At 60.1% G+C, this 57,671-nt stretch carries 49 protein-coding genes, 1 other RNA gene and 1 pseudogene (2 of these 51 running past the window's edge); 32 read left to right on the top strand and 19 right to left on the bottom strand.

Features of this window, described 5'->3' with window-relative positions; all coding sequences use genetic code 11:
• Both VY732_RS09780 and VY732_RS09775 read right to left on the bottom strand, forming a co-directional pair.
• A protein-coding gene (locus tag VY732_RS09780; RefSeq protein ID WP_331695280.1) for a non-ribosomal peptide synthase/polyketide synthase crosses the window boundary here: on the bottom strand, positions 1-92 show its 5' end (the start). Its footprint begins 12,358 nt before the window's first position; only the first 92 of its 12,450 coding nucleotides appear in the window; it begins with the start codon at positions 90-92; its stop codon lies beyond the left edge, outside the window.
• A 244-nt stretch (positions 93-336) separates the two neighbouring features.
• Positions 337-1,074, bottom strand: a complete 738-nt coding sequence (locus VY732_RS09775; RefSeq protein WP_077571880.1) for a thioesterase II family protein — start codon at positions 1,072-1,074, stop codon at positions 337-339.
• 130 nt (positions 1,075-1,204) lie between these two features.
• On the opposite strand from VY732_RS09775, the gene VY732_RS09770 reads away from it, so the two are divergent.
• A complete protein-coding gene (locus VY732_RS09770; protein WP_116032100.1) occupies positions 1,205-2,341 on the top strand; it encodes a cupin-like domain-containing protein in 1,137 nt (378 codons plus the stop codon).
• Between the two features lie 111 nt (positions 2,342-2,452).
• Here VY732_RS09770 and VY732_RS09765 read toward each other — a convergent pair whose 3' ends face one another.
• Positions 2,453-3,625 carry an MFS transporter gene (locus tag VY732_RS09765; RefSeq protein WP_331695279.1) on the bottom strand — a complete coding sequence of 391 codons (1,173 nt, stop codon included), beginning with the start codon at positions 3,623-3,625 and terminating at the stop codon, positions 2,453-2,455.
• A gap of 296 nt (positions 3,626-3,921) precedes the next feature.
• On the opposite strand from VY732_RS09765, the gene VY732_RS09760 reads away from it, so the two are divergent.
• The 5 genes from VY732_RS09760 to VY732_RS09740 all read left to right on the top strand — a co-directional run bounded on the left by VY732_RS09760 (position 3,922) and on the right by VY732_RS09740 (position 9,026).
• Positions 3,922-4,890, top strand: a complete 969-nt coding sequence (locus VY732_RS09760) for a family 2 encapsulin nanocompartment cargo protein terpene cyclase (protein WP_331695278.1) — start codon at positions 3,922-3,924, stop codon at positions 4,888-4,890.
• Positions 4,891-4,981: 91 nt separating this feature from the next.
• Complete coding sequence (gene fabG, locus VY732_RS09755; protein ID WP_331695277.1) at positions 4,982-5,782, top strand: 3-oxoacyl-ACP reductase FabG; 801 nt, start codon at positions 4,982-4,984, stop codon at positions 5,780-5,782.
• On the top strand, positions 5,775-7,601 hold the full coding sequence (locus VY732_RS09750; RefSeq protein ID WP_331695276.1) for a glycoside hydrolase family 15 protein: 1,827 nt from the start codon (positions 5,775-5,777) through the stop codon (positions 7,599-7,601). The genes fabG and VY732_RS09750 overlap by 8 nt, the downstream gene beginning before the upstream one ends.
• Before the next feature lie 390 nt (positions 7,602-7,991).
• Positions 7,992-8,381 carry a hypothetical protein gene (locus VY732_RS09745; RefSeq protein WP_331695275.1) on the top strand — a complete coding sequence of 130 codons (390 nt, stop codon included), beginning with the start codon at positions 7,992-7,994 and terminating at the stop codon, positions 8,379-8,381.
• Positions 8,382-8,393: 12 nt separating this feature from the next.
• Positions 8,394-9,026 carry a BRCT domain-containing protein gene (locus VY732_RS09740; protein WP_116032112.1) on the top strand — a complete coding sequence of 211 codons (633 nt, stop codon included), beginning with the start codon at positions 8,394-8,396 and terminating at the stop codon, positions 9,024-9,026.
• Positions 9,027-9,034: 8 nt separating this feature from the next.
• Here the strand turns inward: VY732_RS09740 and VY732_RS09735 are convergent, their stop codons facing one another.
• Positions 9,035-10,018 carry a GlxA family transcriptional regulator gene (locus VY732_RS09735; RefSeq protein WP_331695274.1) on the bottom strand — a complete coding sequence of 328 codons (984 nt, stop codon included), beginning with the start codon at positions 10,016-10,018 and terminating at the stop codon, positions 9,035-9,037.
• Positions 10,019-10,107: 89 nt separating this feature from the next.
• Between VY732_RS09735 and inhA the strand changes: the two genes are divergently transcribed.
• The 3 genes from inhA to VY732_RS09720 all read left to right on the top strand — a co-directional run bounded on the left by inhA (position 10,108) and on the right by VY732_RS09720 (position 13,482).
• Complete coding sequence (inhA, locus tag VY732_RS09730; protein ID WP_123592799.1) at positions 10,108-10,794, top strand: isonitrile hydratase; 687 nt, start codon at positions 10,108-10,110, stop codon at positions 10,792-10,794.
• A 228-nt stretch (positions 10,795-11,022) separates the two neighbouring features.
• Positions 11,023-11,814, top strand: a complete 792-nt coding sequence (locus VY732_RS09725; RefSeq protein ID WP_077571872.1) for a CPBP family intramembrane glutamic endopeptidase — start codon at positions 11,023-11,025, stop codon at positions 11,812-11,814.
• A 102-nt stretch (positions 11,815-11,916) separates the two neighbouring features.
• Positions 11,917-13,482 carry a methyl-accepting chemotaxis protein gene (locus VY732_RS09720; protein WP_137218046.1) on the top strand — a complete coding sequence of 522 codons (1,566 nt, stop codon included), beginning with the start codon at positions 11,917-11,919 and terminating at the stop codon, positions 13,480-13,482.
• A 257-nt stretch (positions 13,483-13,739) separates the two neighbouring features.
• On the opposite strand, the gene VY732_RS09715 is transcribed toward VY732_RS09720, so the two are convergent.
• Together VY732_RS09715 and VY732_RS09710 are read right to left on the bottom strand one after the other, a co-directional pair.
• Positions 13,740-14,105, bottom strand: coding sequence for a DUF6124 family protein (locus VY732_RS09715; protein ID WP_331695273.1), 366 nt, complete (start codon positions 14,103-14,105; stop codon positions 13,740-13,742).
• A gap of 1,484 nt (positions 14,106-15,589) precedes the next feature.
• Positions 15,590-16,279 carry an alpha/beta family hydrolase gene (locus VY732_RS09710; protein ID WP_331695272.1) on the bottom strand — a complete coding sequence of 230 codons (690 nt, stop codon included), beginning with the start codon at positions 16,277-16,279 and terminating at the stop codon, positions 15,590-15,592.
• 95 nt (positions 16,280-16,374) lie between these two features.
• Here VY732_RS09710 and ccoN (VY732_RS09705) point away from each other — a divergent pair, with 95 nt between their 5' ends.
• The 16 genes from ccoN (VY732_RS09705) to hemN all read left to right on the top strand — a co-directional run bounded on the left by ccoN (VY732_RS09705) (position 16,375) and on the right by hemN (position 31,978).
• Positions 16,375-17,799 carry a cytochrome-c oxidase, cbb3-type subunit I gene (ccoN, locus tag VY732_RS09705; protein ID WP_008082029.1) on the top strand — a complete coding sequence of 475 codons (1,425 nt, stop codon included), beginning with the start codon at positions 16,375-16,377 and terminating at the stop codon, positions 17,797-17,799.
• Between the two features lie 10 nt (positions 17,800-17,809).
• Complete coding sequence (gene ccoO, locus VY732_RS09700) at positions 17,810-18,418, top strand: cytochrome-c oxidase, cbb3-type subunit II (protein WP_077571868.1); 609 nt, start codon at positions 17,810-17,812, stop codon at positions 18,416-18,418.
• 5 nt (positions 18,419-18,423) lie between these two features.
• On the top strand, positions 18,424-18,621 hold the full coding sequence (locus VY732_RS09695; RefSeq protein WP_116032266.1) for a cbb3-type cytochrome oxidase subunit 3: 198 nt from the start codon (positions 18,424-18,426) through the stop codon (positions 18,619-18,621).
• Positions 18,618-19,571 carry a cytochrome-c oxidase, cbb3-type subunit III gene (gene ccoP, locus VY732_RS09690; RefSeq protein WP_116032124.1) on the top strand — a complete coding sequence of 318 codons (954 nt, stop codon included), beginning with the start codon at positions 18,618-18,620 and terminating at the stop codon, positions 19,569-19,571. Before VY732_RS09695 ends, ccoP (VY732_RS09690) begins: the two co-directional genes overlap by 4 nt.
• A gap of 482 nt (positions 19,572-20,053) precedes the next feature.
• Positions 20,054-21,496, top strand: coding sequence for a cytochrome-c oxidase, cbb3-type subunit I (gene ccoN, locus VY732_RS09685; RefSeq protein ID WP_034152833.1), 1,443 nt, complete (start codon positions 20,054-20,056; stop codon positions 21,494-21,496).
• Entirely contained in the window at positions 21,496-22,104 is a 609-nt protein-coding gene (gene ccoO, locus VY732_RS09680) for a cytochrome-c oxidase, cbb3-type subunit II (protein WP_064391307.1), read from the top strand. The genes ccoN (VY732_RS09685) and ccoO (VY732_RS09680) overlap by 1 nt, the downstream gene beginning before the upstream one ends.
• A 5-nt stretch (positions 22,105-22,109) precedes the next feature.
• Complete coding sequence (locus VY732_RS09675; protein WP_003175465.1) at positions 22,110-22,295, top strand: CcoQ/FixQ family Cbb3-type cytochrome c oxidase assembly chaperone; 186 nt, start codon at positions 22,110-22,112, stop codon at positions 22,293-22,295.
• Positions 22,292-23,275, top strand: a complete 984-nt coding sequence (gene ccoP / locus VY732_RS09670; RefSeq protein WP_007917163.1) for a cytochrome-c oxidase, cbb3-type subunit III — start codon at positions 22,292-22,294, stop codon at positions 23,273-23,275. Before VY732_RS09675 ends, ccoP (VY732_RS09670) begins: the two co-directional genes overlap by 4 nt.
• 531 nt (positions 23,276-23,806) lie before the next feature.
• A complete protein-coding gene (locus tag VY732_RS09665; protein WP_077571864.1) occupies positions 23,807-24,061 on the top strand; it encodes a type II toxin-antitoxin system Phd/YefM family antitoxin in 255 nt (84 codons plus the stop codon).
• Positions 24,061-24,480: a type II toxin-antitoxin system VapC family toxin gene (locus VY732_RS09660; protein WP_331695271.1), complete on the top strand. Its 420-nt coding sequence runs from the start codon at positions 24,061-24,063 to the stop codon at positions 24,478-24,480. The genes VY732_RS09665 and VY732_RS09660 overlap by 1 nt, the downstream gene beginning before the upstream one ends.
• A 306-nt stretch (positions 24,481-24,786) precedes the next feature.
• The gene (ccoG, locus tag VY732_RS09655; RefSeq protein ID WP_077571861.1) at positions 24,787-26,202 is read left to right on the top strand and encodes a cytochrome c oxidase accessory protein CcoG; all 1,416 of its coding nucleotides are present in this window, start codon (positions 24,787-24,789) and stop codon (positions 26,200-26,202) included.
• Positions 26,203-26,213: 11 nt separating this feature from the next.
• On the top strand, positions 26,214-26,753 hold the full coding sequence (locus tag VY732_RS09650; RefSeq protein WP_331695270.1) for a FixH family protein: 540 nt from the start codon (positions 26,214-26,216) through the stop codon (positions 26,751-26,753).
• Between the two features lie 278 nt (positions 26,754-27,031).
• The gene (locus VY732_RS09645) at positions 27,032-29,482 is read left to right on the top strand and encodes a heavy metal translocating P-type ATPase (RefSeq protein ID WP_331695269.1); all 2,451 of its coding nucleotides are present in this window, start codon (positions 27,032-27,034) and stop codon (positions 29,480-29,482) included.
• Positions 29,483-29,506: 24 nt separating this feature from the next.
• Positions 29,507-29,719, top strand: coding sequence for a cbb3-type cytochrome oxidase assembly protein CcoS (gene ccoS, locus VY732_RS09640; RefSeq protein WP_123592790.1), 213 nt, complete (start codon positions 29,507-29,509; stop codon positions 29,717-29,719).
• Positions 29,712-30,395 (top strand): sulfite exporter TauE/SafE family protein, encoded by a 684-nt coding sequence (locus tag VY732_RS09635; RefSeq protein ID WP_210553588.1) that lies wholly within the window; start codon positions 29,712-29,714, stop codon positions 30,393-30,395. Before ccoS ends, VY732_RS09635 begins: the two co-directional genes overlap by 8 nt.
• 200 nt (positions 30,396-30,595) lie before the next feature.
• Positions 30,596-31,978, top strand: coding sequence for an oxygen-independent coproporphyrinogen III oxidase (gene hemN / locus VY732_RS09630; RefSeq protein WP_116032151.1), 1,383 nt, complete (start codon positions 30,596-30,598; stop codon positions 31,976-31,978).
• Here the strand turns inward: hemN and VY732_RS09625 are convergent.
• Positions 31,975-32,457, bottom strand: coding sequence for a hypothetical protein (locus tag VY732_RS09625; RefSeq protein ID WP_077571855.1), 483 nt, complete (start codon positions 32,455-32,457; stop codon positions 31,975-31,977). The two genes, hemN and VY732_RS09625, sit on opposite strands and share 4 nt — an antisense overlap.
• Before the next feature lie 154 nt (positions 32,458-32,611).
• Between VY732_RS09625 and fnr the strand changes: the two genes are divergently transcribed.
• Together fnr and VY732_RS09615 are read left to right on the top strand one after the other, a co-directional pair.
• Complete coding sequence (gene fnr, locus VY732_RS09620; protein WP_003223347.1) at positions 32,612-33,346, top strand: fumarate/nitrate reduction transcriptional regulator Fnr; 735 nt, start codon at positions 32,612-32,614, stop codon at positions 33,344-33,346.
• 78 nt (positions 33,347-33,424) lie between these two features.
• The gene (locus VY732_RS09615) at positions 33,425-33,973 is read left to right on the top strand and encodes an adenine phosphoribosyltransferase (RefSeq protein ID WP_064116891.1); all 549 of its coding nucleotides are present in this window, start codon (positions 33,425-33,427) and stop codon (positions 33,971-33,973) included.
• Positions 33,974-34,082: 109 nt separating this feature from the next.
• On the opposite strand, the gene VY732_RS09610 is transcribed toward VY732_RS09615, so the two are convergent.
• The 5 genes and pseudogenes from VY732_RS09610 to dnaX all read right to left on the bottom strand — a co-directional run bounded on the left by VY732_RS09610 (position 34,083) and on the right by dnaX (position 39,918).
• Positions 34,083-35,231, bottom strand: a complete 1,149-nt coding sequence (locus tag VY732_RS09610) for an acyl-CoA dehydrogenase family protein (protein ID WP_077571854.1) — start codon at positions 35,229-35,231, stop codon at positions 34,083-34,085.
• 193 nt (positions 35,232-35,424) lie between these two features.
• A pseudogene (gene recR, locus VY732_RS09605) lies at positions 35,425-36,026 on the bottom strand (recombination mediator RecR).
• A gap of 66 nt (positions 36,027-36,092) precedes the next feature.
• Positions 36,093-37,127, bottom strand: a complete 1,035-nt coding sequence (locus tag VY732_RS09600; RefSeq protein WP_331695268.1) for an NADP-dependent oxidoreductase — start codon at positions 37,125-37,127, stop codon at positions 36,093-36,095.
• Between the two features lie 276 nt (positions 37,128-37,403).
• Positions 37,404-37,742: a YbaB/EbfC family nucleoid-associated protein gene (locus VY732_RS09595; protein ID WP_016984747.1), complete on the bottom strand. Its 339-nt coding sequence runs from the start codon at positions 37,740-37,742 to the stop codon at positions 37,404-37,406.
• Between the two features lie 67 nt (positions 37,743-37,809).
• Entirely contained in the window at positions 37,810-39,918 is a 2,109-nt protein-coding gene (gene dnaX, locus VY732_RS09590; RefSeq protein WP_331695267.1) for a DNA polymerase III subunit gamma/tau, read from the bottom strand.
• Positions 39,919-40,063: 145 nt separating this feature from the next.
• On the opposite strand from dnaX, the gene VY732_RS09585 reads away from it, so the two are divergent.
• Positions 40,064-40,813, top strand: coding sequence for a substrate-binding periplasmic protein (locus VY732_RS09585; RefSeq protein ID WP_331695266.1), 750 nt, complete (start codon positions 40,064-40,066; stop codon positions 40,811-40,813).
• Positions 40,814-41,010: 197 nt separating this feature from the next.
• On the opposite strand, the gene ffs is transcribed toward VY732_RS09585, so the two are convergent.
• From ffs to VY732_RS09555, 6 genes are all read right to left on the bottom strand, one after another.
• An RNA gene (gene ffs, locus VY732_RS09580) (signal recognition particle sRNA small type) lies at positions 41,011-41,107 on the bottom strand.
• A 134-nt stretch (positions 41,108-41,241) separates the two neighbouring features.
• On the bottom strand, positions 41,242-42,405 hold the full coding sequence (locus VY732_RS09575) for a zinc-binding metallopeptidase family protein (protein ID WP_331695265.1): 1,164 nt from the start codon (positions 42,403-42,405) through the stop codon (positions 41,242-41,244).
• Positions 42,406-42,576: 171 nt separating this feature from the next.
• Positions 42,577-44,934 carry an NAD-dependent DNA ligase LigA gene (gene ligA, locus VY732_RS09570; RefSeq protein WP_331695264.1) on the bottom strand — a complete coding sequence of 786 codons (2,358 nt, stop codon included), beginning with the start codon at positions 44,932-44,934 and terminating at the stop codon, positions 42,577-42,579.
• A 161-nt stretch (positions 44,935-45,095) separates the two neighbouring features.
• Positions 45,096-45,959, bottom strand: a complete 864-nt coding sequence (zipA, locus tag VY732_RS09565; protein WP_331695263.1) for a cell division protein ZipA — start codon at positions 45,957-45,959, stop codon at positions 45,096-45,098.
• Between the two features lie 261 nt (positions 45,960-46,220).
• Complete coding sequence (gene smc, locus VY732_RS09560) at positions 46,221-49,709, bottom strand: chromosome segregation protein SMC (RefSeq protein ID WP_331695262.1); 3,489 nt, start codon at positions 49,707-49,709, stop codon at positions 46,221-46,223.
• A 2-nt stretch (positions 49,710-49,711) separates the two neighbouring features.
• A complete protein-coding gene (locus VY732_RS09555; protein WP_038365421.1) occupies positions 49,712-50,371 on the bottom strand; it encodes a GntR family transcriptional regulator in 660 nt (219 codons plus the stop codon).
• Between the two features lie 290 nt (positions 50,372-50,661).
• Between VY732_RS09555 and xdhA the strand changes: the two genes are divergently transcribed.
• The 4 genes from xdhA to guaD all read left to right on the top strand — a co-directional run bounded on the left by xdhA (position 50,662) and on the right by guaD (position 56,801).
• Positions 50,662-52,116, top strand: coding sequence for a xanthine dehydrogenase small subunit (xdhA, locus tag VY732_RS09550; RefSeq protein WP_331695261.1), 1,455 nt, complete (start codon positions 50,662-50,664; stop codon positions 52,114-52,116).
• A complete protein-coding gene (gene xdhB / locus VY732_RS09545) occupies positions 52,109-54,508 on the top strand; it encodes a xanthine dehydrogenase molybdopterin binding subunit (RefSeq protein WP_331695260.1) in 2,400 nt (799 codons plus the stop codon). Before xdhA ends, xdhB begins: the two co-directional genes overlap by 8 nt.
• A gap of 117 nt (positions 54,509-54,625) precedes the next feature.
• On the top strand, positions 54,626-55,483 hold the full coding sequence (gene xdhC / locus VY732_RS09540; protein ID WP_095047732.1) for a xanthine dehydrogenase accessory protein XdhC: 858 nt from the start codon (positions 54,626-54,628) through the stop codon (positions 55,481-55,483).
• A 13-nt stretch (positions 55,484-55,496) separates the two neighbouring features.
• Positions 55,497-56,801, top strand: a complete 1,305-nt coding sequence (gene guaD / locus VY732_RS09535) for a guanine deaminase (RefSeq protein WP_077571841.1) — start codon at positions 55,497-55,499, stop codon at positions 56,799-56,801.
• Positions 56,802-56,983: 182 nt separating this feature from the next.
• On the opposite strand, the gene VY732_RS09530 is transcribed toward guaD, so the two are convergent.
• Positions 56,984-57,671, bottom strand: the 3' portion of a protein-coding gene (locus VY732_RS09530) for a GntR family transcriptional regulator (protein WP_007918375.1). 77 nt of this gene lie beyond the right edge of the window; 688 of the gene's 765 nt are visible here — the last part of the coding sequence; its start codon lies off the right edge, out of view; its stop codon occupies positions 56,984-56,986.

Raw genomic sequence — 57,671 nt, 5'->3', positions numbered from 1 at the left:
TCCCTCTGCAAGGCAGCGAGGAACATCTGGCGTTTTTCCAGGGGCAACCCGATAAACCGGCGAGCGAGTTTCAGGGAGTCTTCTGCATTCATTTCTTGGCATCCGGATCAGTAGGCAGGCAGCACAAAGGCACGTCGTCCCTATAAAACGAATGCAGACCGGAAAAATTAGCGATTGAGAACAACTATCAGGCGAGAGGTAGAGCGGGGATTTTTTTGCCAGCACAAATCAAAGGTGGGAGCGAGCCTGCTCGCGAAAGCGGTATGTCAGGCAATGAAAATGTCGACGGTGACGACGCTTTCGCGAGCAGGCTCGCTCCCACAGGTTATGCGCTGTTCAGGCCGTGGCGACCATGGCGTGGCGGCGGTGATGAACGTCGAGCTGATCCTTGATCACCTTGAGCACTTTTGCCTCGTGCTCATGAATGAAAAAGTGCCCGCCAGCGAGCATGTCCACCGAGAAGCTGCCCGAGGTTTCCTTGCTCCAGCCAATCAATTGCTCGGTAGTGGCGCGGTCAGCCTTGCCGCCGAGCACATGCACCGGGCAATTGAGCAACGGCCGTTGCAGCGGCTCGAATTTGCCGCACAGCAGGAAATCGGCGCGCAGGATCGGCAGGGTCAGGCTCATCAACTCGTCATTGGCCAGCACTTCTTCGCTGGTGCCATTGAGCGTGCGCAGTTGCTCGATCAGCTCGGCATCGGTCTTGGCGATGGCAAATCCGCGATCGTAGTCGGCACGCTGGGTCGGCGCTGCGGTGCCGGAAGCGAACAGTGCCACTGGCTCCGCGCAACCCAGCGCACGCAGCGCATGGGCAATTTCACACGCCAGCAAGGCTCCCAGGCTATGGCCGAACAACGCATAAGGCGTCTTCAGCGTGGGTTGCAACTCCTTGGCCAATTGCATCGCCAAGGCGCGCATGTCGGTCTGCAGCGGCTCGTCAAATCGCGCCCCACGCCCTGGCAATTCAACCGGTTTGAGTTGCAGCCACTGCGGCAACTTCGGCCGCCAGCGGCTATAGACCATCGCACTGGCACCTGAATAAGGCAGGCACAGCAGAGTCAGCTGGGTCACCACACGTCCCTCAAAAGAATTCGTCTGTAGAGAGAAACGGATCGCCGCCCACACAAATTAGTCGCCGCGCGCTAAATCCCCTCTACAGGCCCTCGTTAACTGTTCAGACCAAAACCAATAACGAGGATTCACCGTGGACTTGCAGAGCATTCTGGGCAAGCTGTTCGCCAACGCCGGTGCCGTCGGCATCGAAGGTGTTTTCCAATTCGTCTTTGGCCCGCAACAGGCCTACTGGTCCGAGGTCAAGGCCAGCAGCCGCACCGAGGCCGGGCGCCACGCCAGTCCGGACGTGACCATTGAAGTCGCGGAACAGGATTTCCTCGGAATCATGGCTGGCATGGCCAACGTCGAGGAACTGTTCGCCAGCGGTCGCCTGAAAATCGGCGGCAACATGGGTTTGGCGACGCTGTTGCCACAGATCATTGACCACGCACGCAACGGTGGCGGCGCCGTGGCGGAAAAGGTCGATATGAACAAACGCTACCCGACGCCGCCACGCTTCAGCGAAAAGCTCACCGCCAGCCTGCCGACCCAGCTCAACGTCGAACACCGTGCCCGCGATGAACTGTCGGTGACTGAATTCAGAAGCCGTTATCTGCCCCACGGCGTTCCCGTGGTGATCAGCAATGCGCTGCACGACTGGCCGCTGTTCAAGCTCAGCCGCGAAGAATCGCTGGTGCATTTCGCCGAACTGCAAGGCATCACCCGCCACGGTGATTACGTGAAGAAAACCTTCTCCACCGAACGGGATTTCCGCTCGACGTCGATGGCCGACTTCATCGCCTCGCTCGACAGCCCGGCCGTCAAAGGTGCGGACGGTGAACCGCCCGCCTACATGGGCAACAACATTTTGCCGGCCGCATTGATGCAGCAGATCAAATACCCGGCTTACTTCGATGCCTCGCTGTTTATCCCGCCGCGGATCTGGATCGGCCCCAAAGGCACGCTGACGCCGCTGCACCGTGATGACACCGACAACCTGTTCGCGCAGGTCTGGGGGCAGAAGACATTCACCCTCGCCGCACCGCATCACCGTGAAGCGCTGGGCACCTGGTCAACGGCGCCGGAAGGCGGACTGGACGGTTGCGACTTCAACCCGGATGCGCCGGATTACCAGCGTTTCCCCAAGGCGCGTGACGTGACGTTCCTGCGGGTGACGCTGGAGGCTGGGGACTTGCTGTTTTTGCCGGAGGGCTGGTTCCATCAGGTGGAATCGGTGTCGACGTCGTTGTCGGTGAACTTCTGGGTGAACTCGGGACGCGGGTGGTAACACTGCAAATCCTGTGGGAGCGAGCCTGCTCGCGAAGGCTATTTCACATTCAATATGAGTGTTGAATGACAGACCGCTTTCGCGAGCAGGCTCGCTCCCACAATGACAATCTCATTTCAGATGGCGATAACTCTGTATCGCCGAACCCAACACCACCGCCCCGGCCACGATCGCCAGCCAGAACCCGCTGCGCGCGCCGAAGGCATCGACCAACGCACCAGAGCCCGCCGCACCGATCGCCACGCCGATGCTCAATCCCGTTACCAGCCAGGTCAGGCCTTCCGTCAGTTTGGCCGGCGGCACGATGCGCTCGATCAACGCCATCGCCACAATCAGCGTCGGCGAGAAGAACAGCCCGGCGACGAACACGGCCACCGACAAGCCGAAAATATTGCTCGCCAGCAGTAGCGGCAGTGTCGTCACCGCTGTCGCCACTCCACCGTACAAAAACAGTTGCGGCAATGGCAACTTCGAGCGCATCGCACCGAAAGCGATACCGGACAGAAATGAGCCGATACCGTACACCGACAACACAATGCTTGCCGCCGCGGGCTGACCCTGTTGCTGGGCGAACGCAACGCTGACGACATCGATGACACCGACGATGACGCCCATGGCCGTCATCAACAGCAGTAGCAGTTGCATGTCCGTGGAACGAATGATCGAGCCTTGATGGTGTTCCTCATGCGGATGCACCGTTGGCTCGGTGCTGCGCTGGGCAACAAATGCTGTAACGCCAATTGCCAGCATCAACAGCCCCGCCAACGGCCCGGCTTCGGGAAACAGCGTCACGCACAGCCCGACCGACAGCGGCGCTCCGACGATAAAGCAGACTTCATCGAGCACCGACTCCAGCGCATAAGCAGTCTGTAGTTGCGGCTGGCCACGATAGATTTCCGTCCAGCGCGCCCGCACCATCGCCGACATGCTCGGCATGCACCCGGCCAGCGCAGCGAACACAAACAGCGTCCAGGCTGGCGCCTGCAAGCGGGTGCAGAGCAGCAACATCAACAGCGCCCCGCCGCCGATCAACGCCGATGCCGGGAGAATTTTTCGCTGGCCATAGCGGTCAACCAGCCGCGACACCTGTGGCGCGCAAAACGCCGTTGCCAGTGCGAACGTCGCCGCCACCGCACCCGCCAACGCATAGCCGCCCTTCAACTGCGAGAGCATGGTGATCACACCGATACCGGTCATGGAGATCGGCATGCGCGCGATCATTCCGGCCAGTACAAAATTGCGTGCACCGGGGTCGTTGAATAGTTCGCGGTAGGGGTTTGCCATGGATTGCAGCCTCATCAAGGGCCGCCAAGTTGCCATAGGGTCGGGTGGCGTGGAAGCGCGCAATTGTTGGTGGAATGTGAAAGTGCGAAACCCCGGGTCCTTTCAATGATCAGGCAACTCACCACCCACGCGAGTCCGCCGGTGATCACTGAGCAGGCCAACAGAAACATCCGTCGAGTTCCTGGAACCACGACGACCATCTGTCGCAAAGCGCTCAGACCTGTCAGGTCTGACAGGTGCCTTTTTTCGCCAATCGGGCTCTGATGACCCTGCGCTCAACCGTGAAGGAATCGTCGATGAAATCGCCTTGGACCGTCCCGCCGCTGTATGGACCTGCACCCTTTAGAGTCAACTCTTCTCTGGCCGCAGAAGTGGATGATCGCCTCATGCCGTGGATCGAGCAGGTGGGGATTTTTCCAGGACGGCATGCAAAGGTGCGCGCCATGGGCTTCGGCCGCTTCGCCATGCTTTGCCATACCGACACCGACGATCCCGATCGTCTGCTACTGGCGGCGCAATGTTTTGCCGCCCTCTTCGCTGTCGATGATTACTACTGTGATGACGAGAGAACCGGATCGGAACCGAAAATGGTCGGCCCGCGCCTGTCCGTGGCGCTGGCGGCGCTGGAACCGGTTTACTTGAGCGAACGTTTCCGCCCCGGCCTTGAGCAGGCGCTGAGCAGCGATCCGGTACTGGTCGCTCTGCGCGGCTATCTGGCGCGGGTGGAGGCCCTCGCCACACCAGCACAGGTCGCCCGCGTACGCCATGAAATCATCGCCATGTTCGTGACCATGAGCGCCGAAGCGACCTGGCGCACCGAAGGTCTCACGCCAGCGCTCTGGGAATACCTGGCCCACCGTCAGGTCAACAGTTTCCTGCCGTGCCTGTCGTTGATCGACATCATCGGAGGCTATGAACTGCCCGCGAATGTGTATAGCGCACCCGATGTGCGACGCGTCACGACACTGGCCGCCAGCGCGACGATCATTGCCAATGATCTTTTTTCGGCGCTGAAGGAACAGCAGGCCGGGATCGGTGATTTCAACCTGCCATTGCTGTTGATCCGCGAACAGCAATGCTCGCCTGAACAAGCGATGGCGCAAAGTGCCGCCATTCACGACGAAATCATGCATTTGTACGAGGCGGCAGAAAGCAGCGTACTGCCGCAGGCCTCGCCGTTACTCAAATGCTATCTGACAGGCCTCAAGTGCTGGCTGGCCGGCAGCGTGGAGTGGCATCGCACCAGTGGGCGCTATCAGGTCTAAAGCTATCGATCTTTTCATGATCGCGAGATGAACTCTCGCCGCCGCCCGTCAGTCAGCTAAATAAGCCCACCGACCCAAGGCGCGACGTTGCATGCACATTTCCCTCACCGGACAAACAGCCCTGATCACCGGCGCCAGCTCCGGCATTGGCCACGCGTGCGCCAAAGCTCTGGCCGCATCCGGCGCGGCAGTGGTCATCAACTACAACCGTCAGGCCGAACCGGCCGAAGCATTGGCCCGGCAGATCATCGCTGACGGTGGGCAGGCCATCGCCATTCGCGCTGATGTCTCGAAGGAAGACGAGGTTGAGCGGCTGTTCTCGGCGGCCATCGATGCCTTCGGCTCACTGGACATCCTGGTGGCCAATTCGGGTATGCAAAAAGACGCCGCCGCTGTGGATATGTCGCTGGACGACTGGAACGCGGTGATCGGCGTCAACCTCACCGGGCAGTTCCTCTGCGCCCGCGCCGCCCTGCGAATCTTCAATCGCCAGGGCGTTCGCCAAGGCGTGTCGCGCGCGGCCGGCAAGATCATCCACATGAGCTCGGTGCACCAGCGCATTCCCTGGGCCGGGCACGTCAATTACGCCGCGTCCAAGGGCGGCGTCGATCAACTGATGCAGACCCTCGCGCAGGAAGTCAGCCATCAACGCATTCGCATCAATGGCATCGCGCCGGGGGCGATTCGCACTCCGATCAATCAAGACGCCACCGAAGGCGCGGCCGCTGAAAAGCTGCTCGAACTGATTCCCTACGGGCGCATCGGCGATGCTGAGGACGTTGCCAATGCGGTGGTCTTTCTCGCCTCGGACGCCTCCGATTACATCGTCGGTACCACCCTGTTCATCGACGGCGGCATGAGCCTCTATCCGGAGTTTCGCGGCAATGGCTGAGCATCACCTGGAACGACAAAGCCCGATCGATGCCCACGGCATCATCGGCGACATGCGCAGCGCGGCACTGATCAACGACCGTGGCAGCGTGGATTTTTTCTGTTGGCCGGAGTTCGACAGTCCATCGATTTTCTGTTCGTTGCTGGACACCCCTGACGCGGGGATTTTCCAGTTGGCGCCGGACTTGCCCGATGCGCGCCGCGAACAGATCTATCTGCCCGACACCAATGTCCTGCAAACCCGCTGGCTGAGTGAAAGCGCGGTGGTGGAAGTGACCGATCTGCTGCCCATCGGAGACAGTGACGATGCCCTGCCACTGCTGATGCGGCGGGTTCGCGTGGTGAGCGGCTCGGCGACTTTCACGATGCGCTGCGCCGTGCGCCACGATTACGCCCGAGCCGACACCCGGGCAGAGATGGATCAACAAGACGTGACGTTCAGCGCGGCTGGCCAACCGTCACTGCGCCTGGCTTCGGACCAGCCAATACAGATCGACGCGCAAGCGGCGGTGGCGCAATTCACGCTCAAGCAAGATCAAACGGCGGCGTTCATGCTCGGTGCGACCGATGATCCACGATTCGCCGAAGGCGCCGGACACTTGTGCATGGAGCGCACGCTGAAGTTCTGGCGCGACTGGATCGGTCAGTCGATTTACCGCGGGCGCTGGCGGGAAATGGTCAACCGCTCGGCCCTTGCGTTGAAACTGCTGACCTCGCGCAAACACGGCGCCATTCTCGCTGCCGCGACCTTCGGCCTGCCGGAAACGCCGGGGGGCGAACGCAATTGGGATTATCGCTACACATGGATCCGCGATGCCTCGTTCACGGTGTACGCGTTCATGCGCCTGGGCTTTGTCGGCGAAGCCAACGCCTACATGGGCTGGCTGCGCGGACGGGTCAGCGATTGCCACGGGCAACCGGTGAAACTGAATATTCTGTACGCCATCGACGGGCAACAGGAATTGCCGGAAACCGAACTTGATCACCTGTCGGGACACGGCGGCGCGAAACCGGTGCGCATCGGCAACGGCGCGTACGACCAAATCCAGCTCGACATCTTCGGCGAACTGATGGACGCGGTGTATCTGGTCAACAAATATGGCGACGCGATTTCCCACGAAGGCTGGAAACATGTGCGTGAAGTCGTCGATCAAGTCTGTGAGACGTGGCAGACCAAGGATGTAGGCATTTGGGAAATGCGCGGTGAACAGCACCACTTTCTGCACTCGCGACTGATGTGCTGGGTAGCGCTGGACCGGGCCATTCGTTTGGCGTCGAAACGTTCGCTGCCGGCACCGTTTGCGCAATGGGATCAGACCCGGCAAGCGATCTACGCCGATATCTGGGACAACTTCTGGAATGAAGAGCGCGGGCATTTCGTTCAGTACAAGGGTGGCACGGCGCTGGATGGCTCGATGTTGTTGATGCCGCTGGTGCGTTTCGTCAGCGCCAAGGATCCGCGCTGGCTGTCGACCCTCGCGGCCATCGAAAAGACCCTCGTGCGCGACGGCATGGTTTATCGCTATCGCAACGACGACAGCAATATCGATGGCCTGGCCGGCACCGAAGGCGCCTTCGCGGCGTGCTCGTTCTGGTACGTCGAATGCCTGGCTCGCGCCGGGCAAGTGGAAAAAGCCCATCTGGAGTTTGAGCAATTGCTGCGTTATGCCAATCCGCTGGGGTTGTATGCCGAGGAATTCGACAGCCATGGCCGGCATCTGGGCAATACGCCGCAAGCGCTGACACATCTGGCGTTGATCAGTGCGGCGAGTTTTCTCGATCGGCGTTTGAGCGGGGAAAAGAGTGAGTGGCAGCCGTAATTTCGCCAGGGTATGTAGGAAATCTGCCGCATCTACGCGCTTCCCGGGGCTAACCCCTACACACAAATAAACAGAGTCGCAGTTCCTGTGACGAGTGAGCTTGCTCCCGCCGGGTCGCGAAGCGGCCCCGATTCCTTATCCCAATTGTGCCAAAACCACCGTATTGCCTGGCTTTGCGGCTACTGCGCAGCCGAGCGGGAGCAAACTCCCTCGCCACAGAGGGCGTGTCTGGATGCCTGCATCTATTAAACAAATCCTTGCCAATCCCTTCCCCGCAAACTGCACTTACACCCTGAAATACCTTGTTGCCAGCCGTTACATCCACCCCTACCATCCACCGCAACGGGCACAGCGGAGCTGTCCAACAAAACCCGAATTCAAGGAACCAGAATGTCCCAGCACGTCCAACGCACCATCGACACGCCCCTTCGCAGCGGCCTGACCCGCACCCAACTTTGGGAAGCCGCGGACAAAGGCCTGATCAAATGCTGGGAAATCGGCCGCCAGCGCGCCGCGCGTTTTCCCGACCTCGCACAAAAATGTCTCGCCGGCGAATTGCCCGTGCTCGGCTGGAAGGGTGGCGTGAGCCGCAGCCTGAAGAAAAACGAAAAGTATGGCTCACTGAAATATCTGGCGCAGTGGCAGGGCTTGCGCGGTGAGGATCTGGATATTGATTTGAGTGAAGAGCGTTCGCTGACCTGCACAGGAACGAAGATGCGGGTGACGTTTACCCCGGATCGGACGAAGTATTTCAATCAGGTGGCGGAAGCCGAGGCTTAAGGAGAAGCAGCGATGGTCGATTTGCATCAGGAGTTTCAAAACAGTCGTTTCTTTCACGAAGCGCGGATTGACAGGCGTTCGGCAGATGCTCTGGCAGGTATTGCTGTCGGGCTAGCCGCAGACGGAAAGATTAACCAGCAGGAAGCCGAGTTTCTCAAGACTTGGATCGAAACCCACTTGGTGCACTTGGAAGATCCGGTCGTAAACATTCTATATAGACGTCTTGCCAACATGCTCAGTGACGGCGTGCTGGATGCCGATGAGTCTGTTGAATTACTGGGAATGCTTCATCAATTCGCTGGTTTGCCAGCCGGTGCTGCGACCATGACTTACGCGCCTACTAGCCTTCCTTTCGATAACCCCGCCCCGGAACTTAGTTTGCCTGATCGAGTGTTCCTGTTTACCGGCGTGATGTCGTATGGACCACGCAAGGAATGTGAATCCTTGATCGTCGAGCGAGGCGGACTGATTGGCGGTTCCGTCAGCAAAAAGGTTCATTATCTGGTCGTTGGCAATATCGGCAACGAACAATGGTTGCACAGTAGCTATGGAACCAAGATAAAAAAGGCCGTTGAGCTCAGAGATAACGGCGTACCAATCGCCATTGTTGGCGAAGATCATTGGTTAAAAGTGTTGTTCGGTTAGGCATTTCCTTAAGGCATTGCTGGATCTGTTAAAGCGCTGACCGAAAACCGCTCCCGATAAGCCTGCGGCGTCACACCAATCGCCCGCAGAAAACTGCGACGCAACGTCTCTTCGCTGCCAAATCCGCAATTGGCGGCGATGCGTTTGACCGGCAATCCGGTGTCGCTTAACAGTCGCCGCGCCGTCTCGACACGGATCAGTTCAATCGCCCGCGCCGGGGTCTGCCCCGTGTCGGCGCGGTAGTGGCGGACGAAACTGCGTTCACTCATGCCAGCCTGTTCGGCCAGGGTCGGGATGCCGAGATCGCAGGTGAGGTTTTCGGCGATCCACGCGTGCAGTTCATCAAAACGATTGCCCTGATTCTGCAACGACAAGGTCACGCTGAATTGCGATTGCCCGCCCGGGCGCTTTAGGAACACCACCAGATGACGGGCGACGTCCAGGGCGATGTCGCTGCCCAAGTCTTCTTCAACCATCGCCAGGGCCAGATCGATGCCGGCGGTGACACCTGCCGAGGTCCAGACTGGGCCGTCGTTGATGAAAATCGGATTGGCTTCGACTTGCAGTTTCGGATGCTGCTGCGCCAATTGTTCGCAACGGGTCCAGTGGGTGACCACTCGGCGGCCATCAAGCCAACCGCTTGCCGCCAACAGAAATGCCCCCGTACACACGGAGGCCACGCGTCGACATTTGCCGGCGTGTTCGCGCACCCAATCCACTAACAGCACATCTTCGGCGGCAGGATAAATGCCCCAACCACCGGCGATGATCAACGTATCGCTGGGCGCTTCAGGCAACGGCTCGGCCAACACCGCCAACCCCGCCGACGACATCACCGCCCCGCCGCTGCTGGCAATAACACTCGGCGCATAAGGGATCGGCATGCCGCGCTGGCGGGCGATGTCGTTGGCCGAGGCGAACACCTGCAAGGGTCCGGTGACGTCGAGGATTTGCATATTGGCGAACGCGAGTACGTGGATGGCTTTGGGCATTTGGCGTAATTCGTGGGGTTATTGGCGTATGCGCCAGAACCTACGCGCCTACAGTGAAGCCGTCCACCCCTTTTCATGGAGCAAGAATGATGACGCTGCAGATCGGTTTTCTGTTGTTTCCGCAGGTTCAGCAACTCGACCTGACCGGGCCTTATGACGTGCTCGCCTCGCTGCCGGGTGTGCAGGTGCATTTGATCTGGAAGGATCTGATGCCGGTCACCGCCAGCACTGGTCTGTTGTTGAAACCGACCACGACGTTCGAGGATTGCCCGTGTCTGGATGTGATCTGCATTCCCGGTGGCGGCGGTGTCGGGCCGTTGATGGAAGACGCGCAGACGCTGGACTTCATCAAACGCCAGGCCCTTCAGGCGAAGTATGTGACCTCAGTGTGCACCGGCTCGTTGGTCCTCGGCGCGGCGGGCCTGCTGCAAGGCAAACGCGCGACCACGCATTGGGCGTATCACGATTTGCTGCCGACACTGGGCGCGATTGCGGTGAAGGATCGGGTGGTGCGTGACGGTAATCTTTTTACCGGCGGTGGGATTACGGCGGGGATTGATTTTGCCTTGGTCTTGGCTGAAGAGTTGGTGGGTGCCGACGCGGCGCAACTGATCCAGTTGCAATTGGAATACGCGCCGGCGCCGCCCTTCAACGCGGGCAGCCCGGAGACTGCGCCGGGGGCGATTGTCGATGAGGCACGTTTGCGGGCGGCGCCATCGCTGAAGCTGCGCACGGAAATCACCGAGCGTGCGGCGGCGAAACTCAATCTGCACTGATCCCAAGCCAAACGCAAAACCCTGTAGGAGTGAGCCTGCTCGCGATAGCGGTGTGTCATTCAACGCAGATGTTGGCTGATCCACCGCTATCGCGAGCAGGCTCACTCCTACAGTTGATCGGGTTACCAAGGATATTTTGGTTGTCCCCGATCACCGCCACACCTTCACTTGTCCCAACGCCCCCACCCGTGTAGAAAGCCCCTCCACACATTTGCACAGGGACTTTCGATGAAGGCTTTGCCATGGCTCTATCTGGCACTTCTCAGCCTCGGTTATGGATGGGCGCTGAGCTACGGCCACCTCGGCTGGCTGGCTTTGATTTCCGTTGGATTGCTTGTGTTTGCAGGCTTTGCCGTGCGCCAGCAACAGGTGCCGGTCGCGCGTTTTCTCGGCCATGGCCTGTTCATCGTGCTGGCTTTGGCGCTGGCGTTGCACTGGCTGCCGGGCTTCGCCAACGGTCGCGCCATCGATCCGCAACGCTTCACCGATGACGCCGTACCGTTCTCGATGTACCTGAATCTGGATAAACCGCTGATTGGTTTCTGGCTATTGCTGGTCTGCCCGTGGATTGTCGGGCGACGGTCGTTGCGCCTGAGCGTGTACGCCACCGCTCTCGCCCTGACGCTGAGCGCGGTTCTGGCTCTCGGCGGCGCGCTGTTGCTGGGCGTAATCGCTTGGGCGCCGAAGTGGCCGGATCAGGCGTGGCTATGGGTGCTGAACAACCTGCTGCTGGTGACCTTGGTCGAAGAAGCGCTGTTTCGCGGCTATATACAGGGCGGCCTCAGCCAGCGCTTCAAACACCTGCCGTACGGCGACAACCTCGCCCTGCTGCTGGCCTCGTTGCTGTTTGGTCTGGTGCATGCCGGCGCGGGCTGGACCTGGGTGTTGCTGGCAGGGCTGGCGGGCGTCGGCTATGGTCTGGCCTACCGTTTTGGCGGGCTCGGAGCGGCGATCGCCACGCATTTCGGCTTGAACCTGCTGCATTTCGGCCTGTTCACCTATCCGATGCTCGCCGGCTGAAGCAAGCGCCGTTTTGCGACGCCGTGCTGATTATTGAAAAAAAATTTCAATAAAAAGCTGTCACCGCCGACAACCTTTCAAAGCCTTGCGGATTGAAAAACCATGCGTAACAACCAGCCCATTACACAACGCGAACGGACTTTCCCGGCTCAGCAGCGGTTGATCTCCACAACCGACGCCAAGGGCGTGATCACCTACTGCAACGACGCTTTCGTCGAAATCAGCGGGTTTTCGCGTGAGGAACTGATCCGTGCGCCGCACAACCTGGTCCGTCACCCCGACGTTCCGGCTGCGGTGTTTTCGCACATGTGGGGCACACTGAAACAAGGCTTGCCATGGATGGGCATTGTCAAGAATCGCTGCAAGACCGGTGACCATTACTGGGTTAACGCCTATGTCACACCGGTGTTCGACGGCAATCAGGTGGTCGGTTACGAGTCGGTGCGGATCAAACCCACCGCCGAACAGATCCGCCGTGCCGAAGCGCTCTACCAACGCATCAACCAAGGCAAGTCGGCGATCCCTTCCAGCGATAAATGGCTGCCGGTGCTGCAGGACTGGCTGCCGTTCATTCTGGTCAGTCAACTGAGCTTCGTGATCGGCGCGACCCTGAACTCGCACTGGGGCTTCGCCCTCGCCGCCGGTCTGTCGGTGCCGCTGGGCCTGATGGGCCTGCAATGGCAGCAACGCGGGCTCAAACGCCTGCTGCGTCTGGCCGAGCAGACCACCTCCGACCCGCTGATCGCGCAGATGTACACCGACAGCCGTGGCGCCCAGGCGCGTCTGGAAATGTCGATCCTCAGCCAGGAAGCCCGTCTGAAAACCTGCCTGACCCGTCTGCAGGACACCGCCGAGCACCTGACCGATCAGGCCAAGCAGTCCGACCGACTGGCGCACAGCAGCTCCAGCGGCCTGGAACGTCAGCGCGTGGAAACCGAACAGGTCGCCACCGCCGTCAACCAGATGGCCGCCACGACTCAGGAAGTGGCAAGCCACGTACAACGCACTGCTGACGCGACTCAGGAAGCCAATCGTCTGACCGGTCGCGGTCGTGACATCGCCGGCGAAACCCGCGAAGCCATTCAGCGTCTGTCCGTGGTTGTTGGGGAAACCGGTTTGACCGTCACCCAACTGGCCAAGGACAGCGACGAAATCGGCGGCGTGGTCGACGTGATCAAAGGCATCGCCGACCAGACCAACCTGCTGGCGCTGAACGCTGCGATTGAAGCCGCGCGTGCCGGTGAAATGGGCCGTGGATTTGCCGTGGTGGCTGACGAAGTTCGCCAACTGGCGCAACGCACCAGCGAATCCACCGGGCAGATTCACGCCTTGATCGCCAAGTTGCAGCAGACGGCTTCGAGTGCCGTGCAAACCATGGAAGCCGGGCATCGCCAGGCTGAAGAAGGTGTAGCGCGGGTGCTGGAAGCGGATCAGGCGTTGGTCGGGATCAGTGAAGCGGTGGCTAACATCACCGACATGACCACGCAGATCGCTGCGGCGACCGAAGAGCAAAGTGCGGTGGCTGAAGAGATCAGCCGCAACATCAGCAATATTTCGGAGTTGGCGGATCAGACTTCCGAGCAAGCGCATAACTCGGCGTTGCTGAGTGAAGAGCTAACGAAAACGGCGAATACGCAGTACTCGTTGGTGGAGCGGTTTAACCGCTGATTGATGTGGTGATAACAAAAAACCCGGAGAGCGAGAGCTTCCGGGTTTTTTGTTGTGTCAGTGAACACTTCCCCCTCACCCCAGCCCTCCCGAAACGTCGGACCGCCCCCAAGGGGCGAGGGGGAAAGGGAGCCGATCTCTGTGCATTTCAGAATTTGAGTTCGACTCGGTATTTCAAGTCGGTGCACCTGGCACATTCACCTCGGTCAGTCCCCTCTACCTCTGGGAGAGGGTTAGGGTGAGGGCCGGCCCAATAACTACTGAGGCAGCTTCAATTTATCCAGCAGTCGATTGACCAACAGTTCGTTGAGCATGATCACCTGTTGCAGCGCCAGCAGCGGCTTGCGTTCCGGGCCGCCGATTGAGTTGGCGATGTTACCGGCCATGGCATGGGCGTATGAAAGCGACTCGCTCGCCTCGACCAGCAGGGTTTCGTCGTCCAGCGTGGGGTCGACGAGATAGACGGGGCGAAACTTGGGCGAGTTTGGCGGGGCCGCCAGTGCTTCGGGTCGGAGGTAGTAGTCGAGGGCGCGGTCGGCTGCTTCTTTTGTCTTTTGAGACTCAAGCGCTGGGTCGTGAGGGGTTGGGTCGATGCCCGGAGGGTTTGGCGTGGCTTTGAACATAAATATCTAATTCCTGATCAAGGGCCGCGACCGTTCTCTACTAAAAGAAGGGTGGCGGCTGTGCGCAGGTTAGTAGACCGGAGGAATTAGCAAGACCGGCGCGCTCGAAAGCGCCCTGAGCACAGCCACCATTGAGTACAGGCAGATGCGCCTGACTTTATGGGACCTATGCACTTACTAAAACCATACGGGCTACTAAACCCGGCCACTGATGGGCAGTGGCAGGGAAACGATATAGCCCGCGCCATGGTCGTGTAAGCCGGCGGATTCTGGCGTACGCGTAGGTAACGGCGCAAGGTGTTGTAGGCCCCGCAGCGTAACGTGTTGTGTAATTTAAACGTGCTCACAAAATCATGTTTACGCACAGGAAATGCTGGACAGTGAGCGCTTCCAGTTCTTTATCGTGTCAGCGAAATTGCCCCTCACCCTAACCCTCTCCCAGAGGTAGAGGGGACTGAACGAGGTGTTTGGCAGAGCTACGCCGACTTGAAATGCCGAGTCGAACTCAGATTCTGAAACAGATCAAAAGCCCCTCACCCTCCCCCTCCCCCTCTCCCAGAGGTAGAGGGGACTGACCGAGGTGTTTGGGCAAGGTACGCCGACGTGAAATACCAAGTCGAACTCAGATTCTGAAACAGATCAAAAGCCCCTCACCCTAACCCTCTCCCAGAGGGAGAGGGGACTGACCGAGGTGTTTGGCAGAGCTACGCCGACGTGAAATACCGAGTCGAACTCAGATTCCGAAACAGATCAAAAGCCCCTCACCCTAGCCCTCTCCCGGAGGGAGAGGGGACTGACCGAGGTGTTTGGGAGAGTTACGCCGACGTGAAATACCGAATTGAACTCAGATTCTGAAACAGATCAAAAGCCCCCACTAACCCTCTCCCGGAGGGAGAGGGGACTGATCGAGGTGTTTGGGAGAGTTACGCCGACGTGCGATACCGCGTTGAACTCAGATCTTGAAAAGCCCACAAATCGGCTCCCTCTCCTTGGGGAGAGGGCTGGGGTGAGGGGCGAATCCACCACAAAACCAAAGCCGAACCCCCGCGCTCTTCACCACTCAATAGGCCGAGTGTCAGCTCGCCTGCTCTTGATCTTGATCCACGGGCGACGTCGGAAGGCTGAGTGGAGGGATTGATCCGGGGGTGGGAGCGCAGCGACCGTTCGACGCAGTCGAACACAGCGGGAGGAGGTGCAGCGAAGCAAACCGGAGACGCTGCGCCCGGATCGCTCCCGGAGCGAAGGAACCCCGAGCCCCAGCGAGCGGGCCGCACGTAGGAGCAAGCGTTTTTGGTTACTTTTTCGGCGTCTGGAAAAAGTGACCCGCCGTAAGGGCGGAACCCTAAGTGGCCGTTACCGCAGGAATGGATATGCACTCAGATCGAAAAATGTGTCGCGTTCAAGATTTACCCCCTCACCCCAGCCCTCTCCCCCAAGGGGGCGAGGGGGAAGGGAGCCGATCTCCATGCAGTTCAAAATCCAATTCAACTCGATCTACCCCGAAGAAACCCGCTCACACGCTCGGCGGCGCTGGCCAAATGCTGCTCATGGGTAAACCCAGAAACCTTTAATGGCTTGAGGTCATGATCGCCGGCCGCTAGCCACGCCACCTCAATACTCGGTGACAAGGTGTAAGCCTCGACCGCCTCCCGATTGCCCAGCGCATCCCGCTCGCCTTGCACAATCAACGTCCGCGTCTGCAAAGAAGCCAAATGCTCAACCCGCGGCTTCTCCGGCTTCCCCACCGCATAAAACGGATACCCCAGACACACCAGCGCATCAGCCCCCAACTCATCAGCAAGCAGACTCGCCATCCGCCCCCCCATCGACTTCCCGCCAATGGCCAAAACCCCAGCGACATGACGCCGCACTTCGCCATACACCTCACGCCAACACTCCTGCAATTTCCCCGCAGGATTCGGCGGCCGCTTAACCCCGTCCACCCGCCGCTGCGCCATATAAGGAAACTCAAACCGCAACACATTCACCCTAAGCCCGGCAAGGCGCCCAGCCATACCCGTCATCCACTCGCTATCCATCGGCGCACCAGCACCGTGAGCAAGGATCAACGTCGCCGAAGCCTCACCACTGGCGGCATCCCAAAGCCACCCATGATCCCGCACACACTGCGCCCATTGATCCCCGTCAATACTGGCCTTGTGCTGTTTGTCCATGCTTGCCTCGCTTTTAGTCTGCCTATAACTCCAGACGAAGGATTCGCCGCGTGTTTTGCGCGCACTCACTTCGGCTGAACCGTGGATGGGGAACCATGAACACTTCTATCAGTACCGCCTACAACTACAAGGTGGTCCGCCAATTCGCCATTATGACGGTGGTGTGGGGCATCGTCGGCATGGGGCTCGGGGTTTTTCTCGCGGCCCAATTGGTCTGGCCCGAACTCAACTTCAATTTGCCCTGGACCAGTTTCGGCCGTCTGCGCCCGCTGCACACCAACGCGGTGATCTTCGCGTTCGGTGGCTGTGCGCTGTTCGCCAGTTCGTTCTACTCGGTGCAACGCACCTGCCAAACCCAGTTGTTTGCACCCAAAATTGCCGCGTTCTGTTTTTGGGGCTGGCAATTGGTAATCCTGTTGGCGGCGATCAGCCTGCCACTGGGTTACACCAGTTCCAAGGAATACGCCGAGCTGGAGTGGCCGATCGATATCCTGATCACCATTGTCTGGGTCGCCTACGCCATCGTGTTCTTCGGCACGATCATGCAGCGCAAGACCAAGCACATCTATGTGGGCAACTGGTTCTTCGGCGCGTTCATCATCACCGTGGCGATTCTGCACATCGTCAACAACCTTGAGTTGCCGGTGAGTTTCACCAAGTCGTACTCGGTGTACGCCGGTGCAACCGACGCGATGGTGCAATGGTGGTACGGCCACAACGCCGTAGGCTTTTTCCTCACCGCCGGTTTCCTCGGGATGATGTACTACTTCGTGCCGAAACAGGCCGAGCGTCCGGTGTATTCGTATCGCCTGTCGATCGTGCACTTCTGGGCTCTGATCACCCTGTACATCTGGGCCGGCCCGCACCATTTGCACTACACCGCGCTGCCGGACTGGGCACAGTCGCTGGGCATGGTGATGTCGCTGATTCTGCTGGCACCGAGCTGGGGCGGCATGATCAACGGCATGATGACCCTCTCGGGCGCCTGGCATAAGTTGCGCAGCGACCCGATCCTGCGCTTCCTCGTGGTCTCGCTGGCGTTCTACGGCATGTCGACCTTCGAAGGTCCGATGATGGCGATCAAGACCGTCAACGCCCTCTCCCACTACACCGACTGGACCATCGGCCACGTTCACGCCGGCGCTCTCGGCTGGGTGGCGATGATCTCGATCGGCGCGCTGTACCACATGATCCCGAAAATCTTCGGTAAAGCGCAGATGCACAGCGTCGGTTTGATCAACGCGCACTTCTGGCTCGCGACCATCGGCACCGTGCTCTACATCGCGTCGATGTGGGTCAACGGCATCGCCCAGGGCCTGATGTGGCGCGCGGTGAACGAGGACGGCACGCTGACCTACTCCTTCGTCGAAACCCTGGTGGCCAGCCACCCAGGCTTCGTCGTGCGGCTGATTGGTGGGGCGATCTTCCTCAGCGGCATGTTCCTGATGGCTTACAACACCTGGCGCACCGTGCGGGCCTCGCAGCCTGCTGACGTCGTTGCTGCCGCGCAGATGGCCTGAGGAGTCCGCCATGAAACACGAAACGATTGAAAAGAACGTCGGCCTGTTGATGTTGCTCATGGTGTTCGCCGTGAGCATCGGCGGCCTGACCCAGATCGTCCCGCTGTTCTTCCAGGACGTCACCAACAAACCGGTGGAAGGCATGAAGCCCTACACCGCGCTGCAACTGGAAGGCCGCGACATCTACATCCGCGAAGGCTGTGTCGGTTGCCACTCGCAGATGATCCGCCCGTTCCGCGCCGAAACCGAGCGCTACGGGCACTACTCGGTGGCCGGCGAAAGCGTTTGGGATCACCCGTTCCTCTGGGGCTCGAAACGTACCGGTCCGGATCTGGCCCGGGTCGGCGCGCGTTACTCGGATGACTGGCACCGCGCGCACTTGTACAACCCGCGCAACGTCGTACCGGAATCGAAAATGCCGGCCTATCCGTGGCTGGTTACGCAAGCGGTCGACAGCAGCCACACCGAAACCAAGCTGAAGACCATGCGCACCCTCGGCGTGCCGTACACCGACGACGACATCAGCGGCGCAGTGGCCAGCCTCAAGGACAAGACCGAAATGGACGCCCTCGTCTCCTACCTGCAAGTGCTCGGCACTGCGATCAAGAGCAAGAGGTGAGCACGATGATCATTGAAATGAGTGCAGGCCTGATTCGCGGCCTCGGCACGGTCGTGGTGTTCGTCGCCTTCGTCGGTTTGACGCTTTGGGTGTTCAACCGCAAGCGCACCCCGGAATTCGCCGAAGCACGTCTGCTGCCGTTCGCCGACGAACCGCCAGCCGAAACAACCCAAGCAAATGAAACAAGGAGTACCCGGCCATGACCACCTTCTGGAGTACGTGGATCTGCGTACTGACCATCGGCAGCCTGATCGGCCTGACGTGGCTGCTGATCGGCACCCGCCGGGGCGAAACCAAGGGCAGCGTCGACCAGACCATGGGCCACAGCTTCGACGGCATCGAGGAGTACGACAACCCGCTGCCGCAGTGGTGGTTCATGCTGTTCGCCGGCACGCTGGTGTTTTCCGTGGGCTATCTGATCCTCTATCCGGGCCTGGGCAACTGGAAAGGCATTCTTCCCGGTTACGAGGATGGCTGGACCGGCGTGCACGAATGGGAAAAGGAAATGAACAAAGCTGACGCCAAATTCGGGCCGATCTTCGCCAAGTTCGCCGCCATGCCGGTGGAAGAAGTGGCGAAGGATCCGCAGGCGCTGAAAATGGGTGGCCGCTTGTTCGCCTCCAATTGCTCGGTGTGTCACGGCTCCGACGCCAAAGGCGCGTTCGGTTTCCCTAACCTCGCCGACAGCGACTGGCGCTGGGGCGGCGAGGCCGAGACCATCAAGACCACCATCATGGGTGGCCGGATGGCGGCGATGCCGGCCTGGGGCGAAGTGCTCGGCGAAGCCGGGGTGAAGAACGTGGCCGCCTATGTGCGTCACGAACTGGCCGGCCTGCCATTGCCCGCCGACAGCAAAGCTGACCTGCAGGCGGGACAGCAAGCGTTCAGCACCACTTGTGTTGCCTGTCATGGGGCAACCGGCCACGGCACTGAAGCCATGGGCGCGCCGAATCTGACGCACTCGGCCGGGTTTATCTATGGCACCAGTCTGACTCAACTCGAGCAGACCATACGCCATGGTCGTCAGGGCCACATGCCGGCGCAGAACGAGCTGTTGGGTAACGATAAAGTGCAATTGCTGGCCGCTTATGTGTACAGCCTGTCACACGGATTGAATACAGAAAAGCTGATTACTGAAGACAACAAGAAGTAAGCATTGCGTACACCTCTGCCGCACCATTCTCGGTGCGGCAGCATCCAGCCCCTTTGCGACGCATTGTCGCACCCCTTCACACCCTCGCCTTTCGGTTCCCCGGATTCGGGTCTACGCTTGCTCGATGCGGACTGGCTTGTGCCGGTTCCAGGTCAACGCTGACTGCTGTGTTCCGCGAACCGGCTGACTGATGTGGCCGCAAACGCCGGTAGATACCGGCTGTCGTGCCATTTGCCGCCCGTCACCCGAACCGAGCGTTTGAACACACCCCGTTACAAGCGACCTGAACCCCTCGCTTTTTTCGTCCGCTGCGACATTTTGTCCGAGGCCGATTTTGTCCTTACGCGGCGCATGGAAAGGCCGCAGAATCAGCGTTGGAAAGCATTGACCCAGGTCATGGCGCGTTGCAATGACCCCCTGCTCTCTGCATACTTGCGGCCGATTTTAATCCTAATAAAACACCCAAACCGTGGAACCTTAGAATGAGCACAGCAATCAGTCCGACTGCTTATAACTATAAGGTAGTCCGCCAGTTCGCCATCATGACGGTGGTCTGGGGGATCCTTGGCATGGGGCTCGGTGTCTTCATCGCCTCGCAACTGGTCTGGCCGGAGTTGAACTTCGGTCTGCCGTGGACGAGCTTTGGACGCCTGCGCCCGTTGCACACAAACCTGGTGATTTTCGCCTTCGGTGGTTGTGCACTATTTGCCACTTCCTACTATGTCGTGCAGCGAACCTGCCAGACGCGACTGATTTCCGACAGCCTCGCGGCCTTCACCTTCTGGGGCTGGCAAGCGGTGATCGTCGGCGCGATCATTACCTTGCCGCTGGGTTACACCACCACCAAGGAATACGCGGAACTGGAATGGCCGATCGCCATTTTGCTGGCCATTGTCTGGGTCACCTACGGTCTGGTGTTCTTCGGCACCATCACCAAGCGCAAAACCAAGCACATCTATGTCGGTAACTGGTTCTACGGTGCGTTCATCGTCGTCACCGCGATGCTGCACATCGTCAACCACATGTCGCTGCCAGTGAACCTGTTCAAGTCCTACTCCGCCTACTCCGGCGCGACCGACGCGATGATCCAGTGGTGGTACGGCCACAACGCGGTGGGCTTCTTCCTCACCACCGGTTTCCTCGGGATGATGTATTACTTCGTGCCGAAACAGGCCGAACGTCCGATCTACTCCTATCGCTTGTCGATCGTGCACTTCTGGGCACTGATCACCCTGTACATCTGGGCCGGCCCGCACCACTTGCACTACACCGCCCTGCCGGATTGGGCACAATCGCTGGGCATGGCAATGTCGATCATCCTTCTGGCGCCAAGCTGGGGCGGCATGATCAACGGCATGATGACCCTGTCGGGCGCCTGGCATAAGCTGCGCACCGACCCGATCCTGCGTTTCCTCGTGGTATCGCTGGCGTTCTACGGCATGTCGACCTTCGAAGGTCCGATGATGGCGATCAAGACGGTCAACTCGCTCTCGCACTACACCGACTGGACCATCGGCCACGTACACGCCGGCGCCCTCGGCTGGGTAGCGATGATCTCGATCGGCGCGATCTACCACATGATCCCGCGTTTGTTCGGCCGTGCGCAGATGCACAGCGTCGGCCTGATCAACGCGCACTTCTGGCTCGCGACCATCGGCACCGTGCTGTACATCGCGTCGATGTGGGTCAACGGCATCACTCAGGGCCTGATGTGGCGTGCAATCAACGACGACGGCACCCTCACCTACTCGTTCGTTGAAGCGCTGCAAGCCAGCCACCCGGGCTACATCGTCCGTGCCCTGGGCGGTGCTTTCTTCGCCAGCGGCATGTTCCTGATGGCTTACAACGTCTGGCGCACCGTGCGCGCCTCGAACCCGGTTGAAGCCGAAGCCGCCGCCCAGATCGCTGTCGTTGGAGCTCACTGATGAAGCATGAAGCTGTCGAGAAGAATATTGGCCTGCTGGCCTTCTTCATGGTCATCGCCGTCAGCATTGGCGGCCTGACCCAAATCGTTCCGCTGTTTTTCCAGGACGTCACCAACAAGCCGGTCGAAGGCATGAAGCCACGTTCGGCGCTGGAGCTGGAAGGCCGCGACGTTTACATCGCCAACGGTTGTGTCGGCTGCCACTCGCAGATGATCCGTCCGTTCCGTGCTGAAACCGAACGCTATGGCCACTACTCGGTCGCCGGTGAAAGCGTCTGGGATCACCCGTTCCTGTGGGGTTCCAAACGCACCGGTCCGGATCTGGCCCGTGTCGGCGGTCGTTACTCCGATGACTGGCAACGTGCGCACTTGTACAACCCGCGCAACGTGGTCCCTGAGTCGAAAATGCCGGCTTACCCGTTCCTTGTGGAAAACAAGCTCGACGGCAAAGAGACGGCCAAAAAAATGGAAGTCTTGCGCACGCTCGGCGTCCCTTACACCGACGAAGACATCGCCGGTGCACAGGATGCCGTGAAGGGCAAAACCGAAATGGACGCGCTGGTGGCCTACCTGCAAGGCCTGGGCACCATCATCAAAAGCAAACGGTGAATTAGATGGATATCGGGATGATTCGTGGCCTGGGCACCGTTGTCGTGATGGTGGCCTTCATCGGTCTGGCCTTGTGGGTGTTCAGCCCCAAGCGCAAGTCGGAGTTTGAAGACGCGACCTTGTTGCCTTTTGCGGATGATCCCGAAGCCATCAAGCACGTCGAGCAAGCTTCTAGGAGTAACAAAGAATGACTACATTCTGGAGTCTGTACGTCACAGTCCTCAGTCTCGGTACGATCTTCGCCCTGACCTGGCTGCTGCTGTCGACCCGCAAGGGCCAGCGCAGCGAACAGACGGACGAGACGGTCGGGCACTCCTTCGACGGGATCGAGGAGTACGACAACCCACTGCCTAAATGGTGGTTCATGCTGTTTGTCGGCACGATCATTTTTGCCCTGGGTTACCTGGTGCTGTACCCGGGCCTGGGCAACTGGAAAGGTCTGCTGCCGGGCTACAACTACCTCGATAACGACAAGCAGACCGCGTTCGCCAACGGCCAGACCGGCTGGACCGGCGTGCACGAGTGGGAAAAGGAAATGGCCCGTTCGGACGCCAAGTTCGGTCCGATCTTCGCCAAGTTCGCTGCCATGCCAATCGAAGAAGTCGCCAAGGATCCGCAAGCACTGAAAATGGGTGGCCGTCTGTTCGCCTCCAACTGCTCGGTGTGTCACGGTTCCGACGCCAAGGGCGCTTACGGCTTTCCTAACCTGACCGACGCCGACTGGCGCTGGGGCGGCGAGCCGGAAACCATCAAGACCACCATCATGGGCGGTCGTCACGCGGTGATGCCAGCCTGGGCTGAAGTGATTGGTGAGCAAGGCGTTGCCGACGTCGCAGCGTTTGTCGTGACCAACCTGGATGGCCGCAAGCTGCCGGAAGGCACCAAGGCTGACCCGGCCAACGGCGGCAAACTGTTCGCCGCCAACTGCGTGGCCTGCCACGGTCCGGCCGGCAAAGGCACTCCCGCCATGGGCGCGCCTGACCTGACCCACCCGGGTGCTTTCATCTACGGTTCGAGCTTCGCGCAACTGCAGCAGACCATCCGTTACGGCCGTCAGGGCCAGATGCCGGCGCAGGAACAACTGCAAGGCAACGACAAGGTTCACCTGCTGGCGGCGTATGTTTACAGCCTGTCCCACGGTGAAAAAGCACCGGAAGCGAACGCCGAGTAAGGCCATCGCTTGAAACAAAAAAAGGCCCCGCCAATATTGATTGGCGGGGCCTTTTTTCATGCTGGCATTCATGCCTTGAAACGTTTGCTCAATAGACCTGAGGAAAGCTGCCCTGTAGGTTTTTCTCACCCCGATGAGCAGCATCGGGTCAACCTTCAAGGATGAAGCCTACATGTCAAAAAATGACCAAAACACATTGCCAAAACGTTTGCAGCCCCGCCCTGTTCATCACGCAACGCCGGTAAAAACGCCTGCTGCGCCCGCTAGCTCAACACCGCCAGACACCGCTGGCCATCCGGGTAACGGTGGTGGTCTGGACGGTCTCGGCGGCGGGCGATTGCCCTGACACGGGGCAGCAAAACACAGCGAACATTTGCCCAATACCCTGCGCCCCTGCCGTTCGGCAGGGGCGCTTTCGCCGGTGCCGTTATGACAGTGATAAACCGATCGTCCGCAATCCACCTTTTCGATTGCCGCGCAAACTGCAAGGTAGTAACGTTTCTACACCCGAATCTCTGGAGGCCAAACATGATGGCCATCACGACTATTTCCAGCCGCGAATTCAACCAGGACACCAGTGCAGCCAAAAAAGCCGCGCATCGGGGTCCGGTCATCATTACCGATCGTGGCAAGCCTGCCCATGTACTGCTGAGCATCGAGGAGTACCAGAAACTGACCGGTAGCCAGACCAGCATCGTCGACCTGCTGGTCATGCCGAATGCGCCTGACATCGAATTCGAATCCGAGCGCGCCGTCATCACCCCTCGCAGCGTGGACCTGTCCTGATGTTTCTACTGGATACCAATGTCGTTTCCGAGCTGCGAAAACCCCAAGCCGACCGGCAAGTGGTGACATGGGCAAACAGCGTTGCCCCGGCCAGCCTGTATTTATCGGCCATCACCGTGCTGGAACTGGAAACCGGCATTCTGCGCATCGAACGCCGCGACCCACCGCAAGGGGGGATGCTGCGTAACTGGCTTGAGCGCCACGTCAAACCGGCATTCTCGGGAAGAATCCTCTCGGTCGATAGCGCCGTCGCCACCCGATGCGCTCAGTTGCACGTCCCTGATCGCAGCAATGAATGCGACGCCTTGATTGCCGCCACTGCGCTTGTACACGGGCTGACCCTGGTCACCCGTAATGTTGCCGACTTTCAACTCAGCGGCGTTCATCTGATCAACCCATGGATCGCTGCCAAAAGCTGATCGTAAAAAGCCCCGCCAGATTACTGATGGGGCTTTTTTGACGATGGCCAGCCCCAGCGAACTGAGCACCCCTGAGAACCCTGGATTAGCCGCCACGCCAAAACCGTCCATACTCAACAAGTCAATTGACCTGCATCAGGCTTTGCTGCATTCGCTACACCATTCAGGTTTTTTACCCAACGCGACCAAAGGTCGCACCCTTGAACCAGAGCGACCGGCGTATCATTGCGCCACTGCAACACCCCTTTTTGACCTTGGTTGGCACGTATCGACCGAGGCATTTTTCCACTGCCGTGGGATGCAATGATGAGCAACCAGATTCCGGTACACGACGTCACACCACCGAGCAAAAACGCGAACAACAGCGTTGACCTTTACGCCTCCAGAGAAAAAATCTACACCCGCGCCTTCACCGGCCTGTTCCGCAATCTGCGGATGATGGGCGGCGCGGCATTGTTCCTGCTGTATTTCGGCACGGTGTGGCTGAACTGGGGCGGTCATCAGGCCGTGTGGTGGAACCTGCCGGAGCGCAAGTTCTTCATTTTCGGCGCGACCTTCTGGCCGCAGGACTTCATCCTGCTCTCGGGCCTGTTGATCATTGCCGCGTTCGGCCTGTTCTTCATCACCGTGTATGCCGGCCGCGTCTGGTGCGGTTACACCTGCCCGCAAAGCGTGTGGACGTGGATTTTCATGTGGTGCGAGAAGGTCACCGAAGGCGACCGTAACCAGCGCATCAAGCTCGACAAGGCGCCGATGAGTGCCAACAAATTCCTGCGCAAAGCCGCCAAACACGTGATGTGGCTATTGATCGGTTTTGTCACCGGCATGACCTTTGTCGGTTATTTCTCACCGATCCGTGAACTGGTCTTTGAGTTCTTCACAGGGCAAGCCGATGGCTGGTCGTATTTCTGGGTCGGCTTCTTCACCCTCGCCACCTACGGCAACGCCGGTTGGTTGCGCGAGCAGGTGTGCATTTACATGTGTCCGTACGCACGCTTCCAGAGCGTGATGTTCGACAAGGACACGCTGATTGTTTCCTACGACCCGCGTCGCGGTGAAAGCCGTGGCCCGCGCAAGAAAGGTATTGATTACAAGGCCCAGGGCCTTGGTGATTGCATCGACTGCACCATGTGTGTTCAGGTCTGCCCGACCGGTATCGACATCCGCGACGGCCTGCAGATCGAATGCATCGGCTGCGCCGCGTGCATCGATGCCTGCGACAGCATCATGGACAAGATGGATTACCCGCGTGGCCTGATCAGCTACACCACCGAACACAACCTGTCCGGGCAGAAAACCCATAAACTGCGGCCACGCCTGATCGGCTACGCCGTGGTGTTGCTGGCGATGATCAGCCTCTTGGTCACTGCGTTCTTCATGCGTTCGCTGGTCGGTTTTGACGTCAGCAAGGACCGCGTGCTGTACCGCGAAAACGCCGAAGGCCGGATCGAAAACGTCTACAGCCTGAAGATCATGAACAAGGATCAGCGCGACCATACCTACGTGCTCGAAGCCAGCGGTTTGCCGGATCTGCGCTTGCAAGGCAAACGCGAGATCAAGGTCGCGGCCGGCGACATCGTCAGCATGCCGGTCGAGTTGTCGAGCGCGCCGGAACAACTGCCATCGAGCACCAACGAGGTGAAATTCCTCCTCAAGGATGCCGATGATGACAGCGTCCACGTTGAAGCCAAGAGCCGATTCATCGGCCCACAAATCCGTTGAGAGAACTGAACATGCCCGCAGCAAACGCCGCAAGTCCTTGGTACAAGCACCTTTGGCCATGGATCATCATCGGGATTCTGGCCTGTTCGGTGACCCTGACCCTGTCGATGGTGACCATCGCGGTGAACAACCCGGACAACCTGGTCAACGACAACTACTACGAGGCTGGCAAAGGCATCAACCGTTCGCTGGATCGTGAGCTGTTGGCGCAGAATCTGAAGATGCGTGCGGCGGTGCATCTGGATGGCATGACCGGTGAAGTTGATTTGCGTTTGAGCGGTGACAGTCAGCCAAAGAGGCTGGAATTGAATCTGATCTCGCCGACGCAGCCGGAGAAGGATCGCAAGATTGTTCTGACTCGCAGCGAGACTGAAACGGGCCGCTACATTGGGCAATTGGGCGACAAGGTTGAAGGTCGTCGATTTGTTGAACTACTCGGTAGTCAGGATGATCATGTGTGGCGCATGTTCGAAGAAGAGCTGGTCAGCCATGACAAGGATTTGCTTCTGGGTGATGAGCCGCTGCAAGGCGCCGAAGACTTGAAGAAGTAAACAACTTCAAAAGCCCCCTCACCCTAGCCCTCTCCCCCAGGAGAGGGAACTGATCTCGAGTGTTTGCACGTTTTGTGTATGACAGTGAAAATCCAGGCTCACACCGATCGGCTCCCTCTCTCTCCGGGTGAGGGAACTGATCTCGAGCGTTTGCACGTTTCGTGTATGACAGTGAAAATCCAGGCTCACACCGATCGGCTCCCTCTCCGTCTGGGAGAGGGCTGGGGTGAGGGTAAGCGGACAACTCCAATGCAAGGGCTTACCCCCTCAACGATGCCATGACTACCCCACTGCCCTGCTACCACTGCGCCCTGCCCGTCCCGTCCGGCAGCCGCTTCACCGCCGTCGTGCTCGGGGAGTCCCGCGAGTTCTGCTGCCCGGGCTGTCAGGCCGTGGCCGAAGCCATCGTCGCCGGTGGTCTGGAAAGCTATTACCAACACCGCAGCGAAGCCTCGGCCAACCCCGAAGCATTGCCGGTGCAACTGACCGACGAACTGGCGCTGTACGACCGCGCCGATGTGCAGCAACCCTTCGTTCGTCACGAAGGTGAACTGGCCGAAACCACGCTGTTGATGGAAGGCATCAGTTGCGCCGCCTGCGGCTGGCTGATCGAAAAACACCTGCGCACGTTGCCCGCCGTGGCCGAAGCACGCTTGAACCTGTCCAACCATCGTTTGCACGTGCGCTGGGCCGACGCGCAATTGCCGCTGAGCCAGATCCTCGCCGAACTGCGCCAGATCGGTTACGCCGCCCACCCGTATCAGGCCGACCGCGCCAGCGAACAACTGGCCAGCGAAAACCGCCTCGCTCTGCGTCAACTGGGCGTCGCCGGTCTGCTGTGGTTTCAGGCGATGATGGCAACCATGGCCACCTGGCCGGAATTCAACATCGACCTCAGCCCCGAGCTGCACACGATCCTGCGCTGGGTCGCGCTGTTCCTGACCACGCCGATCGTGTTCTACAGTTGCGCGCCGTTCTTCAAAGGGGCGATGCGTGATCTGCGCACGCGCCACCTGACCATGGATGTCTCGGTGTCACTGGCGATCGGCAGTGCCTACATCGCCGGGATCTGGACCTCGATCACCGGGGTTGGCGAGCTGTATTTCGACGCGGTCGGCATGTTCGCGCTGTTTCTGCTCGCCGGGCGTTATCTGGAGCGCCGTGCCCGCGAGCGAACTGCCGCCGCAACGGCGCAACTGGTCAATCTGTTGCCGGCATCGTGTCTGCGACTGGACAACAACGGCCAGAGCGAACGCATCCTGCTCAGCGAATTACGCCTCGGCGAGCGGATTCTGGTGCAGGCCGGCTCGATTCTGCCGGCGGATGGCAAAATCATCGATGGCCAGTCGAGCATTGACGAATCGCTGCTCACCGGCGAATACCTGCCGCAACCGCGCATGCCGGGCGATGCGGTCACCGCTGGCACGCTCAACGTCGAAGGCGCGTTGACCGTGGAAGTGCAGGCGCTGGGACACGACACGCGCCTGTCGGCCATCGTTCGCTTGCTCGACCGCGCCCAAGCGGAAAAACCGCGACTGGCGGAAATCGCCGACCGTGCCGCGCAATGGTTTTTGCTGTTATCGCTGATCGCGGCGGCCGCCATTGGCCTGTTGTGGTGGGAACTGGATTCGTCGCGAGCATTCTGGATTGTCCTCGCCATGCTGGTTGCCACGTGCCCGTGCGCACTGTCGCTGGCAACGCCGACCGCCCTCACCGCCGCCACCGGCACCCTGCATAAACTTGGTTTGCTGCTGACCCGTGGTCATGTGCTGGAAGGCTTGAATCAGATCGACACGGTGATCTTCGACAAGACCGGCACCCTCACCGAGGGCCGACTGGTGCTGCGCTCGATTCGCCCACTCGGCGCGCATGACAGCGATGAATGCCTGAGCCTCGCCGCCGCTTTGGAAAACCGTTCGGAACACCCGATTGCCCGCGCCTTTGGCCGTGCGCCACTGGCTGCTGAAGAGGTCCACAGCACGCCGGGGCTTGGCCTTGAAGGCTTGGTGGGCGGACAGCGTTTGCGCATTGGCCAGGCAGAATTTGTCTGCGCCCTCAGCGGCACTGCAACACCGTCGATGCCGGACGAGGCCGGCCAATGGCTGCTGCTTGGCGACACTCAAGGACCACTGGCATGGTTCGTCCTCGACGATCGCTTGCGTGATGACGCCCCGGCGCTGCTCGCCGCGTGCAAGGCGCGTGGCTGGCGGACGCTGCTCTTGTCCGGTGACAGCTCGCCGATGGTCGCCAGTGTGGCGGCAGAACTGGGCATTGACGAAGCTCGCGGCGGCCTGCGCCCGGACGACAAACTGCAAGTCTTGCAGCAACTGCACAAGGAAGGTCGCAGAGTGCTGATGCTCGGAGACGGCGTCAACGATGTGCCAGTGCTCGCGGCCGCCGACATCAGCGTGGCCATGGGTTCGGCCACCGATCTGGCGAAAACCAGTGCCGACGCCGTGCTGCTGTCCAACCGCCTCGACGCACTGGTCCAGGCTTTCACGCTGGCGCGCCGCACCCGTCGGGTAATCATCGAGAACCTGCTGTGGGCGGCGCTGTACAATGGCCTCATGTTGCCGTTCGCCGCCCTCGGCTGGATCACTCCGGTGTGGGCCGCTGTCGGCATGTCGATCAGTTCGTTGACCGTGGTGCTCAACGCGCTGCGCCTGACTCGCCTGCCGAGTCCGCCGCCCGCCAGCACCCGCTCGCAAACCCGTCCGCTGCCGGCCTGAGCCGCGCGGGCGCCTGGAGTACCGATGCCAGCTCTCTACGTGATGATCCCGGCCGCCCTGCTGATCGTGGCCATCGCCGTGTACATTTTTTTCTGGGCAGTGGACAGCGGTCAGTACGACGACCTCGACGGCCCGGCGCACAGCATCCTGTTCGATGATCAGGATCCTAACCACACCGCTGCCGTGGACGAAGCCAACGTCAGCAAACCGGACGACAAGGCCCCACCCCATGCTTGAACTGGCGCCATTGCTGGTCTCGGCATTGATCCTCGGCCTGCTCGGCGGCGGTCATTGCCTGGGCATGTGCGGCGGATTGATGGGCGCGCTGACCCTGGCGATTCCCAAGGAACAGCGCAGCCGACGCTTTCGTTTGCTGCTGGCGTATAACCTCGGGCGGATTCTCAGTTATGCCACGGCGGGATTGCTGATCGGACTGGCGGGATGGGCGGTGGCCAACAGTCCGGCGGCGCTGTTCATGCGCGTGCTGGCCGGGCTGCTGCTGATTGCCATGGGTTTGTATCTGGCCGGCTGGTGGAGCGGGCTGACGCGCATTGAAAGTCTTGGACGCGGTTTGTGGCGCTACATTCAGCCCGTCGCCAACCGCCTACTGCCGGTGTCGAGTCTGCCTCGCGCGCTGCTGCTCGGCGCGTTGTGGGGCTGGCTGCCGTGCGGACTGGTTTACAGCACGTTGCTGTGGTCAGCGAGTCAGGGCAATGCGCTGGACAGTGCGTTGTTGATGCTCGCTTTTGGCCTGGGCACCTGGCCGGTGTTGCTCGCCACGGGCCTTGCGGCTGAGCGGGTTACGGCGCTGTTGCGCAAACGCAGCGTGCGTATGACCGGTGGATTGCTGGTGATTTTGTTCGGCATCTGGACATTGCCCGGGCCGCATCAACATTGGTTGATGGGCCATTAGATCGGCGGCGCGGCCTTCGCGAGCAGGCTCGCTCCCACAGGGGATTTGTGTTGCACCACCGATCCAATGTGGGAGCGAGCCTGCTCGCGAAGAGGCCCGTACTAAAACCACACCTCTCCCCGTTGATGCAAATCAACAGCCCCATCGCCGCACCCCGATAGACTCGCTCACACTGCCAGCCTATCCGGGGGAATGCCCGCATGCTCGACGCCATTCGTTGGGACTCTGATCTGATCCGCCGCTACGACCTGGCGGGGCCGCGCTACACCTCCTATCCGACGGCCGTGCAATTTCACGGTCAGGTCGGCACCTTCGACCTGTTTCATGCTCTGCGCGACAGCCGCAAGGCTTTGCGCCCGTTGTCGCTGTACGTGCATGTGCCGTTCTGCGCGAACATTTGCTACTACTGCGCCTGCAACAAGGTCATCACCAAGGACCGAGGTCGCGCGGCGCCATATCTACAACGGCTGGAGCAGGAAATCCAGCTGATCGCCTGCCACCTCGACCCGGCACAGAAAGTCGAGCAACTGCACTTTGGTGGCGGCACGCCGACCTTTCTCAGCCACGACGAACTGCGGCAGTTGATGGCGCACCTGCGCAAGCATTTCAATCTGCTGGAGGACGACTCCGGCGACTACGGCATCGAGATCGACCCGCGCGAAGCCGACTGGTCGACGATGGGCCTGCTGCGCGAACTCGGTTTCAACCGGGTCAGCATCGGCCTGCAAGACCTCGATCCAGCGGTGCAGCGCGCGGTCAATCGCCTGCAGAGTCTGGAAGAAACCCGCGCGGTGATCGATGCCGCGCGCACCCTGCAATTTCGCTCGATCAATATCGACTTGATCTACGGCTTGCCCAAGCAGACCCCGGAAAACTTCGCCCGCACCGTCGAGGAAGTGATCAGCCTGCAACCGGACCGACTCTCGGTGTTCAACTACGCGCACCTACCGGAGCGTTTCATGCCGCAGCGGCGGATCAATGGCAATGAGTTGCCGGCGCCCGCGCAGAAACTGGAAATGCTCGAACGCACCATCGAACAGCTCACCGCCGCTGGCTATCGCTACATCGGCATGGATCACTTCGCCCTGCCCGACGATGAGCTGGCCATTGCCCAGGAAGAGGAAACCCTGCAACGCAACTTCCAGGGTTACACCACCCACGGTCATTGCGATCTGATTGGTCTGGGGGTTTCCGCGATCAGCCAGATCGGCGACCTGTACTGCCAGAACAGCAGCGATCTCAACGAGTACCAGAACACCCTCGCCGCCGCGCAACTGGCGACCAGCCGGGGCCTGGTGTGCAACGCCGATGATCGCTTGCGTCGTGCGGTGATCCAGCAACTGATCTGCAACTTCAGCCTGCAATTCGCCGAGATCGAGCAGCAGTTCAACATCGATTTTCAGGGTTACTTCGGCGCGCTGTGGCCGCAACTGCAAGGCATGGCCAGCGATGGCCTGATTGAACTGGATCGCGAGCGGATCACCGTACTGCCCGCGGGACGTTTGCTGGTGCGCTCGGTGTGCATGGTGTTCGATGCGTACCTGGAACAGCAGAACCGCCAGCGTTTTTCGCGGGTGATTTAGTTTTTCATCAGCAGCGAACCGACTTTCATATTCTGATCCGCGGTCAGACCCGACTGACCCACCACTTTCGATAATGCAAGATTGGCGGTGATCAGACCGGTATTCAACGCGGCGATGGCGCCGCGCAGTGCGGCAGTCCTGATGATCTTTTCTTCGTTGGAAAGGCGCTTGTCGGCCATGACCGCTTCGATAAGCGCCTTTTTCTCGGCGATCTGTTTCTGCAACTTGCGGATCATCTTCAGCAATTGCTGGATGTTCTCCGGCAACCCGCTGTCGTCGATGTCGCTGTTTTCACCACCAACACCGGCGGATTTTGCGATCGATGCACCGGACAGCGACACTTTGACGCCCTCGACCAAGGTCGGGGTTGCCTCTTCGGTCGACTCTGGGTCACGTGCGTTGTTTAAAGAGGTTTTAAACGTTTCCGGCATGGCCGCAACGTCGCTGCTACCGGGGCCCAGCGTGCCAATGGCGGCCATCGATTCGTTCCTTGTATGCACTTTGATACCTGTTTATCGGCTGCTGGCCCTGTGGCTTTATGGCTGTAGGGCAAAGTCGCCCCAGACTGGCCTGAATGTCCTCCCGTGGGTTACCCTTACGGCTTATGTGTGTTTTCCCACAAGGATTAAAGAAATGTCCGAGCCAGTTAAACTGCGCGCTCATAACCAGGCCCATTGCAAGGATTGCAGCCTGGCCCCTCTCTGCCTGCCACTTTCTCTGAATCTGGAAGACATGGATGCGCTGGACGAAATCGTTAAACGCGGCCGCCCGCTGAAAAAAGGCGAGTTCCTGTTCCGCCAGGGCGACACGTTCGATTCCGTTTATGCAGTACGCTCCGGCGCCCTGAAGACCTTCAGCCTGAGCGACAGCGGCGAAGAACAGCTCACCGGGTTCCACCTGCCGAGCGAACTGGTTGGTCTGTCCGGCATGGACACCGAGAAACACCCGGTGTCGGCGCAGGCACTGGAAACCACCTCGGTCTGCGAAATCCCGTTTGAACGCCTCGACGAACTGGCCCTGCAACTGCCGCAACTGCGTCGCCAGTTGATGCGCGTGATGAGCCGGGAAATCCGCGACGACCAGCAAATGATGTTGCTGCTGTCGAAAAAAACCGCGGACGAGCGCATCGCTACTTTCCTGGTCAACCTTTCCGCACGCTTCCGCGCTCGCGGCTTCTCGGCCAATCAGTTCCGCCTGAGCATGTCGCGCAATGAAATCGGCAACTACCTCGGTCTGGCGGTGGAAACCGTGTCGCGCGTGTTCACGCGCTTCCAGCAAAACGAGCTGATCGCCGCCGAGGGCAAAGAGATTCATATCCTCGACCCGATCCAGCTGTGCGCGCTGGCCGGTGGCTCACTCGAAGGTTAATGTCGATCCGCGGTTGAGCGAAGCGTTTCAGCCGCGGGTATACTGCGCCGTTTGCAGCCCTGCCAGGACACCTCGACGATGGTCTTCGACTCCTTCGACATCAAATCGCTTATCCGCCCTGTGATCGACTTCCCGAAACCGGGCGTAATCTTTCGCGACATCACTCCGCTGTTTCAATCGCCCAAGGCCCTGCGCCTGGTGATGGACAGCTTCGCCCACCGCTATGTGGAAGCCGACTTCACCCACATCGGCGCGATGGATGCCCGGGGTTTCCTGATCGGCTCGGTGCTGGCGTATCAGTTGAACAAGCCGCTGGTGCTGTTCCGCAAACAAGGCAAACTGCCGGCGGACGTATTGGCCGAAGGTTACGCGACCGAGTACGGCGAAGCGTTCCTCGAAGTGCACGCCGACAGCCTGTGTGAAGGTGATTCGGTAGTGATGTTCGATGATTTGATTGCCACGGGCGGCACGCTGATTGCGGCAGCCAACCTGATTCGCCGCATGGGCGCGCGGGTGCATGAAGCGGCGGCGATTATTGATTTGCCGGAGCTGAACGGGTCGCAGCGTCTTGAGGACATGGGCATTCCTACCTTCTGCCTGACGCAGTTTGCCCTGACTGATAAGTAAGTAGCGCCTGTCAGACCGCTTTCGCGAGCAGGCTCGCTCCCACATTGGAATGCATTCTCCTGTGGGAGCGAGCCTGCTCGCGAAGGCGTCGGTCGCCTCAACGCAAAACCTATAGCCCCATCTGCTTGCTGATGATCTCGTTCATCACCTCCCGCGTCCCGCCGCCAATCGACAAGATGCGGTTATCCCGATACAGCCGCTCCACCAGACTCTCACGCATATAACCCAGCCCGCCAAGAATCTGCACCGCCTCGGTGGTGATCCGGTCCGAGGTGTCCGTGGCAAAGTTCTTCGCCATGGAAATCTCTTTGATCACACTCTGCCCCGCCGCCATCTTCGCCGCTTGCCGGTAAGTGAATTCTCGCGAAACCTCCAGAGCCGTGGCCATCTCCGCGAGGCGATGTTTGATCACCTGAAACTTGCCGATCGGCTTGCCGAACGCTTCACGCTCGCGCGCCCATTTCAGGCTCTCTTCCAACGCTAGCTGCGAAGTCATGTTGGCCATCAACGCCAGCGCCAGTCGTTCGCTTTGAAAGTTGCCCATGATGCAGGCGAAACCCATATTCTCGGCGCCAATCAGATTTCCCACAGGCACCCGACAATCGTCGAAGAACAATTCGGCGGTGTCCGACGCCCACCAGCCCATTTTCTTCAACTGACGGCCAACGGTGAAGCCCGGCGTGCCCTTCTCGATCAGCAACAGGCTGATGCCGCCGAAACCCGGCGCACCGGTACGCACCGCGACGGTGTAGAAATCAGCGCGTACGCCACTGGTGATAAAGGTTTTGCTGCCGCTGACGCGATAGCAGTCACCGTCACGCACGGCGCGGGTTCGCAGGTTGGCGACGTCGGAACCGCCACCGGGCTCGGTGACCGCCAGGGCGCTGATCTTCTCGCCGCTGAGCACTTGCGGCACAACGCGGTCGCGGACTTCGGGACGCGCCCATTTGACGATCGGCGGCAGACCGATGTCCAGCGAGCCGAGCCCCGCTACCAGGCCGCCAGAGCCGCAGCGCATCAACTCCTCGCTGGCGGCAACCTTGGCGAACAGATCGCCTTCATGGCTGCCTCCCAGCGCTTCGGGATAGCCAATGCCGAGGATGCCCGCCGCGCCCGCCTTCAGGTACAGCTCGCGGGGGAAGCTTTCGGCTTCTTCCCACTGATCGATGTCCGGCAGGATCTCGCGCTCGACGAAGCGCCTGACGCTGTCGCGGACCAATTGATGGCTGGGATCGAAGTATTCCTGAAAGGCAGGCATGGGCGAGCTCCACGGAAGGGTTCGCCGAACTTAACCGAGCGCTTGCTTGGTTTTCAACTCAATTGTGTGAAGCAGATTGACCGAGGTGCGCCATTCGCGAGCAGGCTCGCTCCCACAATGGATTCGTGATCGACACAAAACCAATGTGGGAGCGAGCCTGCTCGCGAAGGCGTCAAATCAAACGCTACATAACTTAAAGGGAAATCGGTTTACGCCCGGCAAACGAATGCGCCAGCGTGCCGCCATCGACCAGCTCCAGCTCACCCCCAACGGCACGCCGTGGGCAATCCGCGAAGCGATCAGGCCTTTGTTGCTCAGCAACTGCGCGATGTAATGCGCCGTCGCCTCACCTTCCACCGTCGGGTTGGTCGCGAGAATGACTTCAGCAAAAGTCCCCGCCTCCTCAATCCGCGCCATCAGTTGCGGAATACCGATCGCCTCAGGCCCCAGACCATCGAGCGGCGACAAATGCCCCTTGAGCACAAAGTAGCGCCCACGGAAGCCGGTCTGCTCGACGGCATACACATCCATCGGCCCCTCGACCACACACAGCAACGTGTCGTCGCGGCGGGTATCGGCGCATTGCGGACAGAGATCGTCTTCGGTCAGCGTGCGGCACTGGCGGCAGTGACCGACCCCTTCCATGGCCTGGCTCAGGGCCTGGGCCAGACGCAAGCCGCCGCTACGGTCACGCTCGAGCATCTGCAACGCCATGCGCTGGGCGGTTTTCTGACCCACGCCCGGCAGAGTGCGCAAGGCGTCGATCAGTTGGCGAATCAAAGGGCTGAAGCTCATGGGTAAAAAGTCCGACAAAACAACGAGACGCGGTTTATACCCGCGCCTCCGGCCAGCGTCAAATACTCAGTCCTGGGCGACCTTCACCACCAGTTTGCCGAAGTTGCGCCCCTCCAGCAGACCGATAAACGCCTCGGGCGCCTGCTCCAGGCCACCGACCACGTCCTCGCGGAACTTCACCTTGCCGTCGCGCACCCACGGCACCATGTGGCTGATGAATTCCGGCTGGCGATCACCGTAGTCATCGAACACGATGAAGCCCTGAATCCGCAGGCGTTTGGTCAGCAGAGTGCGTTGCAGCATCGGCAGACGATCCGGGCCTTGCGGCGCTTCGGAGGCGTTGTAACCGGCGATCAGCCCGCACAGCGGAATGCGCGCCTTGGGGTTGAGCAACGGCACCACGGCGTCGAATACATGACCGCCGACGTTCTCGTAATAGATGTCAATGCCATCGGGACAGGCCTTGGCTAATTGCTCAGCAAAATCGGGCGCCTTGTGATCGATGCAGGCATCAAAACCCAGCTCTTCGACCACGTATTTACACTTCTCGGCACCGCCGGCCACGCCGACCGCGCGCAGGCCTTTGATCTTCGCCACTTGCCCGACCACCGAACCGACCGCGCCGGAAGCCGCAGCCACGACCAGCGTTTCGCCTTCTTTAGGCTGACCGATGTCCATCAAGCCCATGTACGCGGTCATCCCCGGCATGCCCAACACGCCCAGCGCCATCGACGGGCTCGGCAGCCCGGCAGGGATCGGGATGATGTTGCGACCGTCGCTGATGCTGTGGCTTTGCCAACCGGTGGCGCCGACCACCAGATCGCCTTTATGGAATTTCGGATGACGTGAATCCTCGACACGGCTGACCGCGCCGCCGGTCATCACTTCACCGATTTGTACCGGCGCGGCGTAGGACGGTGCGTCGCTCATGCGCCCGCGCATGTAGGGATCGAGGGACAGGTACAGGGTTTTCAACAATACCTGGCCGTCCTGCAGATCCGGCAAGGCTTCGCGTTCGAGGCGGAAGTTTTCCGGGGTCGGCGCACCGACCGGACGTGAGGCGAGGACAAAGCGCTGGTTGAGGGTGAGAGGGTCGGACATGTCAGCGTCTCCTGTGAAGGGTTAATTCAGCGGGTATAGGGAGCAGACCGTTGAGGCTTTTGCGCGTTCGATGTTTATTCAGTTGGCCGGGATTGATCGTTCCCATGCTCCGCGTGGGAATGCCGCAACGGACGCTCCGCGTTCGGCTCTGGACTTGGAACGCGGAGCGTCCCGGGCTGCATTCCCACGCAGAGCGTGGGAACGATCAGTCAGAAATAAAAATGCCAGGCGCGATGCCTGGCATTTTGTGTAGCTCATCTGCCGCCGGTTGGCGAATCAGAATGGCAGTTTCATACCGGCCGGCAGGTTCATGCCAGCAGTCATGTTGCCCATTTTGTCCTGACTGTTCTTTTCGATCTTGCGCACTGCGTCGTTGACGGCGGAGGCGATGACCGCTTCCAGCATTTCTTTGTCATCTTCGCTCATGCCTTCAACCAGGCTTGGGTCGATGCTCACGCTTTTGACGTCGTGACGACCGGTCATCACCACGGTGACCATATCGCCGCCGGCCTTACCGGTGACTTCGGCGTTGGCCAGTTCTTCCTGCATCTTGGCCATTTTTTCCTGCATCTGCTGTGCCTGCTTCATCAGGCCGGCCATGCCACCTTTCATCATGGGAATCACCTCAAAAGTACTTGGATCAAAACAGCGCCCGGCCAGCGAGGCCGGGCACCTTCAGTTATTAGCCTTGGGCGACCAAGGCATCGACAGGTTCAATAGTATCGTGTCGCACCACTGCGCCGAACTGCTGAACCATCTGCTGGATGAACGGATCGCCGTGGATCGACTCCTCCGCCTCGCGCTGACGGTTGGCGCGCCGACGGGACGCCGCTTGCGCCGGGGTTTCCTGCTCGGGCTTGATCAGCTCGATGGTGAGGCTCAGCGTGCGGCCATGGAACTGGTTCAACGCGTCGTTGAGGCGTCGCTGCTGCGTGGCGTTGAACAGTGCGCTGTGCGCCGGGTCGAGGTGCATCAGCCAATGGTCGCCATCGACGGCGATCAATGTGCAATTGGCGGCGATGCTGCCCGTCATGCCGGAGATCGGCAGTTTCGGGAACAGCTCCAGCCATTGCAACGCCAAGCCAGTGGCCGGTGCCGCAGCCGGTTCTGGCTCGGGTTCCGGTTCGGGATCAGCGGCGTGTTCGCTGGCCAACTCGTCGAGGTAGCTGTACGCCGAATCCATGTCCGGTTCGATGTAATCCTCGTCCAGCGGCGGCTCGTCGTCCATGTCCATGCCCGGCGTGGCGGCATCGACCTCGGCGACCGACGGCTCGGGAATCGGTGCGGCGGCCCGTTCTGGAGCTTCCGGAACGACGCTGTCCGGGGTCGGCAACGGCATCGGCGGCAACTCGGGTTGCTCGGCGGTGGTTTCCAGCACCGGTTCGACGGCGGGTTGCTGCGCGGGTTCGGGCTCTGGCTCCGCCTCGGGCTCTACCGGGTCATTCCACGGCAGGTCGACGACGGCTTCGGCAACGACAGGCGCAGGCTCAGGTTCTGGCGCGGCAACAGGAGCAACCGGCGCGGGCTCGGGAGCTGGTGCTGGTGCTGGTGCTGGTGCTGCCACGGGTGCCGGAGCTGGAGCCGGCGCAACAGCCGCAGCGACTACCGGCGCAGGCTTAGGCGCGGCAGCCACGGAGTTTGCGGAATCAACTGTGGCCTGGCTGATCCCCACTGGCTTTAGCGGTTGCCTCGGGGCGTCCGCCGTATCTGCCGGCCGGAAGGCCAGCATCCGCAGCAGGACCATTTCGAAACCACCGCGCGGATCCGGCGCCAGCGGCAAATCGCGGCGACCGATCAGGCCCATCTGGTAATAGAACTGCACATCTTCGGCGGGCAAGGCCTGGGCCAATGCCAGCACGCGATCGCGATCGCCATGCCCGTTGTCGACACCTTCCGGCAACGCCTGAGCGATGGCCACCCGGTGCAATACGTTGAGAATTTCCGAGAGCACGCCGTTCCAGTCCGGGCCTTGCTCGGCCAGATGACGCACGCCTTCGAGCAGCGCCTTGGCATCGCCCTCGATCAACGAATGCAGAACGTCATAGACCTGACCGTGATCCAGCGTACCGAGCATCGCCCGTACGTCGGTGGCGAGCACCTTGCCTTCACCGAAGGCAATCGCCTGATCGGTCAGGCTCATGGCGTCACGCATCGAACCGTCAGCGGCGCGACCGAGCAACCACAGTGCATCATCTTCGAACGGTACGTTTTCGGCAGTGAGAACGTGGGTCAAATGCTCGACCACACGCTCCGGCGTCATGTTCTTCAGCGAGAACTGCAGGCAGCGCGACAAAATCGTTGCCGGAAGTTTCTGCGGGTCAGTGGTCGCGAGGATGAACTTGACGTACGGCGGCGGTTCTTCGAGGGTTTTCAACAGCGCATTGAAGGAATGGCTGGAAAGCATGTGCACTTCGTCGATCAGGTAGACCTTGAAGCGCCCACGGCTTGGCGCGTACTGCACGTTGTCGAGCAGTTCGCGGGTGTCTTCGACCTTGGTGCGGCTCGCGGCGTCGATCTCGATCAGGTCGACGAAACGACCCTCGTCGATTTCACGGCACACCGAGCACTCGCCGCACGGGCTGGAAGTGATACCTGTCTCACAGTTCAGGCATTTGGCAATGATCCGCGCAATCGTGGTTTTACCCACCCCGCGCGTACCGGTGAACAGGTACGCGTGGTGCAGCCGCTGGCTGTCCAAGGCATTGATCAGAGCCTTGAGCACATGGGTCTGGCCGACCATTTCGCGGAACGAGCGCGGACGCCATTTACGTGCAAGAACCTGATAACTCATCGAAAACCGTCGCAACGAAGGAAGCTGAAGCGGCTAATGCTAGCGGAGCAAGGGCAAAATTGCATCCGGTGTCCTCGTCTAATATGGCTAAGCTGCATCAGCAGAGGCTTTTATCGGCTCGGGATCGGGAATTACCGGAGCGTTTATGCGGTGGGCCGTGGGGGCGTTGCTGGGAATCAGCCTGAATGTGACGGCAGCGCAAGCCCCGTTGCGCTTCGCCATGCCCGACAGCTGGGCGATGCCGATGGTGCAATACGAACGCGGCCGCCCGACCCAGGGCATCCTTTACGATCTGATGCTCAGCCTGGCCACGCAGGTCGGCGTACCGGCCGAGTTTCACGTCCTGCCCCGCGCCCGCGTGCAGAGCGCCATGGAACATGGCGAGATCGACGTGCGCTGCTATGCCGCACAGTCGTGGCTGCCGAATCAGTCGGGGGATTACATCTGGAGTCTGCCGTTGTTCTTCCAGCGCGATCTGTTGATCAGCCGCAAGGATCAACCTGCCAGTGTCGTCCCCGCGCATTTGCCCCGCCAATCCATCGGCACCGTTCTGGGCTACACCTACCCTACCCTGCAACCGCTGTTTGATACTGATCGGCTGCAACGCGAAGATGCGCGCAATCAGGAGCAGGTGCTGGAGAAACTGCTGGCCGGGCGTTATCGCTATGCGGTGAGTAATCAGTGGACGCTGGACTGGTTTAACCAGCGCTTGATGCCGGAGCAACAACTGCAAGGGGTAGCGGTGTTGCAGGAGCAGAAGGTCGGTTGTTATGTAAGGAATGATCCGAAGGTGCCGGTGCAGCGGATATTGCGCACGTTGTTGCGGATGAAGATGTCGGGGGAGATTGATGAGATTATCCGGCTCTACACCGGGTCCTCTGAAGCCATCCCATAACCCCTTGTAGGAGTGAGCCTGCTCGCGATGGCGTCCTGTCAGCCAATAATGAATTAACTGATCCACCGCCATCGCGAGCAGGCTCACTCCTACAGGGGATTTGTGTCGGTTTGGCAAATCGCAGACACAAAAAAACCGCAGTGGGCGAAACCCATGCAGTTCTGTTTGAAGCGTTCGATTGTTCGTTAAGGTGGTAACCCCACCAGCCACACCCCGGCACACAATGTTCCCGCTGTGGCTGCTGCCTTCCGGCTCTGACCAGGTTCACGGGTAATCGTTGCGGGGGGACCGATGGGGTCACCATAACGACGCTTGCCTGTCGGCGAGCCGCGCCATTGTACCTATCTGAGACGAAGTTACAACCGTTGGTTGCAGATTAAAAATATGAATTGCTTCAAGGACATAAAGATCGCAGCCCACGCCAGTGCCTACAGGGCCAACACCTCATCCGCCCTGCCCCCCGCCTGCTGGATCACCAGATGAATGAAGTGCAGCTTGGCAATCGCCGGTGCTGGCAGCACGAACGGGTAGAAATCCGGCTGCCCCATGCTGCGTGACAGCTCATTGAGCATCCCGGCCAGTTCGATCCACGCGTTGACGAACGACAGAAACGCCTCGCCACCGGGATGCTCCGGGTCATACAGCGTGCTGGTCGGAAACGGCTGATAGTCGAAATCCATTTCCCGCGCGCTCATGCCAAAACCCAGCGCGGTGTCCACCGCGTCCATCATATGCAGGTAGTGCGCCCAGGTTTCCGCCCAGTCTTCCCACGGGTGCATGGTTGCGTAGGCGCTGACGTAGTGCTGCGGCCAGTCCAGCGGCGCGCCTTGTTGATAGTGACGATCAAGCGCCTCGGCGTAACTGGCGCGTTCGTCGCCGAACAGGCTGCGGAATGAATCGAGCCAGGGGCCGTTGGCGATCAGGCGATCCCAGTAGTAATGGCCAACCTCATGACGAAAATGCCCGAGCAGTGTGCGGTAGGGTTCATGCATCGCCGCCCTCACCTGCTCACGGTGGGCGTCGTCGGCTTCTTTTATGTCGAGGGTGATCAGGCCGTTGGCGTGGCCGGTCATCGGTGCGTTGCCTTCGAGGTCGACGCCAATGAAGTCGAACGCCAACCCGGTGTCTTCATCAACGCTTTTCGGGATGACTTGCAGGCCGAGGGTGATCAGTTGCGCGACTAGGCGACGCTTGGCAATTTCGACTTTGCGCCAGCGTTCGGGGTTGTCCGGATCGGACAGGTCGGGGATGGTGCGATTGAGGCTGCAGGCGACGCACAGGCTGTCGTGTTCGTTGGCCGGCAGCAGCCAGTTGCACGCGGCGGCTGTGTCGAGGTTGGCGCAGCGGCGAAACAGTCCGGCCTCGGGGTCGGCATCGAGCGTCCAGGTGCCCTCATACGGCCCCGGTTGCAGCGAAGTCAGGCGACTTTCTTCCGGTTGATAACCGAGTAAAGCGTTACAGGCCAGGCACTGGCTGTTGCGAAAGAACAGCGACTGGCCGCAGCGGCACGGCCAGACTTTGCTGTTGCGTGAGGATTCGCCCATGAACGGCGCGATGATGCGGGAACTGAGCTGCTCGAAAAAGCGGTGCATGGCGATCTCTCCCTGGGGCTTGCCAAGACTAGATCATTCCCATGACAACATCGTTCCCGCGCTTTGCTGATCGTTCCAACGCTCTGCGTGGGAATGCATCCAGTGACGCTCTGCGTCACAGCGGACGCGGAGCGTCCGGAGCGGCATTCCCACGCGGGAGCGTGGGAACGATCAGACGTTCAGGCCGTGGGTTTTGAGGAAGGCGATGAAGGTTTCTTCGTCCATCACTTTCACACCCAGCTCATTGGCCTTGGTCAATTTGGAACCGGCACCGGGGCCTGCGACGACGCAATGAGTCTTCGCCGACACCGAACCCGCGACTTTGGCGCCCAGGCTTTCCAGATGCTCCTTGGCGACATCACGGCTCATCAGCTCAACCTTGCCGGTCAGCACCCAGGTTTCGCCGGACAACGGCAGGCCTTCGACGACTTTCTTCTCGCTCTGCCAGTGCATGCCGAAATCGCGCAGTTGCTTTTCGGACTCTTCAGCTAACTGACGATGCTCCGGAACAGCAAAAAACTCGCGAACCGAATTCGCCTGTTTCTCCGGCAAGGCCTGACGCATGTCCAGCCAGTCAGCATTCATCACCGCTTCCAGCGAACCGAACTTGTCCGCCAGTTTCTGCGCGCCACCGGGGCCGACCGAAGGAATGTGCAGCTTGTCGAGGAAGCCACCGAGCGTGGTGCTGGCGGCAAACTCGGCGCCCAGTTCACCCTGGTCCTGAATCTGCAAACCATGGCCGAGCAATTCGGTAATCACCTGCTGGTTATGCGCATCTTCAAAGAAGCTGTGAATCTCGTGCGCCACTTCCAGCCCGACGTCCGGCAGGTAGGTCAGCACTTGCGGCAGCGCCTGCTGCACACGCTCCAGCGAACCCAGCGAGCGCGCCAGCACCTTGGCCGTCTCTTCGCCGACATCGGGAATCCCCAGTGCATAGATGAAGCGCGCCAGCCCCGGCTTCTTGCTGTCTTCAATGGCCGCGAGCAACTTGTTGCTGGAGACTTCGGCAAAGCCTTCCAGATCGACGATGTCATCAAACTTCAGCGCATACAGATCCGCCGGCGAACTGACCAGACCTTCATCGACCAGTTGCTCGACGCTCTTGTCGCCCAGACCTTCAATGTCCATCGCCCGACGGGAGACGAAGTGAATGATCGCCTGCTTCAGTTGCGCGCCACAGGCCAGACGGCCGACGCAGCGATAAACCGCGCCTTCACTGACGGTTTCCTTGCCCTTGCTGCGCTTGATCAGTTGCGTGCGCTCGACGTGCGAACCACAGACCGGACAGCTTTCCGGGATCGCCACTGGCCGCGCGTTTTCCGGGCGGCGATCCATAACCACTTGTACGACTTGCGGAATCACATCACCGGCGCGACGGATGATCACGGTGTCGCCGATCATCAAGCCCAGACGCGCGACTTCATCCATGTTGTGCAGCGTGGCGTTGGCCACGGTGACGCCGGCAACCTTCACCGGTTTCAGACGCGCCACCGGGGTGACAGCACCGGTACGACCAACCTGGAATTCCACGTCGAGCAGCTCGGTGAGTTCTTCCATCGCCGGGAATTTATGCGCAATCGCCCAACGCGGTTCGCGGGCGCGAAAGCCCAGTTCGCGCTGATCGGCAATGCTGTTGACCTTGAATACCACGCCGTCGATTTCATAGGTCAGCGAGTTTCGACGCTCGCCGATATCGCGGTAGTAATCCAGGCATTCGCCGATACCCTTGGCCAGTTTCAGTTCGTGACTGATCGGCATGCCCCACTTCTGCAGTTGCTTGAGGTTGCCGATGTGCGTGTCGGCAATATCGTGGGAAACCTGACCGATGCCATAGCAGCAGAATTCCAGCGGACGGTTGGCGGTGATCTTCGAATCCAGCTGACGCAAGCTGCCAGCGGCGGCGTTGCGCGGGTTGGCGAAGGTCTTGCCGCCAACTTCCAGTTGCGAGGCATTAAGGCGTTCGAAACCGGCCTTGGACATGAACACTTCACCGCGCACTTCCAGGGTCGCCGGCCAGCCTTCACCGTGCAACTTCAGCGGGATGTTGCGCACGGTGCGCACGTTGACGCTGATATCTTCGCCGGTGGTGCCGTCGCCGCGGGTGGCGCCGCGTACCAGCACGCCATCCTGATAGAGCAGGCTGACCGCCAGGCCATCGAGTTTCGGCTCACAGCTGTATTCCACCGCCGCACTGCCGCCGAACAAATCGTCGACCGGCAGATCCAGACCTTCAGTGACGCGGCGATCGAACTCGCGCATGTCGCTTTCTTCGAAGGCGTTGCCGAGGCTGAGCATCGGCACTTCGTGACGCACCTGGGTGAACGCGGTCAGTGCCACGCTGCCAACGCGCTGGGTCGGCGAATCACTGGTGATCAATTCCGGATTGGCCGCTTCCAGTGCCTTGAGCTCGTGGAACAACCGGTCGTACTCGGCGTCCGGAATGCTCGGCTCGTCGAGGACGTGATAACGGTAGTTGTGCTGATCGAGTTCAGCGCGTAGCTCGAGAATGCGGTTTTTGGCGGCGGTCATGGGGTGTTCTCTCATAAAGCAAAAGAGCAGCCGAGGCTGCTCTAATTCATCTATCTGTGGCAGCAGAAGCAAAAGATCGCAGCCTTCGGCAGCTCCTACAGACATCGCATTCCTGTAGGAGCTGTCGAGTGAAACGAGGCTGCGATCTTTTGATCTTGGCCTTAGCGCTTCTGGGTCAGGGCGCGACGTTCGAATTCAACGATGCGCTGACGGTAGTGCTCAATCGTTTGTGCGGTCAGAACGCTGCGCTGGTCATCTTTCAGCTCACCGTTCAGTTCCTGCGACAGCTTGCGGGCTGCGGCCACCATCACATCGAAGGCCTGCTTCGGATGGCGCGGGCCTGGCAGGCCGAGGAAGAAGCTCACCGCCGGGGTGCTGAAATGGTCGATGTCGTCCAGATCAAAGATGCCCGGTTTGACCGCATTGGCCATGGAGAACAGCACCTCACCGTTGCCGGCCATGCTTTCGTGGCGGTGGAAAATATCCATCTCGCCAAAACGCAGACCGCTTTCGAGAATGTTCTGCAACAGCGCCGGGCCTTTGAAGCCGGCAGCGTCGCGGCAGATCACGCTGATCACCAGCACTTCTTCAGCTTGCGGCTGGTCTTTGTCGACCACCGCCGGCGAAGGCTTGATGTCGTCAGCGAAATCGTCGTCACGACTGCTGAAGCTCGGGCCGCCGTCCAGATCCAGGTCGAGGTTCAGGTCGCCCTGAGCCGGACCGTTGCTGCCACGCTTGCCACGTTTCGAGCCGGATTCGCGAGGCTCGCGTGCTTCGCGGGCCGGCATGCTCACCGACGGCAGGTCGTGTTCGTCCAGCTGTGGTTCCTTATGGTTGTCCAGTACACGGGCCGGGCCCAACAGCTCAGCGCTGGTGTCCTCGTCCGGCAGGTTGGACAGACTTCGGTCAAGACGGAATTTCAGTTTTCCCTTGCCGCCGCGCATACGGCGCCAGCCATCGAAAAGAATACCGGCTATCACAATGATGCCGATGACGATCAGCCACTCGCGCAGACCGATTTCCATGTAATCCCGTGCCTCTATAAAAAATGCTGAAAAATAAGGGGTTTACATTGTGCAAACCGCTTTAAAACGTGGCGCCAACTCTATGTTCTGACAGGCGTTTTGCCCACGTATACGAAAAATTGACATTAAACTAGCACGACCAAAGACAACTTTACACCGTCTGTCTCATTTGGCTTGCGCGAATATGTCGATTGGCCAGCAAGTCGCAGTTGGTAAAAAAGTCCTACAGCCCTGAATTACCTTTTCCGACACCACGCTGACTCAGGCGTCCACCATCGCCATCGCCTCCTCGACATCCACGGCTACCAGTCGCGAACAACCCGGTTCATGCATCGTCACGCCCATCAACTGCTCGGCCATTTCCATGGCGATCTTGTTGTGGGTGATATAGATGAACTGCACGGTCTGCGACATCTCTTTGACCAAGCGTGCGTAGCGTCCAACGTTAGCGTCATCCAGTGGCGCGTCAACCTCATCGAGCATGCAGAACGGCGCCGGGTTCAATTTGAAGATGGCAAAAACCAGTGCCAGCGCGGTCAGGGCTTTTTCCCCACCGGAGAGCAAATGGATGGTGCTGTTCTTCTTCCCTGGCGGCTGCGCCATGATCGTTACCCCTGTATCGAGTAGATCTTCGCCCGTCAGTTCCAAATACGCCCGTCCGCCACCGAAAACTTTTGGAAAAAGTGCCTGTAAACCACCGTTGATCTGATCAAAGGTATCTTTGAAGCGGTTACGGGTTTCCTTGTCGATCTTGCGAATGACGTTCTCAAGCGTCTCCAGCGCTTCGACCAGATCGGCGTCTTGAGCATCCAGATAACGTTTACGCTCGGACTGTTGCGTGTATTCATCGATGGCCGCGAGGTTGATCGCGCCCAGGCGCTGAATCCGCGCGTTGATGCGTTCGAGTTCTTCTTCGGCTTCGCGTTCACTGGCTTGCGCGGTTAATGTCGCGAGCACGCCGTTGAGATCGTAGCCGTCTTCGAGCAATTGATCCTGCAAAGCCTTGCGGCGCACGGTCAGGGCCTGCCATTCCATGCGTTGCTGTTCGAGCTGGCCACGAATCAACTGCGATTGCTGCTCAGCCTGAGTCCGGCGTTTTTCCGCGTCGCGCAATTCGCGGTCGGCGTCTTCGAGGGCGATCTGCGCGGTCTTGAGTTCTTCGTCGACGGTCATGCGCTTGTCGAGCAGTTCTTCGAGCTTCAGGCGCAGCTCTTCCAGCGGCGCCTCGCCCTCCTCCAGATTCAGACTCAACTGTTCGCGCTTTTCAGTGAGGCGCTCGGCCTGCATTTCCAGACGCTCAAGCGCCTGACGCGTGGAGTCGTGCTGCGCGCGCAACGAGCCAAGACGCACGGCCAGTTGATGGGCGTGATCCTTGTGCTGCCGCGCCTCCTGGCGCACGCGGTCAAGGCGTTCGCGCAGGCTGTCGCGTTGGGCCAGCAGCAACTCACGCTGCTCGGTGTCCAGCGCCATGGCATCCAGCGCTTCCTGCAATTGCATGCGCGCTTCGCCGATCTGTTCGTGCTCGAGTTCGCGTTGCTCGCCGAGTTCGACCAGCTCTTCATCAAGACGCGAGCGACGCAACGTCAACTGTTCGGCCTTGGCTTTGCCAGCGGACAGCTGTGCTTTCAACTCGCCTTGCTGACGCGCTTCGTCTTGCAGCAAACGACGCAAATGTTCGCGACCGTTTTCCTGCTGACGCTGTTGCGCGCGCAGGGTTTGCAGACGGGTTTCCATGGCTTCGACCGTGGCTTCTTTCTCTTCACGCTCGAGGTGCAGCGCTTCGATTTCCTGGCCCCGGGCGAGCATGCCGCTTTCCGCTTCGCTGGCTCGACGCACACGTAAAAAGTGCCGACCGACCCAGTAACCGTCGCGGCTGATCAGGCTCTCGCCAGCGCTCAATTGCCCACGCAAGGCCAAGGCCTGCTCAAGGCTGTCGACCGGTTTGACCTGACCGAGCCACGGCGACAGATCGATCTGCGTGTCGACCTTGTCGAGCAAGCTGCCCGCCACACGCACGCCATCGCTGGCCGGGCTGAGCAGGCGCAGATCGCCCTGGGTGAAACCGGATAAATCGAAACCGCTGAAATCGTCGACCAGCACCGCTTGCAGATCAGAGCCGAGCACGGTTTCCACCGCCAGTTCCCAACCGGCCTCGACCTTCAGGCCTTCGGCCAGACGTGGACGCTCGGCGAGATTGTGCTCCTTCAGCCATTCGGCGGTGCCGGTGCCCGGATCGAGCGCGGCTTGCTGCAAGGCTTCGAGGGACGCAAGGCGACCGTTAAGACGCTGCAAATCACCCTGCGCCTGTTGCTGCGCGGTCAGCGCTTGCTGCAATTCCTGACGCAGTTGTTCAAGCTTTTCGACCTGCGCTTCTTCGCTGGTCTGCAAATCTTCGAGGGTCGCTTCGGACTCGGCGAGCTGCTCGTTGAGTTCCATGATCGCCGCATCTTCCGGGTCGGCCGAGAGCAACGCGCGCTCTTCGCCAAGACGCTTTTGCCGGTCAGCAAGACGCTCCATGCTGGTTTCCAACTGCTGGATGCGCGACTGCTGCACTTCGGCCTGACGGCGCGGTTCGGCGGCGGTCAGGTTGAAGGCGTCCCACTGCTCCTGCCAGCCGTGCATGACCGATTCGGAATCTTCCAGCGCAGCGGCAGCCTCCTCGGCGGCGGCGCTGGTGACTTCCTGCTCGGGGGTGAGCATGTCCAGCTCTTCGCCGAGGGTCAGCAGCAACGTGCGGTCGTGGCCCAGGTGCGACTCGGTTTCCAGACGGGCGCGCTCGGCTTCTTTCAAGTCGTCCTGCAACTGCCGCAAACGCTGCTGGCCGTGCTGGATGCTCTGCTCGACCCGGGCGATATCGCCGCCGACCGAATAGAAGCGCCCCTGCACCAGATTGAAGCGTTCGGACAGGTCATGGTGACCGTCGCGCAGGCGCTCGATGGCCGCGTCAGCATTACGCTGCTCGGCGACCAGCGCTTCGAAACTGATTTCCTGGGTGCCGATGATCGACTCGCGCTGGCCAACCTGATCATTCAGATCCTGCCAGCGCAGGGCCGACAGTTGCGCCTTGAGCTGACGCTCCTCGGCTTTGAATTCTTGGTACTTCTTCGCCGCTTCGGCCTGACGGTGCAGGCGTTCGAGTTGACGTTCCAGTTCGTCGCGCAGGTCGGTCAGACGTGCGAGGTTTTCGTGGGTGCGGCGGATGCGGTTTTCAGTCTCGCGGCGGCGCTCTTTATATTTCGAGATGCCGGCCGCTTCTTCGATGAAGTTACGCAGGTCTTCCGGCTTGGATTCGATCAGCTTGGAGATCATCCCCTGCTCGATGATCGAATAGCTGCGCGGGCCCAGACCGGTGCCGAGGAAGATATCGGTGATGTCGCGGCGACGGCATTTGGTGCCGTTGAGGTAATACGTGGTCTGGCTGTCGCGGGTGACTTTGCGGCGAATCGAGATCTCGGCGTAGGCGGCGTACTCGCCCAGCAGCGTGCCGTCGGAGTTGTCGAAGACCAGCTCGATGCTGGCCTGACTCACCGGTTTACGGCTGGTCGAACCGTTGAAGATGACGTCGGTCATCGACTCGCCACGGAGGTTCTTCGCCGAACTCTCGCCCATCACCCAGCGTACGGCGTCGATGATGTTGGACTTGCCGCAACCGTTCGGCCCGACGACCGCCGCCATGTTACTGGGGAAGTTTACCGTGGTCGGGTCGACGAAGGATTTGAATCCCGCCAGTTTGATGCACTTGAGCCGCACGCTTAGGCAACCGTCAGCGCGGAAACCACCAGATCGCAGCTGCGCTGGGCGTACGCCGTCAGCACGATGCGGATCTGCGGCAAATCACGGGCAAGCACGGCGGCCAGCAGGCGTTCGAACAGTTCGAGGAACTCGCTCATTGAGGCCTTGCGCTGTTCGAGGGCGAGAAAGTAAGCGCGGCTCATGGCCGGCTGCAGGTTCTCGACCGTTTCTTGCAGGTACGGGTTGTTGGCGAACGGATAAGCGGCGCGCATCACGCTGAAGCTGTCGTCGACGAAGCTGCGGATATCCTGACGCTCATAGCTGGCGGTGAGGCGCTGCTGGATCTGCACGAACGGCGCCATGTCCGACTGCACTTGCCAGCCATTGGCCACCGAGTTGCCGAGCAGGATGTACAGCTCGCTCATCAGCGTGCACAGGCTCTGCACCTTGTGCGGCGTCAGCTCGGTGACGTGCGCACCACGACGCGGCAGGATCGCGATCAGGTGACGGCGTTCGAGGATCAGCAAGGCTTCGCGGACCGAGCCGCGGCTGACATTGAGGGCCAGCGTGACCTTCTGTTCCTGGATGCGCTCTCCCGGCTTCATTTCGCCACGAATGATGCGTTCGGCGAGGTGGTGAGCGATTTGCTCGGCGAGGCTGTCCGGCGCCTTGAACGTCATGGTTGTCCTTCAAACTCTATCGATCTGCACAAGCGGCGCAGTGTAGCGCAAATGCACGGTCATGGCGGAGTGCCCACTCAGCGGTTTTTGGCACGAATCCCGCAGTTTTCTTTAGAAAACCAAACAAAAAACCAGGCTGACCGATGAAGGTCAATACTGAATAGACACGTTGTTGATCGACGAAATGCTTTTTCCTGACCTTTAAGTCAGAAAACCATTGACCGAAAAGTCAGACCTGCTAAATTCGGCTCAAGTCGGTTAACAACAATAATGAGTCTGCGAGGCCTTCCGTGATCCAGTTTTTACTTAACCAGGAACTCCGTAGCGAGCACGCCCTGGACCCGAATCTGACTGTGCTCAATTACCTGCGTGAACACGTGGGCAAGTCCGGCACCAAAGAAGGTTGCGCCAGCGGTGACTGCGGCGCCTGCACCGTGGTGGTCGGCGAGTTGCAAACGGATGACGCTGGCCGCGAACACATTCGCTATCGCAGCCTCAACTCGTGCCTGACCTTTGTCTCGTCGCTGCACGGCAAGCAATTGATCAGCGTCGAAGACCTCAAGCACCAAGGTGAACTGCACAGCGTGCAGAAAGCCATGGTCGAGTGCCACGGCTCGCAGTGCGGTTTCTGTACCCCCGGTTTCGTCATGTCGCTGTTCGCCCTGCAAAAGAACAGCGATGCACCGGATCACGCCAAGGCTCACGAAGCGCTGGCCGGCAACCTTTGCCGTTGCACCGGCTACCGACCGATTCTGGCGGCTGCCGAGCAATCCTGCTGCGGCAAGCAACCGGATCAGTTCGATGCCCGCGAAGCGGAAACCATCGCCCGACTGAAAACCATCGCCCCGACCGATATCGGCGAACTCAACAGCGGCGACAAACGCTGCCTGGTGCCGCTGACCGTCGCTGATCTGGCCGATCTCTACGACGCTTATCCACAAGCGCGTCTGCTCGCCGGCGGCACCGATCTGGCACTGGAAGTCACCCAGTTCCACCGCACCCTGCCGGTGATGATCTACGTCGGCAACGTCGCGGAAATGAAACGCATCGAAACCTTCGATGACCGCATCGAAATCGGCGCTGCCACCGCCCTCTCCGACTGCTACGAAGCATTGAATGCCGAGTACCCGGACTTCGGCGAGCTGCTGCACCGCTTCGCCTCACTGCAAATCCGCAACCAGGGCACCCTCGGCGGCAACATCGGCAACGCCTCACCGATTGGTGATTCGCCACCGCTGCTGATCGCCCTCGGCGCACAGGTAGTGCTGTGCAAAGGCGAAACTCGCCGCACCCTGAACCTCGACGATTACTTCATCGACTACAAGGTCACGGCCCGTCAGGAAAGTGAATTCATCGAAAAGATCATCGTCCCGCGCGCCAGCGCCGAGCAGCTGTTCCGTGCCTACAAAGTCTCCAAGCGTCTGGACGATGACATCTCCGCCGTCTGCGCCGCGTTCAACCTGCGCGTCGAAAACGGCGTGATCACCGATGCACGCATGGCTTTCGGCGGTATGGCCGCGATCCCGAAACGCGCTGCCCACTGTGAAGCCGCGCTGATCGGTGCGCCGTTCACCAACACGGTGGTCGAACGCGCCTGCGCCGCACTGGCGGAAGATTTCACGCCGCTCTCGGACTTCCGCGCCAGCAAGGAATATCGCCTGCTCAGCGCGCAGAACCTGCTGCGTAAATACTTCATCGAACTGCAAACACCGCACATCGAGACTCGGGTGACCGCTTATGTCTAACCATCACGGCGTAGAAAAAACCCAGGCTGAACTGGCTGAACTGTTCGCCAAGGATCTGACCTCCGGTGTCGGCCGCAGCGTCAAGCACGACAGCGCCGCCAAGCATGTGTCCGGTGAAGCGCAGTACATTGATGACCGTCTGGAATTTCCGAACCAGTTGCACCTGTACGCACGCATGTCGGACCGCGCCCACGCGAAAATCATCAGCATCGACACCAAGCCGTGCTACGCCTTCGAGGGCGTGCGCATCGCCATCACCCACGAAGACGTGCCGGGCCTGAAAGACATCGGCCCGTTGATGCCGGGCGACCCGCTGCTGGCCATCGATGATGTGCAGTTCGTTGGTCAACCGGTGCTCGCCGTCGCCGCGAAAGATCTGGAAACCGCGCGCAAAGCGGCGATGGCCGCGATCATCGAATACGAAGACCTCGAACCTGTGCTCGACGTGGTTGAAGCCTTGCGCAAACGCCACTTCGTGCTCGACAGCCACACCCACCAGCGCGGCGATTCGGTTTCTGCGCTGGCAACCGCTGAACACCGCATTCAAGGCACGCTGCACATCGGCGGCCAAGAGCACTTCTACCTGGAGACGCAAATCTCCTCGGTGATGCCCACCGAAGACGGCGGCATGATCGTTTACTGCTCGACGCAGAACCCCACCGAAGTGCAAAAACTGGTCGCCGAAGTGCTCGACGTGTCGATGAACAAAATCGTCGTCGACATGCGCCGCATGGGCGGTGGTTTCGGTGGCAAGGAAACTCAAGCCGCCAGTCCGGCGTGCCTGTGCGCGGTGGTTGCGCACCTCACTGGCCAGCCGACCAAGATGCGCCTGCCGCGCGTCGAAGACATGCTGATGACCGGCAAGCGTCACCCGTTTTACGTCGAGTACGACGTCGGCTTCGACAGCACCGGGCGCCTGCACGGGATCAATATGGATCTGGCCGGCAACTGCGGCTGCTCGCCGGACTTGTCCGCCTCGATCGTTGACCGGGCGATGTTCCACTCCGACAACTCCTATTACCTCGGCGACGCGACCATCAACGGTCACCGCTGCAAGACCAACACCGCGTCGAACACCGCTTACCGTGGTTTCGGTGGCCCGCAGGGCATGGTCGCGATCGAAGAAGTGATGGACGCGATTGCCCGTCACCTGCACCTCGATCCGCTGGCGGTGCGCAAGGCCAACTACTACGGCAAGACCGAGCGCAACGTCACCCATTACTACCAGACCGTCGAGCACAACATGCTCGAAGAGATGACCGCCGAACTGGAAGAAAGCAGCCAGTACCACGAGCGCCGCGAAGCAATTCGTCGCTACAACGCCAACAGCCCGATCCTGAAAAAAGGTCTGGCGCTGACCCCGGTGAAATTCGGCATTTCCTTCACCGCGAGTTTCTTGAACCAGGCCGGTGCGCTGATCCACATCTACACCGACGGCAGCATTCACCTGAACCACGGCGGCACGGAAATGGGCCAAGGCCTGAACACCAAAGTCGCGCAGGTCGTGGCCGAAGTGTTCCAGGTCGAAATCGATCGCGTGCAGATCACCGCGACCAACACCGACAAGGTGCCAAACACCTCGCCGACAGCGGCGTCCAGCGGCGCTGACCTGAACGGCAAAGCGGCGCAGAACGCGGCGGAAATCATCAAGAAACGCCTGATCGAATTCGCTGCGCGGCACTACAAAGTCACCGAAGAAGACGTCGAATTCCACAACGGCCACGTGCGGGTTCGTGACCACATCCTGACCTTTGAAGCGCTGATCCAGCAGGCGTATTTCAATCAGGTGTCGCTGTCGAGCACCGGCTTCTACAAGACCCCGAAAATCTACTACGACCGCAGCCAGGCGCGTGGCCGTCCGTTCTACTACTTTGCCTTCGGCGCGGCGTGCTGCGAAGTGATCGTCGACACCCTGACCGGCGAGTACAAGATGCTGCGCACCGACATTCTTCACGACGTCGGCGCCTCGCTGAACCCGTCCATCGACATCGGTCAGGTCGAAGGTGGTTTCATCCAGGGCATGGGCTGGCTGACCATGGAAGAGCTGGTCTGGAACAACAAAGGCAAGCTGATGACCAACGGCCCGGCCAGCTACAAGATCCCAGCGGTGGCAGACATGCCGCTCGACCTGCGGGTGAAGTTGGTGGAAAACCGCAAGAACCCGGAAGACACGGTGTTCCACTCCAAGGCTGTCGGTGAACCGCCGTTCATGCTCGGGATTGCTTCGTGGTGTGCGATCAAGGATGCAGTGGCGAGCCTTGGGGATTACAAGCATCAGCCGCAGATCGATGCGCCGGCGACACCGGAGCGGGTGTTGTGGGGTTGCGAGCAGATGCGTCAGCTCAAGACTGTGAAAGCGGTTGCGGCTGAAACCGAGTTGGCTCCGCTGTAGGACCGAGGCGCGGCCATTCGCGAGCAGGCTCGCTCCCACATTTGGAATGCATTCCCCTGTGGGAGCGAGCCTGCTCGCGAAGAGGTCCGAACAGACAACGAAGATGTCGAGGTGAACATGTACAACTGGATCGACGCCCTCGCCGACCTGCAGAACCAGGGTGAACCCTGCGTTCTGGTGACGATCATCGAAGAACTAGGCTCGACGCCACGCAACGCCGGCTCGAAAATGGTCATCAGCGCCAATCAGAGTTTCGACACCATCGGTGGCGGGCATCTGGAATACAAAGCCATGCAGATCGCCCGCGAGATGCTCGCCAGCGGTAAGCAGGACACCCATCTGGAGCGCTTCAGCCTCGGCGCCAGCCTGGGCCAGTGCTGCGGCGGCGCCACCGTGTTGCTGTTCGAACCGATGGGCCAGGTGCAGGCGCAGATCGCTGTGTTCGGTGCCGGTCACGTCGGCCGCGCCTTGGTGCCGCTGCTCGCCAGCCTGCCCTGCCGGGTGCGCTGGATCGACTCGCGCGAGGCCGAATTCCCCGAACAGATCCCCCACGGCGTGCGTAAAATCGTCGCCGAAGAGCCTGTGGATGAAATCGATGAGCTGCCCGCCGGCAGTTATTGCATCGTCATGACTCACAACCATCAGCTCGACCTTGAACTCACTGCCGCGATCCTCAAGCGCAACGACTTCGCCTACTTCGGCCTGATCGGTTCGAAGACCAAACGCGCGAAGTTCGAACACCGTCTGCGTGATCGCGGCTTCGACAGCGGCGTCGTGCAACGCATGCGCTGCCCGATGGGCATCGGTGAAGTCAAAGGCAAACTGCCTGTGGAAATCGCCATCTCCATCGCCGGCGAAATCATCGCCACCTATAACGCCAACTTCGGCCAGCAAACCGCCAGCGCCGAACCGATTGCCAAACTGCTGCCGGTTTCGCGGCGCAGTCAGGCGACCAAACTCAAAGCCTCAAACTGATTAGAGAACCCTCATGCCTCTGACTCGCAAAGCCTACCGCGCCGCTATCCTGCACAGCATTGCCGACCCCGCCGAAGTCGGGATCGAAGCCTCCTACGAATATTTCGAGGACGGCCTGCTGGTGGTCGATGGCGGCAAGATCAGCGCCCTTGGCCACGCCAGTGATTTGCTGCCGACCCTGCCGGCGGACATCGAAATCGAGCACTACAAAGACGCGCTGATCACCCCGGGCTTCATCGACACGCACATTCACTTTCCGCAAACCGGCATGGTCGGTGCCTACGGCGAGCAACTGCTCGACTGGCTCAACACCTACACCTTCCCGTGCGAAAGCCAGTTCGGCGACAAGGCCCACGCCGACGAAGTCGCTGACATTTTCATCAAGGAACTGCTGCGCAACGGCACCACCACCGCGCTGGTGTTCGGCAGCGTGCACCCGCAATCGGTGAACTCATTGTTCGAAGCGGCCGAGAAGCTCGACCTGCGCATGATCGCCGGCAAGGTGATGATGGACCGCAACGCCCCGGACTACCTGACCGACACCGCCGAATCCAGCTACGTCGACAGCAAAGCGCTGATCGAGCGCTGGCACGGCAAGGGTCGTCTGCACTACGCAGTCACCCCGCGTTTCGCGCCGACCAGCACCCCGGAACAACTGACCCTCGCCGGGCAACTGCTCACCGAATACCCGGATCTGTACATGCAGACCCACATCAGCGAAAACCTCAAGGAAATCGAGTGGGTCAAGGAGCTGTTCCCGGAGCGCAAGGGCTACCTCGACGTTTACGATCACTACAAACTGCTCGGCGAGCGCTCGGTATTCGCCCACGGCGTGCATCTGTGCGACGACGAATGCGCGCGTCTGGCAGAAACCGGTTCGGCGATCTCTTTCTGCCCGACCTCGAACTTCTTCCTCGGCAGCGGCTTGTTCAACCTGCCGATGGCCGAGAAGCACAAACTCAATGTCGGTCTGGGCACTGACGTCGGTGGCGGTACCAGTTTCTCGCTGCTGCAAACCCTGAACGAAGCGTACAAGGTGATGCAGCTGCAAGGTGCGCGCCTGAGCCCGTTCAAGTCGCTGTACCTGGCGACACTGGGCGGTGCGCGAGCGCTGCGTCTGGAGGACAAGATCGGCAATCTGCAACCGGGTTCCGACGCTGACTTCCTGGTGCTGGATTACAACGCTACGCCGCTGCTGAGCTATCGCCTGAAGCAGGCCAACAACATTGCCGAGACGTTATTTGTGTTGATGACGTTGGGCGATGACCGCACGGTGCAGCAGACGTATGCGGCGGGGGCTTTGGTGCATCAGCGCTAAAATTTATCGTAGAAAAAAAATCCCCCAGCGCCTTTCAGCCTGGGGGATTTTTGTTGTCTGTCAGATTGCTATCGCGAGCAGGCTCACTCCTACAGTTGATCTTAGTTGTTCACACATTTTGTGGCCACTGAAGATCCAATGTAGGAGTGAGCCTGCTCGCGATGGGGCCAGCTCGGTCTAACTTAGAGCTTGGCCGCTGGGCGCCCAGGCTTCTTGGTCTGCAACAAATGCGAAAACACCGCATGCAGATCATCCGACGCGCCTTCCTCGTCGAGGTTGAGCTTGCTGTCGATGTGATCCATGTGATGCATCATCAAATTCACCGCCAACTCACCGTCGCGCTTCTCGATCGCGTCGATCAACTGGGTGTGTTCGTCATACGAGCAGTGCGAGCGGTTGCCGCTTTCGTACTGGGCAATGATCAGCGACGTCTGTGAAACCAGACTGCGCTGGAAGCTGATCAATGGAGCATTCATCGCCGCTTCCGCCAGTTTCAGGTGGAATTCGCCCGACAGACGAATACCGGCACCGCGATCGCCTCGGGAGAAGCTGTCGCGTTCGTCGTTGACCATCTGGCGCAACTCGGCGATTTGCTCGGCGGTAGCGTGTTGCACGGCCAGCTCTGTAATTGCGCGTTCGACCAGACGGCGGGCGAGAAACACCTGTCGCGCCTCTTCCACACTCGGACTGGCGACCACGGCGCCACGGTTCGGCCGCAACAGCACGACGCCTTCATGGGCCAGACGCGAGAGCGCGCGGCGAATGATGGTGCGGCTGACCCCAAAGATTTCCCCCAGCGCTTCTTCGCTCAATTTTGTGCCGGGCGCCAGACGCTGTTCGAGGATAGCCTCAAAGATATGCGCGTAGACA

It is taken from the genome of Pseudomonas sp. ZY71 (genome assembly GCF_036542145.1).
Taxonomy (GTDB): Bacteria; Pseudomonadota; Gammaproteobacteria; order Pseudomonadales; family Pseudomonadaceae; genus Aquipseudomonas; species Aquipseudomonas koreensis_A.
This window is presented reverse-complemented; position numbering and strand designations above follow the sequence as displayed.

Coding starts and splice junctions, on each gene's coding strand:
- VY732_RS09625 (WP_077571855.1), bottom strand. CDS start 32,457: ATGGCCGCCATTGGCACGCTGGGCCCCGGTAGCAGCGACGTTGCGGCC.
- ccoP (WP_007917163.1), top strand. CDS start 22,292: ATGACTACATTCTGGAGTCTGTACGTCACAGTCCTCAGTCTCGGTACG.
- xdhC (WP_095047732.1), top strand. CDS start 54,626: ATGTACAACTGGATCGACGCCCTCGCCGACCTGCAGAACCAGGGTGAA.
- VY732_RS09760 (WP_331695278.1), top strand. CDS start 3,922: ATGAAATCGCCTTGGACCGTCCCGCCGCTGTATGGACCTGCACCCTTT.
- VY732_RS09555 (WP_038365421.1), bottom strand. CDS start 50,371: ATGACGTTCAAGGCGCCGGACAGCCTCGCCGAGCAAATCGCTCACCAC.
- ligA (WP_331695264.1), bottom strand. CDS start 44,934: ATGACCGCCGCCAAAAACCGCATTCTCGAGCTACGCGCTGAACTCGAT.
- fabG (WP_331695277.1), top strand. CDS start 4,982: ATGCACATTTCCCTCACCGGACAAACAGCCCTGATCACCGGCGCCAGC.
- VY732_RS09595 (WP_016984747.1), bottom strand. CDS start 37,742: ATGATGAAAGGTGGCATGGCCGGCCTGATGAAGCAGGCACAGCAGATG.
- VY732_RS09665 (WP_077571864.1), top strand. CDS start 23,807: ATGGCCATCACGACTATTTCCAGCCGCGAATTCAACCAGGACACCAGT.
- hemN (WP_116032151.1), top strand. CDS start 30,596: ATGCTCGACGCCATTCGTTGGGACTCTGATCTGATCCGCCGCTACGAC.
- VY732_RS09695 (WP_116032266.1), top strand. CDS start 18,424: ATGATCATTGAAATGAGTGCAGGCCTGATTCGCGGCCTCGGCACGGTC.
- ccoN (WP_008082029.1), top strand. CDS start 16,375: ATGAACACTTCTATCAGTACCGCCTACAACTACAAGGTGGTCCGCCAA.
- dnaX (WP_331695267.1), bottom strand. CDS start 39,918: ATGAGTTATCAGGTTCTTGCACGTAAATGGCGTCCGCGCTCGTTCCGC.
- ccoN (WP_034152833.1), top strand. CDS start 20,054: ATGAGCACAGCAATCAGTCCGACTGCTTATAACTATAAGGTAGTCCGC.
- ccoG (WP_077571861.1), top strand. CDS start 24,787: ATGAGCAACCAGATTCCGGTACACGACGTCACACCACCGAGCAAAAAC.
- VY732_RS09750 (WP_331695276.1), top strand. CDS start 5,775: ATGGCTGAGCATCACCTGGAACGACAAAGCCCGATCGATGCCCACGGC.
- VY732_RS09660 (WP_331695271.1), top strand. CDS start 24,061: ATGTTTCTACTGGATACCAATGTCGTTTCCGAGCTGCGAAAACCCCAA.
- VY732_RS09675 (WP_003175465.1), top strand. CDS start 22,110: ATGGATATCGGGATGATTCGTGGCCTGGGCACCGTTGTCGTGATGGTG.
- guaD (WP_077571841.1), top strand. CDS start 55,497: ATGCCTCTGACTCGCAAAGCCTACCGCGCCGCTATCCTGCACAGCATT.
- VY732_RS09765 (WP_331695279.1), bottom strand. CDS start 3,625: ATGGCAAACCCCTACCGCGAACTATTCAACGACCCCGGTGCACGCAAT.
- VY732_RS09740 (WP_116032112.1), top strand. CDS start 8,394: ATGGTCGATTTGCATCAGGAGTTTCAAAACAGTCGTTTCTTTCACGAA.
- VY732_RS09735 (WP_331695274.1), bottom strand. CDS start 10,018: ATGCCCAAAGCCATCCACGTACTCGCGTTCGCCAATATGCAAATCCTC.
- VY732_RS09645 (WP_331695269.1), top strand. CDS start 27,032: ATGACTACCCCACTGCCCTGCTACCACTGCGCCCTGCCCGTCCCGTCC.
- VY732_RS09615 (WP_064116891.1), top strand. CDS start 33,425: ATGGTCTTCGACTCCTTCGACATCAAATCGCTTATCCGCCCTGTGATC.
- ccoO (WP_077571868.1), top strand. CDS start 17,810: ATGAAACACGAAACGATTGAAAAGAACGTCGGCCTGTTGATGTTGCTC.
- VY732_RS09745 (WP_331695275.1), top strand. CDS start 7,992: ATGTCCCAGCACGTCCAACGCACCATCGACACGCCCCTTCGCAGCGGC.
- xdhB (WP_331695260.1), top strand. CDS start 52,109: ATGTCTAACCATCACGGCGTAGAAAAAACCCAGGCTGAACTGGCTGAA.
- ccoP (WP_116032124.1), top strand. CDS start 18,618: ATGACCACCTTCTGGAGTACGTGGATCTGCGTACTGACCATCGGCAGC.
- VY732_RS09585 (WP_331695266.1), top strand. CDS start 40,064: ATGCGGTGGGCCGTGGGGGCGTTGCTGGGAATCAGCCTGAATGTGACG.
- VY732_RS09650 (WP_331695270.1), top strand. CDS start 26,214: ATGCCCGCAGCAAACGCCGCAAGTCCTTGGTACAAGCACCTTTGGCCA.
- fnr (WP_003223347.1), top strand. CDS start 32,612: ATGTCCGAGCCAGTTAAACTGCGCGCTCATAACCAGGCCCATTGCAAG.
- zipA (WP_331695263.1), bottom strand. CDS start 45,959: ATGGAAATCGGTCTGCGCGAGTGGCTGATCGTCATCGGCATCATTGTG.
- VY732_RS09725 (WP_077571872.1), top strand. CDS start 11,023: ATGAAGGCTTTGCCATGGCTCTATCTGGCACTTCTCAGCCTCGGTTAT.
- VY732_RS09720 (WP_137218046.1), top strand. CDS start 11,917: ATGCGTAACAACCAGCCCATTACACAACGCGAACGGACTTTCCCGGCT.
- VY732_RS09610 (WP_077571854.1), bottom strand. CDS start 35,231: ATGCCTGCCTTTCAGGAATACTTCGATCCCAGCCATCAATTGGTCCGC.
- ccoS (WP_123592790.1), top strand. CDS start 29,507: ATGCCAGCTCTCTACGTGATGATCCCGGCCGCCCTGCTGATCGTGGCC.
- inhA (WP_123592799.1), top strand. CDS start 10,108: ATGACGCTGCAGATCGGTTTTCTGTTGTTTCCGCAGGTTCAGCAACTC.
- VY732_RS09715 (WP_331695273.1), bottom strand. CDS start 14,105: ATGTTCAAAGCCACGCCAAACCCTCCGGGCATCGACCCAACCCCTCAC.
- VY732_RS09575 (WP_331695265.1), bottom strand. CDS start 42,405: ATGCACCGCTTTTTCGAGCAGCTCAGTTCCCGCATCATCGCGCCGTTC.
- VY732_RS09635 (WP_210553588.1), top strand. CDS start 29,712: ATGCTTGAACTGGCGCCATTGCTGGTCTCGGCATTGATCCTCGGCCTG.
- ccoO (WP_064391307.1), top strand. CDS start 21,496: ATGAAGCATGAAGCTGTCGAGAAGAATATTGGCCTGCTGGCCTTCTTC.
- VY732_RS09710 (WP_331695272.1), bottom strand. CDS start 16,279: ATGGACAAACAGCACAAGGCCAGTATTGACGGGGATCAATGGGCGCAG.
- VY732_RS09600 (WP_331695268.1), bottom strand. CDS start 37,127: ATGTCCGACCCTCTCACCCTCAACCAGCGCTTTGTCCTCGCCTCACGT.